At 60.5% G+C, this 57,671-nt stretch carries 48 protein-coding genes and 3 pseudogenes (1 of these 51 running past the window's edge); 28 read left to right on the forward strand and 23 right to left on the reverse strand.

Annotation, left to right across the window (positions count from 1 at the left end; genetic code table 11):
• From AC07VG_RS20475 to AC07VG_RS20485, 3 genes and pseudogenes are all read left to right on the forward strand, one after another.
• Positions 1 to 369, forward strand: a 369-nt coding sequence (locus tag AC07VG_RS20475; protein WP_495021772.1) for an ABC transporter permease subunit, incomplete at its 5' end; no start/stop codon positions are given.
• Positions 366 to 1,256 carry an ABC transporter permease subunit gene (locus AC07VG_RS20480; RefSeq protein WP_495021773.1) on the forward strand — a complete coding sequence of 297 codons (891 nt, stop codon included), beginning with the start codon at positions 366 to 368 and terminating at the stop codon, positions 1,254 to 1,256. The genes AC07VG_RS20475 and AC07VG_RS20480, both read left to right, overlap by 4 nt.
• 233 nt (positions 1,257 to 1,489) lie before the next feature.
• Positions 1,490 to 1,700 (forward strand): annotated as a pseudogene (locus AC07VG_RS20485) (hypothetical protein).
• 12 nt (positions 1,701 to 1,712) lie between these two features.
• Here AC07VG_RS20485 and AC07VG_RS20490 read toward each other — a convergent pair.
• Positions 1,713 to 2,897: a sugar transporter gene (locus tag AC07VG_RS20490; RefSeq protein WP_495001941.1), complete on the reverse strand. Its 1,185-nt coding sequence runs from the start codon at positions 2,895 to 2,897 to the stop codon at positions 1,713 to 1,715.
• A 320-nt stretch (positions 2,898 to 3,217) separates the two neighbouring features.
• Positions 3,218 to 4,738, reverse strand: a complete 1,521-nt coding sequence (exaC, locus tag AC07VG_RS20495; RefSeq protein ID WP_495001942.1) for an acetaldehyde dehydrogenase ExaC — start codon at positions 4,736 to 4,738, stop codon at positions 3,218 to 3,220.
• Positions 4,739 to 5,082: 344 nt separating this feature from the next.
• On the opposite strand from exaC, the gene AC07VG_RS20500 reads away from it, so the two are divergent.
• Complete coding sequence (locus tag AC07VG_RS20500; protein WP_495001943.1) at positions 5,083 to 5,748, forward strand: response regulator; 666 nt, start codon at positions 5,083 to 5,085, stop codon at positions 5,746 to 5,748.
• Between the two features lie 17 nt (positions 5,749 to 5,765).
• Here AC07VG_RS20500 and nahK read toward each other — a convergent pair whose 3' ends face one another.
• Positions 5,766 to 8,396, reverse strand: coding sequence for a hybrid sensor histidine kinase/response regulator NahK/ErcS' (gene nahK / locus AC07VG_RS20505; RefSeq protein WP_495001944.1), 2,631 nt, complete (start codon positions 8,394 to 8,396; stop codon positions 5,766 to 5,768).
• Positions 8,326 to 9,489, reverse strand: a complete 1,164-nt coding sequence (gene nosP, locus AC07VG_RS20510; protein ID WP_495001945.1) for a nitric oxide-sensing protein NosP — start codon at positions 9,487 to 9,489, stop codon at positions 8,326 to 8,328. Before nosP ends, nahK begins: the two co-directional genes overlap by 71 nt.
• Before the next feature lie 247 nt (positions 9,490 to 9,736).
• Between nosP and yiaY the strand changes: the two genes are divergently transcribed.
• Positions 9,737 to 10,885, forward strand: coding sequence for an L-threonine dehydrogenase (gene yiaY / locus AC07VG_RS20515; protein WP_495001946.1), 1,149 nt, complete (start codon positions 9,737 to 9,739; stop codon positions 10,883 to 10,885).
• 134 nt (positions 10,886 to 11,019) lie between these two features.
• Here yiaY and AC07VG_RS20520 read toward each other — a convergent pair whose 3' ends face one another.
• The 5 genes from AC07VG_RS20520 to AC07VG_RS20540 all read right to left on the reverse strand — a co-directional run bounded on the left by AC07VG_RS20520 (position 11,020) and on the right by AC07VG_RS20540 (position 19,146).
• Entirely contained in the window at positions 11,020 to 13,956 is a 2,937-nt protein-coding gene (locus AC07VG_RS20520; protein WP_495021774.1) for a sensor domain-containing phosphodiesterase, read from the reverse strand.
• A gap of 155 nt (positions 13,957 to 14,111) precedes the next feature.
• Entirely contained in the window at positions 14,112 to 14,288 is a 177-nt protein-coding gene (locus AC07VG_RS20525) for a DUF2474 domain-containing protein (RefSeq protein ID WP_495001948.1), read from the reverse strand.
• The gene (gene cydB / locus AC07VG_RS20530) at positions 14,275 to 15,291 is read right to left on the reverse strand and encodes a cytochrome d ubiquinol oxidase subunit II (RefSeq protein WP_495001949.1); all 1,017 of its coding nucleotides are present in this window, start codon (positions 15,289 to 15,291) and stop codon (positions 14,275 to 14,277) included. Before cydB ends, AC07VG_RS20525 begins: the two co-directional genes overlap by 14 nt.
• Positions 15,292 to 15,306: 15 nt before the next feature.
• Positions 15,307 to 16,728 carry a cytochrome ubiquinol oxidase subunit I gene (locus tag AC07VG_RS20535; protein WP_495001950.1) on the reverse strand — a complete coding sequence of 474 codons (1,422 nt, stop codon included), beginning with the start codon at positions 16,726 to 16,728 and terminating at the stop codon, positions 15,307 to 15,309.
• Between the two features lie 93 nt (positions 16,729 to 16,821).
• Positions 16,822 to 19,146 (reverse strand): FdhF/YdeP family oxidoreductase, encoded by a 2,325-nt coding sequence (locus AC07VG_RS20540; RefSeq protein ID WP_495001951.1) that lies wholly within the window; start codon positions 19,144 to 19,146, stop codon positions 16,822 to 16,824.
• Between the two features lie 414 nt (positions 19,147 to 19,560).
• Between AC07VG_RS20540 and moaA the strand changes: the two genes are divergently transcribed.
• The 3 genes and pseudogenes from moaA to AC07VG_RS20555 all read left to right on the forward strand — a co-directional run.
• A complete protein-coding gene (gene moaA / locus AC07VG_RS20545) occupies positions 19,561 to 20,559 on the forward strand; it encodes a GTP 3',8-cyclase MoaA (RefSeq protein ID WP_495001952.1) in 999 nt (332 codons plus the stop codon).
• Positions 20,560 to 20,597: 38 nt separating this feature from the next.
• The gene (locus AC07VG_RS20550; RefSeq protein ID WP_495021775.1) at positions 20,598 to 21,497 is read left to right on the forward strand and encodes a bestrophin family protein; all 900 of its coding nucleotides are present in this window, start codon (positions 20,598 to 20,600) and stop codon (positions 21,495 to 21,497) included.
• Between the two features lie 110 nt (positions 21,498 to 21,607).
• Positions 21,608 to 21,682: pseudogene (locus tag AC07VG_RS20555) on the forward strand (cyclic pyranopterin monophosphate synthase MoaC); the annotation flags it as partial.
• Here the strand turns inward: AC07VG_RS20555 and moaB are convergent.
• A pseudogene (gene moaB, locus AC07VG_RS20560) lies at positions 21,676 to 22,209 on the reverse strand (molybdenum cofactor biosynthesis protein B); the annotation flags it as partial. The pseudogenes AC07VG_RS20555 and moaB sit on opposite strands and share 7 nt — an antisense overlap.
• A gap of 425 nt (positions 22,210 to 22,634) precedes the next feature.
• Here moaB and AC07VG_RS20565 point away from each other — a divergent pair.
• The 10 genes from AC07VG_RS20565 to AC07VG_RS20610 all read left to right on the forward strand — a co-directional run bounded on the left by AC07VG_RS20565 (position 22,635) and on the right by AC07VG_RS20610 (position 35,417).
• Positions 22,635 to 23,531: a LysR family transcriptional regulator gene (locus AC07VG_RS20565; RefSeq protein WP_495001954.1), complete on the forward strand. Its 897-nt coding sequence runs from the start codon at positions 22,635 to 22,637 to the stop codon at positions 23,529 to 23,531.
• Between the two features lie 430 nt (positions 23,532 to 23,961).
• Positions 23,962 to 25,440, forward strand: a complete 1,479-nt coding sequence (locus AC07VG_RS20570; protein WP_495001955.1) for a 3-dehydroquinate synthase — start codon at positions 23,962 to 23,964, stop codon at positions 25,438 to 25,440.
• Positions 25,437 to 26,327 carry a UbiA family prenyltransferase gene (locus AC07VG_RS20575; protein ID WP_495001956.1) on the forward strand — a complete coding sequence of 297 codons (891 nt, stop codon included), beginning with the start codon at positions 25,437 to 25,439 and terminating at the stop codon, positions 26,325 to 26,327. Before AC07VG_RS20570 ends, AC07VG_RS20575 begins: the two co-directional genes overlap by 4 nt.
• Complete coding sequence (locus AC07VG_RS20580; protein WP_495001957.1) at positions 26,324 to 27,106, forward strand: EboA domain-containing protein; 783 nt, start codon at positions 26,324 to 26,326, stop codon at positions 27,104 to 27,106. Before AC07VG_RS20575 ends, AC07VG_RS20580 begins: the two co-directional genes overlap by 4 nt.
• A gap of 38 nt (positions 27,107 to 27,144) precedes the next feature.
• Positions 27,145 to 28,029: a TatD family hydrolase gene (locus AC07VG_RS20585; RefSeq protein ID WP_495001958.1), complete on the forward strand. Its 885-nt coding sequence runs from the start codon at positions 27,145 to 27,147 to the stop codon at positions 28,027 to 28,029.
• Entirely contained in the window at positions 28,026 to 29,258 is a 1,233-nt protein-coding gene (eboE, locus tag AC07VG_RS20590) for a metabolite traffic protein EboE (protein ID WP_495001959.1), read from the forward strand. Before AC07VG_RS20585 ends, eboE begins: the two co-directional genes overlap by 4 nt.
• On the forward strand, positions 29,248 to 30,693 hold the full coding sequence (locus tag AC07VG_RS20595; RefSeq protein ID WP_495001960.1) for an alkaline phosphatase family protein: 1,446 nt from the start codon (positions 29,248 to 29,250) through the stop codon (positions 30,691 to 30,693). The genes eboE and AC07VG_RS20595 overlap by 11 nt, the downstream gene beginning before the upstream one ends.
• Positions 30,672 to 31,808 (forward strand): hypothetical protein, encoded by a 1,137-nt coding sequence (locus AC07VG_RS20600; protein WP_495001961.1) that lies wholly within the window; start codon positions 30,672 to 30,674, stop codon positions 31,806 to 31,808. The genes AC07VG_RS20595 and AC07VG_RS20600 overlap by 22 nt, the downstream gene beginning before the upstream one ends.
• Positions 31,809 to 31,818: 10 nt before the next feature.
• Positions 31,819 to 34,191, forward strand: coding sequence for a hypothetical protein (locus tag AC07VG_RS20605; RefSeq protein ID WP_495001962.1), 2,373 nt, complete (start codon positions 31,819 to 31,821; stop codon positions 34,189 to 34,191).
• Between the two features lie 152 nt (positions 34,192 to 34,343).
• Positions 34,344 to 35,417, forward strand: a complete 1,074-nt coding sequence (locus AC07VG_RS20610; protein WP_495001963.1) for a hypothetical protein — start codon at positions 34,344 to 34,346, stop codon at positions 35,415 to 35,417.
• A gap of 47 nt (positions 35,418 to 35,464) precedes the next feature.
• On the opposite strand, the gene AC07VG_RS20615 is transcribed toward AC07VG_RS20610, so the two are convergent.
• Complete coding sequence (locus tag AC07VG_RS20615; protein ID WP_495001964.1) at positions 35,465 to 36,214, reverse strand: substrate-binding periplasmic protein; 750 nt, start codon at positions 36,212 to 36,214, stop codon at positions 35,465 to 35,467.
• A 214-nt stretch (positions 36,215 to 36,428) separates the two neighbouring features.
• Here AC07VG_RS20615 and AC07VG_RS20620 point away from each other — a divergent pair, with 214 nt between their 5' ends.
• Complete coding sequence (locus AC07VG_RS20620) at positions 36,429 to 38,051, forward strand: alkaline phosphatase family protein (RefSeq protein ID WP_495021776.1); 1,623 nt, start codon at positions 36,429 to 36,431, stop codon at positions 38,049 to 38,051.
• Positions 38,052 to 38,115: 64 nt separating this feature from the next.
• Here AC07VG_RS20620 and AC07VG_RS20625 read toward each other — a convergent pair whose 3' ends face one another.
• On the reverse strand, positions 38,116 to 38,814 hold the full coding sequence (locus tag AC07VG_RS20625; RefSeq protein ID WP_495001966.1) for a pirin family protein: 699 nt from the start codon (positions 38,812 to 38,814) through the stop codon (positions 38,116 to 38,118).
• A gap of 129 nt (positions 38,815 to 38,943) precedes the next feature.
• On the opposite strand from AC07VG_RS20625, the gene AC07VG_RS20630 reads away from it, so the two are divergent.
• Complete coding sequence (locus tag AC07VG_RS20630) at positions 38,944 to 39,840, forward strand: LysR substrate-binding domain-containing protein (protein WP_495021777.1); 897 nt, start codon at positions 38,944 to 38,946, stop codon at positions 39,838 to 39,840.
• Between the two features lie 3 nt (positions 39,841 to 39,843).
• On the opposite strand, the gene AC07VG_RS20635 is transcribed toward AC07VG_RS20630, so the two are convergent.
• The 5 genes from AC07VG_RS20635 to AC07VG_RS20655 form a co-directional block, all read right to left on the reverse strand.
• Positions 39,844 to 40,629, reverse strand: coding sequence for a sulfite exporter TauE/SafE family protein (locus AC07VG_RS20635; RefSeq protein ID WP_495001968.1), 786 nt, complete (start codon positions 40,627 to 40,629; stop codon positions 39,844 to 39,846).
• Between the two features lie 160 nt (positions 40,630 to 40,789).
• Positions 40,790 to 41,185, reverse strand: a complete 396-nt coding sequence (locus AC07VG_RS20640) for a GFA family protein (RefSeq protein WP_495021778.1) — start codon at positions 41,183 to 41,185, stop codon at positions 40,790 to 40,792.
• Between the two features lie 71 nt (positions 41,186 to 41,256).
• Positions 41,257 to 42,027 (reverse strand): class I SAM-dependent methyltransferase, encoded by a 771-nt coding sequence (locus AC07VG_RS20645; RefSeq protein WP_495001970.1) that lies wholly within the window; start codon positions 42,025 to 42,027, stop codon positions 41,257 to 41,259.
• A gap of 44 nt (positions 42,028 to 42,071) precedes the next feature.
• A complete protein-coding gene (locus AC07VG_RS20650) occupies positions 42,072 to 42,623 on the reverse strand; it encodes a DUF4174 domain-containing protein (protein ID WP_495001971.1) in 552 nt (183 codons plus the stop codon).
• A gap of 69 nt (positions 42,624 to 42,692) precedes the next feature.
• Positions 42,693 to 43,595, reverse strand: a complete 903-nt coding sequence (locus tag AC07VG_RS20655; RefSeq protein WP_495001972.1) for a LysR family transcriptional regulator — start codon at positions 43,593 to 43,595, stop codon at positions 42,693 to 42,695.
• A 141-nt stretch (positions 43,596 to 43,736) separates the two neighbouring features.
• Between AC07VG_RS20655 and AC07VG_RS20660 the strand changes: the two genes are divergently transcribed.
• From AC07VG_RS20660 to AC07VG_RS20675, 4 genes are all read left to right on the forward strand, one after another.
• Entirely contained in the window at positions 43,737 to 44,435 is a 699-nt protein-coding gene (locus AC07VG_RS20660; RefSeq protein ID WP_121139145.1) for a CoA transferase subunit A, read from the forward strand.
• A 37-nt stretch (positions 44,436 to 44,472) separates the two neighbouring features.
• Positions 44,473 to 45,132, forward strand: a complete 660-nt coding sequence (locus AC07VG_RS20665; RefSeq protein ID WP_100943506.1) for a CoA transferase subunit B — start codon at positions 44,473 to 44,475, stop codon at positions 45,130 to 45,132.
• A 14-nt stretch (positions 45,133 to 45,146) separates the two neighbouring features.
• Positions 45,147 to 46,325 (forward strand): acetyl-CoA C-acetyltransferase, encoded by a 1,179-nt coding sequence (locus AC07VG_RS20670; protein ID WP_495021779.1) that lies wholly within the window; start codon positions 45,147 to 45,149, stop codon positions 46,323 to 46,325.
• A 387-nt stretch (positions 46,326 to 46,712) separates the two neighbouring features.
• Complete coding sequence (locus AC07VG_RS20675) at positions 46,713 to 47,471, forward strand: DJ-1/PfpI family protein (RefSeq protein WP_495021780.1); 759 nt, start codon at positions 46,713 to 46,715, stop codon at positions 47,469 to 47,471.
• A 338-nt stretch (positions 47,472 to 47,809) separates the two neighbouring features.
• Here AC07VG_RS20675 and AC07VG_RS20680 read toward each other — a convergent pair whose 3' ends face one another.
• Positions 47,810 to 48,844, reverse strand: a complete 1,035-nt coding sequence (locus AC07VG_RS20680; RefSeq protein ID WP_495001975.1) for an ABC transporter substrate-binding protein — start codon at positions 48,842 to 48,844, stop codon at positions 47,810 to 47,812.
• Positions 48,845 to 48,982: 138 nt separating this feature from the next.
• Positions 48,983 to 49,756 (reverse strand): class II aldolase/adducin family protein, encoded by a 774-nt coding sequence (locus AC07VG_RS20685; protein WP_495001976.1) that lies wholly within the window; start codon positions 49,754 to 49,756, stop codon positions 48,983 to 48,985.
• 174 nt (positions 49,757 to 49,930) lie between these two features.
• Between AC07VG_RS20685 and AC07VG_RS20690 the strand changes: the two genes are divergently transcribed.
• Positions 49,931 to 51,346 (forward strand): aminotransferase-like domain-containing protein, encoded by a 1,416-nt coding sequence (locus AC07VG_RS20690; protein ID WP_495021781.1) that lies wholly within the window; start codon positions 49,931 to 49,933, stop codon positions 51,344 to 51,346.
• Between the two features lie 102 nt (positions 51,347 to 51,448).
• On the opposite strand, the gene AC07VG_RS20695 is transcribed toward AC07VG_RS20690, so the two are convergent.
• Both AC07VG_RS20695 and AC07VG_RS20700 read right to left on the reverse strand, forming a co-directional pair.
• The gene (locus AC07VG_RS20695; protein ID WP_495001978.1) at positions 51,449 to 51,847 is read right to left on the reverse strand and encodes a carboxymuconolactone decarboxylase family protein; all 399 of its coding nucleotides are present in this window, start codon (positions 51,845 to 51,847) and stop codon (positions 51,449 to 51,451) included.
• A gap of 71 nt (positions 51,848 to 51,918) precedes the next feature.
• Positions 51,919 to 52,929: an AraC family transcriptional regulator gene (locus AC07VG_RS20700; RefSeq protein WP_495021782.1), complete on the reverse strand. Its 1,011-nt coding sequence runs from the start codon at positions 52,927 to 52,929 to the stop codon at positions 51,919 to 51,921.
• A gap of 160 nt (positions 52,930 to 53,089) precedes the next feature.
• Here AC07VG_RS20700 and AC07VG_RS20705 point away from each other — a divergent pair, with 160 nt between their 5' ends.
• Genes AC07VG_RS20705 through AC07VG_RS20715 form a run of 3 tightly spaced genes read left to right on the forward strand, consistent with a single transcriptional unit; the run spans position 53,090 to position 55,770 of the window.
• Positions 53,090 to 54,271, forward strand: a complete 1,182-nt coding sequence (locus AC07VG_RS20705; protein ID WP_495001980.1) for an acetyl-CoA C-acyltransferase family protein — start codon at positions 53,090 to 53,092, stop codon at positions 54,269 to 54,271.
• Between the two features lie 12 nt (positions 54,272 to 54,283).
• Positions 54,284 to 55,138, forward strand: coding sequence for a 3-hydroxybutyryl-CoA dehydrogenase (locus AC07VG_RS20710; protein WP_495001981.1), 855 nt, complete (start codon positions 54,284 to 54,286; stop codon positions 55,136 to 55,138).
• 5 nt (positions 55,139 to 55,143) lie between these two features.
• Complete coding sequence (locus AC07VG_RS20715; RefSeq protein ID WP_495001982.1) at positions 55,144 to 55,770, forward strand: TetR/AcrR family transcriptional regulator; 627 nt, start codon at positions 55,144 to 55,146, stop codon at positions 55,768 to 55,770.
• 108 nt (positions 55,771 to 55,878) lie between these two features.
• Here the strand turns inward: AC07VG_RS20715 and AC07VG_RS20720 are convergent, their stop codons facing one another.
• The gene (locus tag AC07VG_RS20720; protein ID WP_495001983.1) at positions 55,879 to 56,229 is read right to left on the reverse strand and encodes a hypothetical protein; all 351 of its coding nucleotides are present in this window, start codon (positions 56,227 to 56,229) and stop codon (positions 55,879 to 55,881) included.
• A gap of 81 nt (positions 56,230 to 56,310) precedes the next feature.
• Positions 56,311 to 57,671 carry the 3' portion of a GMC family oxidoreductase gene (locus AC07VG_RS20725; protein ID WP_495021783.1) on the reverse strand. It continues 250 nt past the right edge of the window, so 1,361 of the gene's 1,611 nt are visible here — the last part of the coding sequence; the start codon falls outside the window, past its right edge — the gene reads right to left on this strand; it ends in the stop codon at positions 56,311 to 56,313.

The raw sequence follows: 57,671 nt of genomic DNA on the forward strand, positions 1-57,671 counted from the left end.
CTGCCGTTTATGATCCTGCCGCTCTACGCCAACCTGGTGAAACACGATCAGAGCCTGCTGGAAGCGGCCTCGGACCTTGGTTCGAGTACCTTCAACAGTTTCTGGAAGATCACCGTGCCGCTGTCGAAGAACGGCATCATCGCCGGCTGCATGCTGGTGTTTATCCCGGTGGTGGGTGAGTTCGTGATCCCCGAGCTGCTTGGCGGTCCGGAAACCCTGATGATCGGTAAGGTGCTGTGGCAAGAGTTCTTCAATAACCGTGACTGGCCGGTGGCATCGGCGCTTGCCGTGGTGATGCTGGCGATCCTGATTGTGCCGATCATTCTGTTCAACCGTAGTCAGGCCAAAGAAATGGAGGGCAAGGAATGAAGCGCTTCAGTTTTTCCAGCCTGATGCTGGTACTGGGTTTGCTGTTCATCTACCTGCCGATGCTGATCCTGGTGATCTACTCGTTCAACGCCTCGAAGCTGGTGACGGTATGGGGCGGCTGGTCGGTGAAGTGGTACGTGGGCCTGCTGGACAACACCCAACTGATGGGCTCGGTGGCCCGCTCGCTGGAAATCGCCTGCTACACCGCGGTGGCCGCGGTGGCGCTGGGCACCCTGGCGGCGTTTGTCCTGACCCGGGTTACCCGCTTCAAGGGCCGCACGCTGTTCGGCGGCCTGGTGACGGCGCCGTTGGTGATGCCGGAAGTGATCACTGGCCTGTCGCTGTTGCTGCTGTTCGTGGCCATGGCGCAGTTGATCGGCTGGCCGCAGGAACGCGGCATCGTCACCATCTGGATCGCCCACACCACCTTCTGCGCGGCCTATGTGGCGGTGGTGGTGTCGGCGCGCTTGCGCGAGCTGGACCTGTCCATCGAAGAGGCGGCCATGGACCTGGGCGCCAAGCCGTGGAAAGTGTTCTTCCTGATCACCATCCCGATGATCGCGCCATCGCTGGCGGCGGGCGGGATGATGTCCTTCGCCTTGTCCCTGGATGACCTGGTATTGGCCAGCTTCGTTTCCGGGCCGGGTTCGACCACCTTGCCGATGGAAGTGTTCTCGGCGGTGCGCCTGGGCGTGAAGCCGGAGATCAACGCGGTGGCCAGCCTGATTCTGCTGGCGGTGTCGTTGGTGACCTTCCTGGTCTGGTACTTCAGTCGCCAGGCCGAAGAGCGCCGCAAGAAAGCCATCCAGTTGGCCATCGATGAAAGCGCGGCGGACGCCTGGAAACAGCCGGACGTGCGTCGGGCGAAGGTGGCGGAGACCGCGTAGGTCCTAAAAGCTTCGCGGGCAAGCTCCGCTCCCACAGGGGGTCATGGTCGTACACAAAAATCAGGTACGACTCAACCCCCCCTTGTGGGAGCGGAGCTTGCCCGCGAAGAGGCCCTCAAGATCGCCAACAGCTCCATGTACTAGCCAAGGCCCCCTTTTCCCTGAAAATAAATCCCCCCCCTTCTCCCTGTCGTGATAAATAAACTCAACCCCTGACAGTTGAAGCTCTGAAAATGCCAAAGATCAAACCGGCGGCTACCGCGACAACAACCGCCGCGGATATCGAAAGATCGATCCAGGCCCTGAACAAAATGGCTGAACGCCTTTGGGGGGGATGGCAGGGAAGCCGAGGCAAAAGCACTCCTCGATGCCCTCGACGCGTTAAACCGGGCGCTGGACAGGATCCGGATCGGCGAGGGTCGCAGGGTTGTGACGCTCCATTAAAGCAGCCAGGAATCAGCTCCCCGCCCCGACCCGGCCAGCGCGATAAACCGAGAGGCCGTAGAAGGCCAACGCCAGGCCCGCCAACACGCCTCCCACCACGCCGACATAGGCAAACCCGAGTTGCCGCCCCACCCAACTGCCCACCAGTGCCCCACCCCCGATACCGATGTTGTAGATCCCCGAGAACAGCGCCATCGCCACATCGGTTGCGTCCGGTGCCAGCACCAGCACCTTCGACTGCAGCGACAGTCCGAAGCACATGATCGCCATGCCCCAGAACACGCTGAGCGCCCCCAGCGTCGAAACCTCGCCGCTCAACGGCAACAGCAAAGCCAGGCACACCACCAGCAACGACGTGGCAACCAGCAGAAAGCGCTGTGGGTATTGCCGATTGAATCGACTGAACAGCAGCGAGCCGAAAATCCCCGCGCCACCGAACAACAGCAGGATAAGGGTCACCACCTCGCCGCTCATGCCGGCCACGGTTTTGATAAACGGCTCGATATAGCTATAGGCCGTGAACTGAGCCGTGATCACCGCAGCTGTCAGGCCGTAGACCGCCACCAGCGCGGGGCGCTTGAACAGCACCGGCAGGCTTCTCAGGGAGCCCGAGTTCTGGCTCGGCAGCAGTGGCAGGGTTCTGCCAAGCCAAAGCAGCAGCGCGCTCGCCATCAAGGCAATCACCAGAAAGGTAATGCGCCAGCCCATGGCTTCGCCGAGCAATCGGCCCAGCGGAATCCCCAGCACCAAGGCCATGGACGTCCCGGTTGCCAGCAGGCCCAACGCCTGCACCTGCTTGCCCACCGGCGCCACCCGCACCGCGAGGGATGCGGTGATGGACCAGAACAGCGCATGGGACAAGGCGATGCCGATCCGGCTCACCAGCAGGACACCAAAGCTTGCGGCCAGACTGGACAACACATGGCTGACAATGAACAGGCCGAACAGCACCATCAACAGCTTGCGGCGCTCGATGTTTCGGGTGAGCAGCATCACCGGCAGCGACGTCAGGGATACCACCCAGGCATAGATCGTCAACATCAACCCGACCTGTGCGCTCGACAGGTCGAAGCTGTCGCCGATGGCGCTCAACAGGCCGACCGGCACGAACTCAGTGGTATTGAAGACAAAAGCGGCCAACGCCAGCGCAATGACCGGTTGCCAGTTGTCGGTGTTTTCAGTTGCCGGGGTACTCATTTAACAATCCGTTATGCGCTATCAAAGACTAACTGGCTGGTGATTCTGGGCCAGACAGCCGGAAGAAAAGCTGGGCGAGGTGAGATGGATGCTGAAGTTGATCCAATATCAGACAAGCACATCTTACTATTCCAGAAGCAAAACCGGGCGCGGCTCGATTGCGGTCTCCAGCACCTCCAGCAAAGGCGGGGACGGGAACGAAGCACAAGGTCAGGGCTAAAACGCGACGAATTGAGTGAATGGAAAAAACGAACGGTAGGAACGAGCGGGATGCCCGGTTCCTACCGTTTCAAACGTTTGCCGGTGAAGCGCTCACAGTATCAAAAGAAACCCAGCGGATTGATGTCGTAGCTGACCAGCAGGTTTTTGGTCTGCTGGTAGTGGTCGAGCATCATCTTGTGGTTTTCACGGCCGACACCGGACTTTTTGTAGCCACCGAACGCGGCATGCGCCGGGTACAGGTGATAGCAGTTGGTCCACACACGACCGGCCTTGATCGCCCGCCCCATGCGGTAGGCACGGTTGATGTCCCGGGTCCAGAGACCCGCGCCCAGGCCAAACTCGCTGTCGTTGGCAATCGCCAGGGCTTCAGCTTCGTCCTTGAAGGTGGTCACGCCCACGACCGGACCGAAGATCTCCTCCTGGAACACGCGCATTTTGTTGTTGCCTTTGAGCAGCGTCGGCTGAATGTAGTAGCCGCTGGACAGGTCGCCTTCCAGGCGCTCCGCCGCGCCGCCGGTCAACAGCACCGCCCCCTCCGCCTGCGCAATCTTCAGGTACGAAAGAATCTTGTCGTATTGCTGCTCCGAGGCCTGGGCACCGACCATGGTCTCTGTGTCCAGAGGATCGCCACGCTTGATCTGGCTGATCTTCTGCATCACGACCGCCATGAACGCGTCGTAGATCGATTCCTGGATCAAGGCACGCGATGGGCAGGTGCAGACTTCGCCCTGGTTGAAAAACGCCAGCACCAGGCCCTCAGCGGCCTTTTCAATAAACTGTGGCTCGGCCTGCATGATGTCTTCGAAGAAGATATTCGGCGACTTGCCACCCAGCTCCACCGTACTTGGAATGATGTTCTCGGCCGCGCATTTCATGATGTGCGCGCCCACCGGAGTGGAGCCGGTAAAAGCGATCTTGGCGATACGCTTACTGGTGGCCAGAGCCTCACCGGCTTCACGGCCAAAGCCCTGCACAATATTCAAAACCCCCGGCGGCAGCAGGTCGTTGATCAGCTCTGCGAAGATCATGATCGACAGCGGCGTTTGCTCGGCCGGCTTGAGCACCACGCAGTTGCCCGCGGCCAGCGCAGGCGCCAGTTTCCAGGCCGCCATCAGCAGCGGGAAGTTCCACGGGATGATCTGCCCCACCACGCCCAGCGGTTCATGAAAATGGTAAGCCGTGGTCAGCTCGTTGATCTCCGCGGCGCCGCCTTCCTGGGCACGGATGCAACCGGCGAAATAACGGAAATGGTCGGCCGCCAGCGGAACGTCGGCATTCAGGGTTTCGCGCACGGCCTTGCCGTTGTCCCAGGTCTCGGTAACGGCCAACACTTCAAGATTCTGTTCAATGCGGTCGGCAATGTTCAACAGGACCCGCGAACGATCCTGTGCCGAGGTCTTGCCCCAGGCATCAGCCGCCCCATGCGCGGCGTCCAGTGCGAGTTCGATATCAGCGGCAGTGGAACGAGGGAACTGGGCAATTACGTCACCGTTGATCGGTGAGGTATTGGTGAAGTATTCGCCATAGACCGGCGCGATGAACTCACCGCCGATGTAATTGCCGTAGCGCGACTTGAAAGAAACGACAGCGCCTGGGGTTCCGGGGGGTGCGTAAATCATGATTGAGGCCTCTTTTCGGGTCGTTGTCTGTGGGTCGCACACGCGATGAACAGATGTTAGAGAGCCTGCGCCGCCAAACGAATGCGCCCTTGGCAGGGGTCACCTTGTCATTTAGTCGTAGTCGTAATTTGGACCCGCCTGAAAAACCGCAACCGCACAGCGCCTCGTACTTTGGTACGGGTTTACCTGACTATCGTCGCATTCACAAAGCCTGGGCAGTGGCATGTAATGCCGTCATGACAAGAAAGGAAGCGCCCCTGATGCGGCATACCCTGCCGCCTGTCCCTGGACAACAGATACGCCACGCCGCCACACCGCAATCAAAAATAAATAGGTGAAAGGCCATGTACAAAATTCTAATTGCCGATGATCACCCGCTGTTTCGTGAAGCCATCGCCAATGTGATCAGCGACGGTTTTCCGGGCAGCGAAGTGATGGAAACAGCTGACCTGGAGAGCGCGCTGGCGCTGACTCAGAGCCATGACGACCTCGACCTGATTCTGCTCGATCTGAATATGCCTGGCATGCACGGCCTCAATGGCCTGATCAATCTGCGCAACGAGGCGCCCACTATCCCGGTGGTGATTGTCTCCGCCGAACAGGACAAACAGATTGTGCTGCAAGCCATTATGTATGGTGCGGTGGGCTTTATTACCAAGTCTTCGCCACGGGCGCAGATGACCGAAGCCATTGAGCAGATCCTTAACGGCAATGTCTATCTGCCTTCGGACATCATCCACGCACAAAAGACCGCTACCCGGCGCAGCATGAACAGCGCGCCGAGCTTTGCGCCTGAGTTACTGCAGGCCCTGACCCGCAAGCAATTGCTGGTCCTGGAACGGATGACCAAGGGCGACTCGAACAAGCAGATCGCCTACACCCTGGAAATCGCCGAAACCACCGTCAAGGCTCATGTCTCGGCCATCCTGCGCAAACTCAACGTGCATAACCGGGTCCAGGCCATTCTCAGCGCCGGGGATATCGATTTCACCGCCTACCTGCGGCGCTGATTTGCTCAACCTGCCGACTATTTGCCCAGCAGATGGCTGATCGCGGTTTTGAGTTTCATCGGCCGCACCGGTTTGTGCATCAGGGTGTGGCCCAGCTCACGCATTTGCAGCTTCAGTTCATTGCTGTAGTTGGCCGTGATCATCAGCGCTGGCAAGGGTAAGCCACGTCGGGCGTTGATCGCCGCCACGGCATCGACACCGTTCTGCTCATGGTCCAGGTGATAATCGGCAATCAACAGGTCGGCGTCGCAATGATAGTTCTCCACCTGTCGCGCCAAGTCCTGCTCAGACAGCGCGGTGACAACCTGACACCCCCAGCTTTCCAGCAGCGTGCGCATCCCCGCGCAAATCGTTGCATCATTGTCCAGCACCCAGATCCGTGCCCCACGCAACCGTTCGAGCATTGGCTCAGTCATGGGTAACTGGATCTGCGGTTTGGGCGCGCTGAGGGTCAGCGGCACTTCGACAGCGAACATCGAGCCTTTGCCGAGGGTCGAGCGGACCCTGATCTTATGCCCAAGTATTCCGGCGATTTTTTCGACAATTGCCAACCCGAGACCCAACCCGCGATCCTGATGCGGCCGTTGCACGTCGCCACGTTTGAACTCCTGAAAAATTTCCTCCAGCTTGTTTTCGGCAATCCCGATGCCGGTATCCCAGACCTCGATCGACAGGCGCTGGCGATGCCGACGACAACCCAGTACCACGCGGCCAGTGGTGGTGTATCGGATGGCGTTGCTCAGCAGATTGCGCAGAATCCGCGCGAGCAACTGGATATCGCTACGGACCAGCGCCGAGCACGGCACGAACGCCAGGCGCAAGCCCTCGCTGGTGGCCGCTTGCGTGAACTCGACCGCCAGGTTTTCCAGCAGTTCGCTCAGGGCAAACGGCGCGATATCAGCCTTGATCACCCCGGCATCAAGCTTGGAGATGTCGACCAGTGTCCCGAGCAAATTCTCCACGTCTTCCAGCGAGTTACTGACATTACGCACCAGGATTGCGTTGGCCTCCGGTTCGCGACGCTCCAACAAGGCACTGGTAAACAGGCGTGCGGCGTTGAGCGGCTGAAGCAGATCATGGCTCACGGCGGCCAGAAACTTGGTTTTCGACAGGTTGGCCTGCTCGGCTTCGAGCTTGGCTTCACGCAGACGCGACTCTACCCGACTGCGCTCGTCGATCTCGCGCAGCAGTTGGCTGTTCAGGGTGGTCAGCTCGGTGGTGCGTTCACGGACTCGCTGTTCAAGGTTCTGATAAGCCTGGTGCAGCGCTTCAGCGGTACGGCGCCGCTCGGTGATATCGCGGATCAACACAAAAATACCGATCACTTCACCATTGGCCAGGCGATTGGGCACATAGGAGCGAAGCATGTAGCACTGCTGATTGTTGATATTGATTTCGGGGCATTCGAAGGTCACGCTTTCCCCCGCCAGGGCGCGTTCGACATAGCTTTCCAGCCGCTGGTAGTGCTCTTCGCTATGGACCTCGCGCAGACTCTGTCCGAGCATCACGCCACGTGGCCAGCAGTACCACTGTTCGTAGACCTTGTTGGTGAACTCATAGACCAGATCAGCGTTCAGGTAAGCAATCAGCGCTGGGACATGGTCGGTGATCAAGCGAATCCAGCGCTCGCTCTCGCTGAGGGCTTCAGCATGCTGGTAGCGTTCGGTGATGTCCGTGAAGGTGTTGACAAAGCCGCCGGTGGGTAATGGATGCGTGCGAATTTCCAGCACCCGACCGTCGTATAGCCGCTGCTCCCGCTCATGGATCACTCGGCCGTTGGCGTCGCGGCTGGCCGGCGTCAACAGAGCCAATTCGCTGTCAGCGATCACCTCTGAAAAAAGCCTGTGCGCGGCAACCGGAGCCAACCCGCTCAGTTCCAGAAACCGACGATTCCACAGCTCCAGGATACCCTCGGCGTTGACCATCGCGACCCCCTGGGACAGGTTGTCGACGGCCCGTTGCAGCAGGTGCGACTTCTGCGCAACGGCCTGCTCGCGGCGCATGGTTTCGCTGAGTTTGACTTCGGTGATGTCGGTAAACAGGATCACCCGGCCACCCTCGCGAGTCGGCCGCTCGCTGACCTGCAACCAGCGGCCATCATTCAGACGATACAGCAGGTGTTCGTCGGCGCTGTGACGTGGCTCTTCAATAAACAGCCCGGTACTGACCATCAACCGCTTGACCTCCTTCAAGCGCATGCCGCCGATGATCCTTACCCGGCTGTTGGCCCAAAACGCTTTGAAACGGCTGTTGAACAGCACGATGCGCTGGTCCTCATCGAACAGCACGAAGGCATCGGAAATGCTTTCAATGGCATCGACCAGATGTTGATGGGCCGTTTCCGCCCGCAGGCGTGCATCGCTGAGCAGATTATTGCTGGCCTTGAGCTCGGCCATGGCCTGGTTCAACGCATCGGTACGCTCCCTGACCTGCTCGGCCAGGACCACCGAGTGCTGAAAGGCCGCATAGGAGTCATTGCCACACGCGCTACCGGACTCGACCCGCTCAATCAGCGCCGTATTGATCCGCCGCAGCTTTTGATTATCCCGCTGCAGTTGTTCGATCTGCTCAAGCAGCTCAGTGGGAGATGGCGGCACGATTCCGTCCAATGGCGACGCCGGTGAAGGTCTGGTTGATGTGCATGCCATTGAACTGTTCTCCGTAGGTGTTGAAACCTATCACCCGATGCTCGCGCAGGAAGCTGCCGATCTGCTGGACACTGCCATCGTCTTCCAGCTCCAGGCGCCGCAGGAAACAGTCGCAGCCGATAGTCAGCAACAACGAACCCAAGCGCTCCTGCAAGCCGTCGAACAGCGTCTGCAGGTTGGGCAGCAAGGGGCCAGGCGTCATGGCTGTGAGGACGATGCCGTTCTCCACCGCACAGTAAAAGCTCAAGCTCAAGTCAGGATTGACCTGTTGAATGGCTCTGACGTAGTACTGGTCGTTGATACGGACAGCTAACGGGTGGGCGGCAAAAACCTGGTGATTGAGCTCCGCCACGGGTACCCCGATGATCTGCGCGTACTCCGCGGCCGCGGGCTCGGCATTGAGTTCGTAAACCCGGCGCATGCCACTGTCGACACGAGTGACCACCAGCTTTTCCGCACGCGGCAAAATGTGGTGCGTGGTGAACACTTCGAAGTCCAGCCAGGTATTGATCAACAGCACCACGGCCGCGCCGCTGTGGAATTCGCCGCCGAAGTACACATGGGTATGGGTCAGGTAGTTATCGTCTCCGGCAGAACCGCCAAAGTGCGGGATATCGCCCAAGGCTGCGCTCAGCGCCCCCAGGACCATTTCCTCGCGGCTGGACAGGCCGTCAAGTAGCGTCAGGGCGAAACTGTTGCCCTTGATCGGCGCCAGGGTGTTGCTGCGACAACCGCCGACCAGTCGCTCGACCATTTGCTGGGCGTCGATCAGGCTGAAACGCTCCAATTCGTCGATCAGCTCGGCGGCAATGGAGAAATGCCGATGATCAAAACCCACGGCGGTCACGCAGCCCCGGCCATAGCCCTCAGGGGTGATTTCCCCGGCGCTGGTACAGCCCACCACGCGAATTCCGCCAAAGCTCTGCTGCAATGCCGAGCCCAAGGCTCGCAAATCGTATTCGACCGAACAAAAGAACAGCACAAAACCCAAGTGCGGGTGCAATAGCTGCCGCGCCAGCTCCTGTGCCACCTCTTGCGCCTCGGTTGCCATCGACATCGCGCTGACTACGCCATCGGTTTGGGTGTGTTGCATGGCCGCCTCCCGCAAAGTGCGCTGTCTGATTGCTCAGTCTACGAAGACTGGACCCGGGTCCGTATGCTACTTGGGTAGGGGGTAACCACGCCGATAGGATGAAACCGTGTGCCACTACGACTAAAGACCCCCATCGCGCGGACTAAAGGACCATTTAACCGTCACGCCCTCGCTCCTAGGATGAGTCCATCTTGATGAGTGCACCACCGGCCGTTCGGGCCAATAATCACAATAACGAGGGCTAGTCATGAGCAGCACGTTCTTCATTCCGTCCGTAAACATGATGGGCATCGGCAGTCTCGATGAAGCCATGGTCGCCATTCGCAAATATGGCTTGCGTCACGCCCTTATCGTGACCGACGCCGGGCTGGCAAAGGCCGGAGTCGCCGACAAGGTCGCCCAGCTGCTGGCGGCGCAGGACATCCAGGCGACAGTATTCGATGGGGCCAAGCCGAATCCGACCGTGAGCAACGTCGAAAACGGTCTGGAGCAACTCAAGCTCAGCGGTGCCGATTTCATCATCTCCCTCGGCGGCGGCTCGCCCCATGACTGCGCCAAGGGCATTGCCTTGTGTGCCACCAATGGCGGGCATATCAGTGACTACGAAGGCGTCGATCAGTCCGCCAAGCCACAAATGCCGCTGATTGCCATCAATACCACGGCGGGCACCGCCAGCGAGATGACCCGTTTCTGCATCATCACCGACGAAACCCGCCACGTAAAAATGGCCATCGTCGACCGTAACGTGACGCCACTGCTGTCGGTCAACGATCCCTCATTGATGGCCGCCATGCCCAAAGGCCTGACCGCCGCCACCGGCATGGACGCTTTGACCCACGCCATCGAAGCCTACGTTTCAACCGCGGCCACGCCGATCACCGATGCCTGCGCGCTCAAGGCCGTGGAATTGATCTCCGCCAACCTGCGCAACGCGGTCGCCAACGGCGGCGACATGCCGGCGCGGGAAAATATGGCCTATGCACAGTTCCTCGCCGGGATGGCGTTCAACAACGCCTCCCTGGGCTACGTGCACGCCATGGCCCACCAACTGGGTGGTTTCTATGACCTGCCACACGGTGTCTGCAACGCGATACTGCTGCCGCACGTCGAGAGCTTCAACGCCAGCGTCTGCCCGGCTCGCCTGAGCGACATCGCCAGGGCGATGGGCCTGGATACCCAACATCTTGACCCCGAACAAGGCGCGGCGGCGGCCATTGCCGGCATCCGTAAATTGTCTTTGGATGTCGGTATTCCAGGCGGTCTGGCCGAATTGGCGGTCAAGGTAGAGGACATTCCAACACTGGCAGCCAACGCCATGAAAGATGCCTGCGGCTTCACCAACCCCCGGACTGCGGAACAGGCGCAAATCGAAGAGATTTTCCACGCCGCAATGTGATTGCAAGGCGATGAACGCCAGGCGCCCGAACGGGTTCCTGGCGTTCGAGTTCGACTCCGAGTTCTTTCGAAGACAAGCGTTGGCACCTGGCCGCTGCAAGCCTGTCCTTGTAAAACATGCCAAACATCGACGCGCTAGCGAACGGGTGTAGCCCCCCTGCCCCAGCCAGGAACCGACCCGTCGCCAGAGAAACACCCCATCAACGCCTCCAACCCCATCGGCCTGGCAAAATAATACCCCTGGGCCTGCCCCGCGCCCATTTCGCGCAGCAACTCAAGCGTCGCGGCGTCCTCGACCCCTTCGGCCACCACGCTCAGGTCCAGGGACTCGGCCATCCGCACAATCGCCCGGACAATCGCGCGGCTGCGGGCACTGCTGGTCAGTTCGAGGATGAACGACTTGTCGATCTTCAAGCCGCTGAAACGGTATTGATGCACGTAGCTCAGGGATGAAAACCCCGCACCGAAGTCATCGAGCACCACCGACATGCCGTTGTCGGCCAGTTGCTGCATGGTTCGTCGAGCCATCGCCGGCTCAGCCACCAGGGCACCTTCGGTCAGTTCCAGGCAGATCCGCGACGGCGAGACCTGGTGCCGCGCCAGCAATGCAAGCACATCGCTGGCGAAGTCCGGGCGCGTCATGCTGTAGCTGGAGCAATTGACGTGCACCGGCGGCCAGTTGGCGTGCTGCGGTTGGGCCAGGATCACGGCAATGCTGGTCAGCATGTACAGGTCCAGTCGACCGATCAGGCGCAAGCCCTCGAAGTCCGGCAGGAACTCGCCCGGCGCGATCACCCGGCCGCCCGGCTGATGCCAGCGGACCAGCGCTTCCAGGGCCAGCAGTTCGCCGCTTTCGACGCTGACAATCGGCTGGAAATACGGTAGCAGTTCGTCGCTGCGCTTGAGGGCGTTGCGCAAGGCCCCTTCACGCTCGACCTGGTCCGAAACTTCGCGGCGCACTTCCTGGTTGAACACCGCGTAGCTGTCGCGCCCGGCGCTCTTGACCCGGTACATCGCCGCATCGGCATCGCGCAGCAGGTCGGCCGGCTCGTGATGGAACTGGCTGTCGGCGCTGACAATACCGATGCTGCAGGACGAAAAAACTTCATGGCCATTGATGAAGAACGGCAGGTCAAACGCCACCAGGATCCGCTCGGCAATGTCGATCACCACGTCCGGTGGTGCCTCGGGAGCGAGCACCGAAAACTCATCACCGCCCAGACGCGCCAGCATGTCGGTGTCGCGCAGGCAACCGCGCAAACGGTCGGCGGCCTGCATCAGCAGCAGGTCGCCAAAATGATGGCCGAGGCTGTCATTGACCATCTTGAAGCGGTCGAGGTCGATGAACATCACCGCCAGGTGCCCGCTTTCGCTCTCGAATCGCGACCAGGCCTGGTTGAGGCGCTGTTGCAGGCAGGTACGGTTCGCTAGCCCGGTCAGCGTATCGTGGGAGTTTTCGTGTTGCAGCTTGGCATTGGCATGATCGAGTTCGCGGGTGCGGTTCTGCACCCGGGCTTCCAGCATAAGGTTGGCGGCGTGGATCGCTTCGGCGGCCGTGCGGCGCGACAGCGCTGTGTCGATGTGCCGCGACACGAACGTCAGCAGTTCCTGGTCACGCAGGGTGTAGCACACCTGCGAGGTGTAGCTTTGCACGGCAAGCACGCCCCGCACCACATCGCCATCGAACAAGGGAATGCCCAGCCAGGAATAGCATCGGACAGACTCATGGGCCCCTTCGGTTTCGCCGCTCGCCGACAATCGCTCGGACTCAGTGGCGTCGATCAGGCACGCTCGACGCTGGCGGATAACGTACTCGGTCAAGCCCCGGCGCCCGCGCCGTGCCGTCGGGCAGGTGGTCTGTCGCTCATCGACATAGTACGGAAAGGTCACTTCGCCGCTGGCATCGTCAAACAGCGCAATGTAGAAGTTCCGCGCGAACAACAGTTCGCCGACGATGCCATGCAGGGTTTGAAACAACTCGGCCATGTCGCCAGGCTGGCTCGACAGTTCGGCAATCTGGAACAAGGCGCTCTGCAGATGTTCGGCACGCTCCCGGTCGAGCACCTCCTGCCTCAAGGCATCGTTGAGTGCCGAAAGCTCCAGGGTACGACGCAGCACCGTCTCTTCCAGGCCCGCCCGGTGCAGGATCCGGTCCAACGCCATGGCCACGTGGCGGGCCACCACCAGAAACAGCGCACGGTCTTCAGCGCTGTAGATACGGGCAACGTCGTAGACCTGCATCGCCAGCATGCCAAACACCTCATCCGAGGCATTTTTCAACGGGGCGCCCATCCAGAACTCGGGACGCTCACCCACGCAGTGGAAACTGCCCCAGGCCTGGGCCGCGAGAATGCCGGCGGCGTCGATCAGCAGCGGCTGGCCGGAGGTCAACACCTGGCCGGTCAAGGACAGGTGCGCGGGGTCGAGGTATTCGTAGTTCTCGGCCTCGAGGGCATCCACGTCGATAATGTCGACGTAGTACGGGTAATCGATCTTGCCACTGAGCGGGTCATACAGCGCGAGGTAGAAGTTCTCGGCGTCGATCAGACTGGCCAGCAGCTGGTGAACCCCCACCAGAAACACCGAGCGGTCGCGGGTCGAACTGGCCAGGTAGGTAATCTCATACAGCACACGCTGAGTGATCTGCGCACGGGCCAGGGTATTGGTCTGTACCTCAATGCCCAGGCACTGGGCAAACTCGGCGAGCGCCGGTTCCTCGGCATCCTTGACGGGCGCGAGCAGCCAACCCAGCACGCTTTCGCCTTTGCCGGTCGGCCAGCGATGCAATTGGTGGGTCAGGCAAAAGGCGTCAAACGCCTCATGGGCAACGCTTGCGGGCCACTGCAGCAACGGGTCGCCCTGCCCGACCCGATGCATCTGTTCTCCGGCGCGGTAAACCACCCAGGCGCGGGTATGGGCCCAGTTGCGCGCTGAGTCCAGCAAGTGTTCGATCCTGTCCTCGTTGCCAACGTAGGCCATGCCAACCGTATCCGCTGTCCCTTGCAGTTGAGAGACGGCAACATCGCAATCGTTCGATTGCCGCGGGGAGTCGCTCAATGGACGAACACTCATCAGCGCTCCCTGGGCCAGAAATTGAAGATACTCAATGACTGATTACTAGCAATGTGCCTCCTAAGTAAAGCCTATAACGTTTTTTTCAAACATTTATTCGGCTTTACGTCATCCAACGGATTTTCCATCCTCCCGTTGCCGGCGTACCAAGCCAATCAATGATTGGTCATTCCGGCCAGGTGCATCATGAATCGGAACAGGCTGGCCACCACTCCCAGGGCAAGCACGCTGCCGAACCAAATGGCGATCAACCAAAGCACCCGTCGAGACCAAGGGGCTGCTTCGTTTTCCGCGGCCGAAACTTCAGTGTTTTCGCTATCAATGGTAGCCATCGCCGATCCTCACTTTGCCGCGGAACACGTAGTAGCTCCAGCAGGTGTACATCAGGATGATCGGCAGGATGAACAGTGTGCCAATCAAGATGAACAACTGGCTTGTAGGGGGCGAAGCCGCCTCCCACAGGCTGATGGACGGTGGAACGATGTTCGGCCAGATACTGAACGCCAATCCGATGTAGCCCAGGAACACCAGCACCAGGGTGCACACAAAGGGCCAATGAGAATGATACTGGCGTAACGTGCGAAGCAAGCCGAACAGCGCCAGCACACCCAGGACCAACAACCCGCCAAACACCACGATATGCGCGTGGGTAAACCAACGTGTCGCAATCTCGGGATGCAGCCATGGCGTCCACACGCAGAGCACTGCGACGATCGCCGTCAGCACGAACGCCAGCGGCCGTGTGTAGTGACGCATGCGTGACTCCAGCATCCCTTCGGTCTTGACCAGCAACCAGGTACTGCCGAGCAATGCGTAAGCGACAATCAGCCCAACCCCACAGAACAGCGGGAACGGTGCCAGCCAATCCAGGGTGCCACCGGCGAACTGCCGATTGACTACTGGAATCCCCGCGATGTACGCGCCGATCACGATGCCTTGGGAAAATGTCGCCAGCACAGAGCCGCCGATAAAGGCCATGTCCCAGATATGACGTTTTTCAGGACTGGCCTTGAACCGGAACTCAAACGCCACACCGCGAAAGATCAACCCGGCCAGCATGAAAATCAGCGGCAGGTACAACGCCTCCAGAATCACCGAGTAAGCCAGTGGAAACGCGCCGTAAAGCGCCGCCCCACCGAGGATCAGCCAGGTTTCATTACCGTCCCATACTGGCGCGACGGTGTTCATCATCACATCGCGCTCCTGCGCATCCGGAATCAGCGGAAACAGGATGCCCAACCCCAGGTCAAACCCATCCATGATCACGTACATCATCACCCCGAAGGCAATGATGACGCCCCAGATCAACGACAAATCGATGCCTTGAATACCCATGTTCAATCCCCTTGTTCAGTTGACGTGATCGCTGGACGCGAGCGTCTCGGCGACGGCGGACAAGGGGCGGCGTGGCGTGCGCTCCTGGCCAGGACCACCTTGCGGTGAGTGCTCGTGATGCGGTTGGGGGCCCTTGCGTACCAGTTTCATCATGTAACCGATGCCCACCGCGAACACCGAGAAGTAGATCAACACAAACAACGCCAGCGAAATGCTCAGTTGCGTGACGGTGTGATTGGATGCCGCATCGGCAGTGCGCAACAGCCCGTAGACCACCCACGGCTGACGACCCACTTCGGTAGTGATCCAACCGGCCAGCATCGCGATCAGACCGGTCGGGCCCATGAACAACACCAGGCGCAGGAACATCCGATTGCGGTACAGCGCGCCATGACGGCGTAACGCGAGACCCAACACCCCTGTGAGGATCATCAACATGCCCAGCCCGGCCATGATCCGGAAGCTGAAGAAAATGATCGTCGCGTTGGGACGGTCCTCCTTGGAGAAACTCTTGAGCGCAGGGATCTGCTTATCCAGGCTGTGGGTCAGGATCAGGCTGCCCAGGTAAGGGATTTCGATGGCGTAGCGAGTCTTCTCGGCCTCCATGTCCGGGATCCCAAACAACACCAGCGGCGTCGGCTCGTTACCGATGTTTTCCCAGTGCCCTTCCATGGCGGCTATTTTTGCCGGTTGATGCTCCAGGGTGTTCAGACCATGGGCATCACCGACCACCGCCTGGATCGGCGCCACGATCAACGCCATCCACAACGCCATCGAGAGCATCTTGCGTACGTGTGGCGTGTCGTTTTTACGCAGCAGATGCCAGGCCGCCGACGACCCGACAAAGAACGCCGTGGCCACAAACGCGGCGATAGCCATGTGTGCCAGGCGGAACGGGAATGACGGATTGAAGACGATGGCCAGCCAGTCCATCGGCATGATCCGCCCATCGACGATCGAGAACCCCTGTGGCGTCTGCATCCAGCTGTTGGACGCCAGGATCCAGAAGGTCGAGATCAACGTACCGAAGGCGACCATCACCGTGGCAAAGAAATGCAGCCCTCGCCCTACCCGGTTCCAGCCGAACAGCATGACCCCGAGAAAGCCAGCTTCAAGGAAGAATGCCGTCAACACCTCATACGTGAGCAACGGCCCGGTGATACTCCCGGCGAAGTCAGAGAAACGGCTCCAATTAGTGCCGAACTCGTAGGCCATGACCAGCCCGGAGACCACGCCCATGCCGAAGTTGACGGCAAAAATCTTCGACCAGAAGTGATACAGGTCCTTGTACACCGCGTTGTTGCTTTTCAGCCACAGGCCTTCGAGCACCGCCAGGAAACTGGCCAGCCCGATGGTGATGGCGGGAAATATGATGTGAAACGAGACCGTAAACGCGAATTGAATGCGCGCCAGGTCCAGTGCCCCCGAATTTAACATGCCGATACCCTCAGAGTGTTGCGCGGCTCGCAGCGAACAGATGCCCAATGATCAGAAAAAAACCAGGCGACGATCACGCCGCCCCGGCCCGGTTCAAGCACCAAAGGACTGGATCAGGTTGCTGACCGGTGCCGGTTCAAGGCGAATCGCGATGAACTTCGAGGTCGGCGTAAAGGTACGGTCGCCGTAGCTTTCCAGCGGTACGAGTGGGTTGGTTTCCGGGTAATAGGCCGCGGCCTGGCCCGCTGGAATGTCGTAGGCAATCAAGGTAAAACCACTGACTCGGCGCTCGCGGCCATCGCCCCACAGCGAAACCATGTCGACCTTTTGCCCCGGCTCGTAACCGAGTTTGCGAATGTCCAGCTCATTGACGAACACCACCTCGCGCATGCCGTAGACACCGCGATAACGGTCATCAAGCCCATACAACGTGGTGTTGTACTGATCGTGGGAGCGCATGGTTTGCAGGATCAGGTCCGGTTTCACGTCCAGGTTGCGCACGCCTTCACTGACCAGGTGTGCCGGCAACACGCTCGGGGCAAATTGCGCTTTGCCGGTGCTGGTTTTCCAGATGCGCTGGGCAGCGTTGTTGCCCAGGTGAAAGCCGCCGGGGTGCAGCAGTTTTTTATTGAAGTCCTTGAAGCCGGGAATGGTGTCGGCAATCAGGTCGCGGATGCGACTGTAATCGGCAACCGCCCACAACCAGTCGATCGGGTGTTTGCCCAGCGTTGCGTTGGCAATCCCGGCAATGATCGCCGGCTCCGAACGCATCAACGGCGATTTGGGTTTCAGTTGGCCGTGGGAAATGTGCACCATGCTGAAGGTGTCTTCCACCGTCACACCTTGTGGCCCTTGTTCCTGCATATCGATGTCGGTACGCCCCAGGCACGGCAAAATCAGGGCCTCACGACCGGTGACCAAATGGCTGCGATTGAGCTTGGTGGCGATGTGCACGGTCAGCTCGCAGTTGCGCAAGGCGTCGTGGGTACGCGGACTGTCGGGCGTCGCTTGGGCGAAGTTACCACCCAGGCCGATGAACACTTTCGAACGCCCCTCTTCCATCGCCGCAATCGCCATCACCGTGTTGTGGCCGTGACGACGCGAAAGCTTGAAGTTAAAGCGCGCTTCCAGTGCGTCAATCAACTCCGCCGGAGCCAGTTCGTTGATGCCCATGGTGCGGTCGCCCTGCACGTTACTGTGCCCGCGCACCGGTGACAGCCCTGCCCCCGGCCGGCCGATATTGCCGCGCAATAGCTGCACGTTGATGATTTCCTGCACGGTCACGACGGAGTGAGTGTGCTGGGTCACGCCCATCGCCCAACACATGATTACCCGCTTGGCGCGACGGTACATCCGCGCGGCGAGTTCGATGTCCTCCAGCGTCAGGCCAGACTGTTCAACGATGTGCTCCCACGACGTGGCATCAAGCTCCGCCAGGTAAGCGTCCAGGCCTGAGGTGTGCTCGGCGATAAACGCGCGGTCGAACACGGCCTCGCCATTGTTCAGCAGCGCTTCACGCTCCCACTGCAACAGAAACTTGGCGATGCCGCGAAACGCCGCCATGTCGCCGCCCAGCGCCGGACGAAAGTAGGCAGACGAGGTCGGCTCAGACCCATTGGTAAGCATTTCCAGCGGATGCTGCGGGTGCTGGAAGCGCTCCAGGCCTCGCTCTTTCAGGGGGTTGAAACAGATCACCTGCGCGCCCCGCTTCACCGCTTCGCGCAGTGGCTCAAGCATCCGCGGGTGGTTGGTGCCAGGGTTCTGGCCGATGACAAAAATTGCGTCGGCTTCTTCCAGGTCATCGAACGTCACCGTGCCTTTGCCGACGCCAACGCTGTCGTCCATGCCCAGGCCACTCGCTTCGTGGCACATGTTCGAGCAGTCAGGGAAGTTATTGGTGCCGTAGGCGCGAACAAACAGCTGATAAAGGTAAGCGGCTTCGTTGCTGGCCCGACCGGAGGTATAGAACTCGGCCTGATCGGGCGAGGTCAGTCTGTTCAGGTGTTTGGCGATCAAGGCAAAGGCATCGTCCCAACTGGTTTCGACATAACGATCAAGCGCAGCGTCATAGCGCATCGGATGAGTCAGGCGCCCTTGGTATTCAAGCCAATAGTCACTTTGCGCCGCAAGCGACGACACGGTGTATTTGTTGAAAAACGCCGGGTTGACCAGCCGTCCGGTGGCTTCCCAGTTGACCGCTTTGGCGCCGTTCTCGCAGAACTTGACCATGCCGCTTTCCGGCGACTCGCCCCAGGCACAACCCGGGCAGTCAAAACCGCCATTCTGGTTGGTCTTGAGCATCGCTCGAATATTCTTGAGCGCGTTTTCACTGCCCAGCCAGTTCCTGGTGACCGCAATCAGCGCCCCCCAGCCGGCGGCCGCCCCCTTGTACGGTTTATAACGTTCAACTTCATTCATGGTACTTCTCCAAGACTTTGCACGCAGGCGACGGCCTGACTTAACGTCATTGTTAACAGCTGTATGGAGGCGTCTATCAATGCGTCGGTATTTAACGTCAGCGCCAAACTTATTTAGGCCGAGCCACTGAATGGGCCCAATTCAAGATTACGAACCCAGCCTATTAGGTGCATGGCACACCTGTCCAATCACTCTTAACGACTGACTCATCGAACCCCTCTATCAAAACAAAAAACCCATAAAATCAATAAAATACTGATTTACAACCCTCTTAAAAAAAGCGAATTACGGCTCAATAGATTTGCTCGATCAGCCGGTTGTTAATAGTGATTAGACGACGACTAAAAACAACTTTAGCCTTGATTCAATAAGGCCCTTATATAACAGTGGACCTGCCCGCCGCTGGAGGCTGTGATGACCGATCGTATATTGATGGACCGTTTTTCTCGCCGGGTCGACTACCTCAGAATGTCGGTCACCGACCGGTGCGATTTCCGTTGTGTTTATTGCATGGCCGAAGACATGGAGTTCTTGCCGCGCCAACGCATCCTGACGCTGGAAGAGCTCTATCAATTGGCTGAGCGCTTTGTCGCCCTGGGCACTCGAAAGATCCGTCTGACCGGTGGCGAGCCGTTGATTCGCCCAGGCGTGGTCGACCTTTGCAAGCGCATCGCGGCGCTGCCAGGTCTACGCGAGTTATGCATGACCACCAACGGTTCGCAGCTCGGCAAATTGGCGGTACCGCTGTTTGATGCGGGGCTCAAGCGCCTGAATATCAGCCTCGACAGCCTCGACGCCGAGCGTTTCCGCGAACTGACGCGCAGCGGTGATCTGGTCAAGGTCATCGCCGGCATCGACGCCGCCAATGCCGCCGGTTTTCAACACACCAAACTCAACTGCGTCGTCATGAAAGACCGCAACGATCATGAGATTAACGACCTCGTGGCATTCGCAATTGATCGCGGCTTGGACATTGCCTTCATCGAAGAGATGCCGCTGGGTGTCATCCGCGAGCACAGCCGTGCTGAAACGTTCTATTCCAGCGCGCAAGTGCGTGAACGAATTGCCGAACGCTACACCCTTATCGACTCCGCGGAATCGACCCAGGGCCCTTCGCGCTATTGGCGCCTGGCGGAGGCGCCACACATTCGCCTGGGATTCATCTCGCCCCATAGCCATAACTTCTGCGGGACATGCAATCGCGTTCGGCTGACCGTTGAGGGCCGCCTCCTGCTGTGCCTGGGCAATGAGCATTCCCTCGACTTGAAGGACGTGCTTCGCCGCTACCCAGGCGAGCCGCAGCGGTTGGAGCAGGCGATTACCGAAGCGATGAAAATCAAGCCGTACCGACACAACTTCGAACTCAATGACGAGGTGCAAGTTGTCCGTTTCATGAACATGACCGGCGGATAACCTGCCCGGTCTCATTATTATGCATAAGGTTGTTTTCCATGATCGTCAGAGCCAAACCCAACCTGATCAATGTGTTGATTTCACTCAAGGGTTCTGTGGCCAAACGGATTGCGTTGCGAAGCCTGCTGGTGACACTACTGGCCTCGGCGATTGTGCTGGTCGAAACCCTCCACCCGGCGTACTTCTCGAAGGTCAATGCCACGCCCTTCACGCTGCTGGGCTTGTCGCTCTCGATCTTCATGAGTTTTCGCAACAACGCCTGTTACGACCGCTGGTACGAAGGGCGCAAGGCGCTCGGGGCGATGGTGATGGATATACGCGGGATGATTCGGGAAACCCAAGTCATCAAGGACCCCCGACAACGCAGCAAGATCTTGCGCAACCTCTGCGGATTCGCCCATGCGCTTAACGCCAAGCTTCGCCAAGAAGACGAACTGAGCGTGGCCGAGCCCTGGCTGGACAGTTTGCCCTCTTTCAACGCACCGAATATCCCGGAAAGTATTCTGCGCCGAGTCAGCCAACAGTGCTCGACACTCGCCGAATCAGCCGACCTCAGTGAATGGCGTTATATGTTGATGGCCAAACACTTGAGCAACCTGACCACCACACAGACGATTTGCGAGCGAATCAAAAGCACGCCGCTGCCCTTCCCCTACACACTCTTGTTGCACCGAACGAGTTACATGTTCTGCATCTTGCTGCCCTTCGCAATGGCCGAGCCACTGGGTTGGCTGACGCCCGTTTTCACCGCGATCGTGAGTTACACGTTTTTCGGCTTGGACGCGATTGGCGACGAACTGGAGGACCCTTTTGGCCACGACGAAAACGACCTGCCGACCAATGCCATCGTGCGCAACATCGAACGTGAAGTACTGGATGCCACCGGCGCCACAGAACTGCCTCCTGTACTCCAGCCCGTCGACTTTGTACTGAACTGATCCGAGGACCACCATGAACGCATTCGAACAACCCTGACGCACCTGGACGCCGAAGGCGGGGCCAACATGGTCGACGTCACGGATAAAGACCCGAGCAACCGTGAGAACTGGCGGCGAGCGTGGCAGCGCTGACGATCTATGACATGTGCAAAGCCGTCGACCGGGGAATGATCATTGAGCGCGTCCCGCAGAGGGGTACCGACTTGAGGTGTGGCACGAAATTGCACGGCCTGTGGCGCGCATCCAGTTGCTCGGCGAGGATGCCTTCCCACGCGGTCCGGCAGGCACCGGTCGAACCTGGCAAGCAGCACACCAGCGTACCGTTGGCCAGCCCGGCCAAGGCACGACTCTGTACCGTGGACGTGCCGATATCGAGAATGGAAATCGCCCGGAACAACTCACCAAAACCATCGATTTGCTTATCCAGCAAACAGCTCACCGCCTCGGGCGTGCTGTCGCGACCTGTGAAGCCGGTGCCCCCGGTAATCAACACCACCTGAATCTGCTCGTCGGCGATCCAGGCCGCGACCTGGGCGCGGATTTTATACAGATCATCTTTGAGCAGGTTGCGCTCACCCAGGCTGTGCCCCGCTTCCAGCAACCGACTGACGAGCAATTGCCCAGAGCTGTCGTTGGCATATTCCCGGGTATCACTGACGGTCAATACTGCAATATTCAAGGGTACAAACAATGCATCCGATTTCACGCTCATGTCATTCTCCGGCAGGCCATCATCAAAACAATTGCCAGAGGCTAAGGCGCCCAAACGATGACTGTCTAATCGTTACGGCTGACCGGGTTATCGAGTGCCTCTATCAATGATTTTTCCTCCCCCCATTGCTCCGCTGATTGAGTCAATCGATCACCCATTCAACGCTTGTGATTGGACACACAGAGCGGACAATGAGATCGTCTGTTCACCCCATTCACCGCGTTTTAATCATGACACTGGCCTGCTCATCTGACATTTCATCCAGCCCCTGCTCGGTACTTCCACGGGCAGACCGGCCATCGGCGTCCATCGAATAGCGCCCACGGCGTTGCTTCAAAGGCTCGGACCAGGATTGCCAAAACAATCCACGTGCTCGGGACACCGGTGTCAATACTGACCTCTTTCACTCCTCAGCAGGTGCCATCGTGGACATCAAGCAACTCAAATTCCTGATCGCGCTGGAGCAGACTCGACACTTCGGGCAGGCTGCCGCGCGCTGCCACATTACCCAGCCGACGCTGTCCATGCGCTTGCGCAATCTTGAGGATGAACTGGGCCTGGAACTGGTCACTCGAGGCCAGCGCTTCGAAGGGTTCACCCAGGCCGGTGAACGCGTGCTGGCCTGGGCCAGAACCTTGCTCGCCGCCCATGACGGATTATTCGCCGAAGCCGCTGCCTGTCGCGGTCAGTTGGTCGGCAACTTGCGCCTGGGCCTGGTGCCGCTCAGCGGCTTCAATCCGATCAGCTACATCCAGGGCCTGTCCCAGACCTTCCCGGAACTCAAGTTCAGTTTGTCCTCCATGAGTTCGGACCAGATCATCGAAGCATTGGGCACTAATCGACTGGACCTGGGCGTGTGTTATCTCGACCACGTAAACCCCAATTACCTGGAGTTTTTCGAACTGGGCGAGACCCGCGTCGGCCTGCTTTACGACACCCGCCACTTCCATTTCGAAGGCACGGAAATGAGTTGGGAAGACGCCGCCGAACTGCCCTTGGGGATGATCAGCAATGGCATGCACTACCGAAAGTCCATTGACCTGAGCTTCCGCAGTCGCGGCCTCGACCCCCAGCCAATACTCGAAAGCGATTCGACGTATCAATTGTTCCAGGCGATCCACGAAGGTTTTTGCTGTTCGATCATGCCGCTGGACAGTGGTCTGGAGAACCCGATCGAAAACCTGGCTTTTATCAACCTGCCGGATGCCAGCGTACTTGCGCCCCTGGGCCTGGTGATGCGCAAAACCGAACCGCGCTCAGCCATCGCCGAAAAGTGTTTTGCTGAAGCCAAAAAACTGTATGCCGCCAAGAGCTCGATCTAACGGGGTGCAGGTTTGTTCATGAATTGCCGAGTCGAACAATTCAGAACGTTTTCACCCAGTTTAGTTTGAAAGCGCCTCCTGGTGGAGGCGCCTTGAACCACGTCTCCGGCTTTGGAAAGTGCGTCTCAAAGCCCTGATGCTGCTCCGAGCCACTTTGGCAACTATCAAACCCCATATAACCAGACGCAATAATCCAAATAACGAAGATCGTGCATCCGATTGTCCAAGCCACTCTCTCCTTCTCTTATCATCACGTCATCTTGCAAAAACACCGTGTCCGTCTAGGCTCACAACGGGCTCTTAAAGCATGATTAACCACGCATAAAAACCCGTCACTTTCGATGGAGGCATTCTATTTAATTACAACAAGCCAGCCGCTGTTTTTGATTACTGACACGGATTCAGTCATTACAATCAAGAGGGATGCTTGATGAAGCGCAGCCATGGGTATTATGCGTTCTTGCAAAGAGGGCCAACTAAAAATTTTTGGCTGTCACTGCTTTGCTTCTCGGGCCTGGTGATCGCCAGCCTCCTGTTGTTCGGACAACTGTTCCAGGACTTCCTGACGCCTCTCGCCCCGTACCTGCCTTCGACGCCCATCCAGAAACTCAACCTGGGGCTTCTGCTGATTGCACTGCTGGTGACTCTCCTCGCCAGCATGGTCTTGCCGAGCTTGTTTATCGCTCGCCGCCTGTCCAGGAGCGACCGTCAACAAGACACGGAGCAGCCCCTGCGCGGGCGCTTCAAGGTGAGCTACGACTACCCGGTGGTGTTCACCGATCACCTGTTCGATCCGAAAAATCCCTGCCTGCACCGGCAACTGACAACACAGCACAGCGCTGCGGTGAGCGTGTTGGTGTTCGCTGATGAACAACTGTTGCAAAGCGCTCCACAGCTGCTGAAACAGATCGATGCCTACTTTGCCTGCCACGCTGCCGATCTGCATTTGCTGGCCGCGCCGATTGCAGTTCCAGCCGGCGAACTGAGCAAGGATCCACAGGTGCTGCAGCAGGTGTACGCCGACATGCTGCACCATGGATTGGACCGGCATTGCTATGTGCTGGCCCTGGGCGGCGGCGCGGTGCTGGACGCGGTGGGTTATGCCTGCGCGACTTTCCACCGCGGCATTCGCCTGATCCGCATCCCGAGCACGGTACTGGCACAGAACGATGCGGGTATTGGTGTGAAAAACGGCATCAATGCTTTCGGCCAAAAGAACCTGTTGGGAGCCTTTTACCCCGCCACCGCGGTGCTCAACGATTTCCAACTGCTGACCAGCCTGACCCGTCGCGATCAGATTGCCGGGCTGGCCGAGGCGGTCAAGGTGGCGCTGATCAAGGACCGGGCGTTTTTCCAATGGATAGAGCAGCAGGCCGACGCCCTGGCCCGCTTCGAGCACCCCGCCAGCCGCTATGCCATTCGCCGCTGCGCCGAACTGCACCTGGAGCACATCACCGGTGCCGGCGACCCATTCGAACGCGGTAACGGACGGCCACTGGATTACGGGCACTGGGCCGCACACAAACTGGAAAATCTCAGTCGCCACAGACTGCGCCACGGCGAAGCCGTGGCGGTGGGCATGGCCCTGGACGGACTCTATGCCAACGCCAAGGGCCTGTTGAGCCATGCCGACACCGACCGAGTACTTCGCCTGCTGCTCAAGCTCGGTTTCTGCCTGTGCCCGCCGGAACTGATGTTGAAAGATACACAGGGGCGTTCACAGGTCATGCTTGGACTGGAGGAGTTCCGCCAGCACCTGGGCGGGCAACTCTCTATCCCCATGCTCAAGCGGATCGGCGAATCGATGGATCTGCATGAAATAGATAGCGCCCTGATGGAGCAGGCACTGCTGCGCCTGTCGAGCCACTCCGACCCGCTGCCCGGGTTGAGCGAGGGTTGCGCGCCATGAACCCCACATTGCCAAACCTGAAAACCTGGATGACCCTGGGCCGGGTGTCAAACCTGCCCACGGTGTGGACCAATACCCTGGCCGCCGCCCTGCTGTCCAGCAGTGCCGAGGCCCTGGCGCCGCCCTCGGCGCTGATGTGGATCCTGCTGCTGGCGACGCTGTCGGCGCTGTACCTGGCCGGTATGCTGTTGAACGACCTGTTGGACGCCGACTGGGACCTGCAACACCACAACCCTCGCCCCATCACCCTGGGACTGGTCAGCCGCCAACAGGTGGGGCTGGCCACGGCGCTGCTGCTGACGCTGGCCGCCGCCGCGGTGCTCGGCCTGAGTCGGCTGATCGACCAGCCGCACTGGCTGCTGGTCAGCGCGACCCTGCTGGTGAGCTGCATCCTCGGCTACAACCTGCTGCACAAGAAATACGCCCACAGCGTCTGGCTGATGGGGGCCTGCCGCTCGGCCCTCTACCTTACCGCGGCGGCCAGCCTGGCGGTGCCACCGGAACCGATCTGGCTGTGCGCAATCTTGCTGGGCGTCTATATCAGCGGCCTGACCTACCTGGCCCGGCAGGAGCATCGCAACCAGTTGCTCAGCCGTCTCCCGCTGATCCTCATGCTGAGCCCGCTGGCCCTGGCAGTCTATGCCGATAACGACTGGTTCTGGCCGGTGCTGCTGCTCTGGCTCGGCTGGCTCGGCTGGCACTACTGGCAACACCTGGCCAACCCGCGGCAACGGCAGGTCCGCGCCTTTATCGGTGCTGGCCTGGCGGCCCTGCCGCTGTTCGATGCGCTGGTTCTGGCCGTGGCCAACCAACCACTGGGCAGCCTGTTATGCGTCCTGGTGTTTTTCCTGCTTCCACACTTCCAGCGCTGGGTCAAACCGACATGAACATGGACGTCACCGCAGCACTATCGGCAGCCCTTGTCATGAGGCACGACCGCCTCGCCGAACAACGCCAGGCCTTCACCCAACAGCTCGATCACACCGAGCAGCAGTGGTGGCGCCTGGCACAAGAGAGGCTCGCCCAACACCCGGATGCCCATACTTCGGCGCTCTTGAGCAGCCAGTGCAAGCGCAGCCTCAACGAGCAGGCAACGTCCGGCAGTGCCGGTTGGAGCAAGATCCAGCTGGCGCGGGCGTTGCTGCTGGCTCAGGTAGTGGAGCAACAACCCGCCGCCGGGCAACGGCCTTTGCTACGCCAGCTGTTTCTGTGGGGCGACGACCAGGAAAAGATCGCCACCTTGAAAGCCCTGGACTGGCTCGATAGCCGCGGACTCTGCGTTGACCTGGCGTTGCAGGCCGGACGTACCAGCAACAGCCAGGTGTTTGCCGCCCTCGCCCTGGACACCCACTACCCGGCACGCCATTACCACGAACGGGCGTTCCACCAGCTAGTGCTGAAAGCATTGGGCATGGGACTCGACATCCGGCGCCTGGTCGGTCTGACACAACGCCACAGCGTGCCCCTCAACCAGTTGGCACTGGACCTGCTCGACGAACAGCTGGCGGCCGAACGGACAGTGTCCGCCGGGCTGCCCCAAGTGATTGCCTTCGACCTGCTCAGCCCGACGCAATACCAGCGTCTGGTCGACCTGAGCCAGGCGCAACGCTTGCCACCGGAATGGTATGCGCACCTGCCCACGCCCGCCAGCCCCTCACCGAACTGATGCTCAACGGCTCCCCCTCCCCTCGACGAGGAATCACCATGCTCAAGTACTTCGACCCGCACATTCATATGGTCAGCCGAACCACCGATGACTACCAGAACATGGCGGCCGCCGGTATCACCGGGGTCATCGAGCCGGCGTTCTGGCAAGGCCAGGCCAGAACCAGCGTCGGCAGCTTCATTGATTACTTCGACACCCTGCTGGGCTGGGAGCGTTTTCGCGCCAGCATGTTCGGTATCCATCACTTCTGCACCATCGGCCTCAACCCCAAAGAGGCCAATGACCTGTCGGTGGCCAATGAGGTGCTGGAGATTCTGCCGCGCTATCTGGTGAAAGACGGCGTCGTCGCGGTCGGCGAGATCGGCTACGACGATATCACCCCGGAAGAAGACCGTTTCCTCGCCGCTCAGCTGGAATTGGCCAAACAATTCAATCTGCCGGTACTGGTGCACACCCCGCACCGCGACAAGATCGGTGGCACCAAACGCACCCTGGCCGTGATTCGCGAAGTCGGCATCGCTGAGCACCTGGTGATCATCGATCACCTCAACGAGCTGACCCTGCCCCTGGTGCTGGATAGCGACTGCTGGCGTGGTCACTCCATCTATCCCAACACCAAAATGTCGGAACAGCGCATGGTCGCCCTGTTGCAGGAGTACGGCACCGAGAAGATGGTGGTCAACAGCGCCGCCGACTGGGGCATCAGCGATCCGCTCAAGGTGCCGAAAACCGGTCAGGCGATGCTGGCAGCCGGCTTCAGCGAAGCGCAGGTCGAACAGGTGCTGTTCCACAACCCGGTGAATTTCTTCGCCCAGAGCGGGCAATTGGACAAGACGCTGGTCAGCACCCCGCTACCCATCGATCAGCGTCGCCAATGGCAGGAGAACTCGGCCCTGCGCGGTCAGGAACCGGTGGTCAAATGAGCCAGCTCAGGGAATGGACGCCCAGCCAGATCGGCTATTGCAGCAACGTGCACCCCACCCCCGAGCTGGCCGGATTGTGCGCCTCGATCGAGACGCACTTCCAGGGCGTGCGCCAGTTGCGCGGACTCAACGAGCAGGACAGCGGATTGTGGATCAGCGCCAAGGCGGCGGCCCAATTGCAGCAGGTAACGGCACGCCAGGCATTCCTCAAGTGCTTGCAACGCAGTGGCTTGCGCCTGACCTCGCTCAACGGTTTTCCCTACGGCCAGTTCCATGAGGGCGCGGTCAAAGCCGAGGTCTATCACCCTCACTGGGCCGACCCACAACGTCTGGAATACAGCCTGCAACTGGCACAACTGTTAGCGGCCGCGCTGCCGCCGGACTCTGCCCAGGGAGTGATTTCCAGCGTACCGCTAGGCTACGCCGCGCATTGGAGTCCGGCACTGCAGCACGTCGCGGAGCGGCAGCTGCGCCAACTGACCCGGTCCCTGGCCAGGCTGCATCAGGAAACCGGCAAGAAGATCGTGTTATGCCTGGAGATGGAGCCGGACTGTGTACTGGAAAACACTGACCAGGCCATCGCTTTTTTCCAGCACTGGCAAGGTACGGACCCGCACCATGAACATCTGGCGCTGTGCTTCGATGTCTGCCATCAGGCCGTGATGTTCGAAGATTGCTATCAGTCGCTGGACAGGCTGCATCAGGCGCGAGTACCCGTCGGCAAGATTCAGCTGTCCAACGCCTTGATTTGTCGCCTGCCCTCTCAAGACGACAACCGGCGCGAACACGTCCTCCAGACATTGAGCGACTTTGCCGAAACCACCTACCTGCATCAAGTGAAAGCTCGTGATGCGCAGGATCGGTTATGGGCTTGGGCGGACCTTCCCGACGCCCTCGACGATTGCGCAAAGAGCCCGGGGCAAATCCCCGAACTGAGGATTCATTTCCACATTCCGCTGTTCAGCGAACATTTGCTGTTGCCCGAACTCAGCGGCAGTCAGATCGCCCTGGCGCAGACCTTCGACTTTCTGGCAGACCATGCGGATTTCCGCCCCGTGCTGGAAGTGGAAACCTACAGTTGGGGCGTCCTGCCCGCCCAACTGCGGCCCACCACCGAGCACGCCCAACTCCAGGGAATCGCCGCGGAACTGCACTGGGTCGAAGAGCAACTGCGGCAGCGGCATTTGCTGAGTCCGCAAACACGCGAGGCGTACGCCGATGCCCTCTGATCACCCGCGTCAACCGCTGTTGCTGATCAACGTGGTGGGGCTGACACCGGCGCTGCTGGGAGCGGCGACGCCGCACATCAATGCCCTGTTGAAAACAGCGAAAATGGCCAGCCTGCAACCGGTGTTTCCGGCCGTCACCTCGACGGTGCAGGCCTCGATCCTCACCGGTCTACCACCGTCGGAGCACGGCATCGTCGGCAATGGCTGGTACTTTCGCGATCAGGCCGAAGTCCGTTTCTGGCTGCAACCCAACGCACTGATCCAGGGTGAAAAAGTCTGGCAGGCACTCAAGCGCCAGCTCCCCGGGTTTCGCTGCAGCCAATTGTTCTGGTGGTACAACATGTATGCGGACGTGGATGCCGCCATCACCCCACGCCCTCACTATCCGGCCGATGGCCGCAAAATGTTCGGTCTGTATTCGGCACCGGCATCGTTGCACGAGCGTATCGAGCAGCAGATAGGCAAGTTCCCCTTTCCGAGCTTCTGGGGCCCGGCGGCCGGTATCGCCTCGAGCCGCTGGATCGTCGACTGCGCCATGGCCGAGTTCCAGCTCGATCGGCCCGACCTGCAGTTGGTCTACCTGCCCCATCTCGACTACAGCCTGCAGCGCCTGGGCCCCGATCATCCGTCGATTGCCGACGAGGTACGGGCCATCGACAGTGAAGTGGGGCGTCTGCTGACCTTTGCCCAAGCGCAAGGCGCGGCGGTGATGCTGCTGTCCGAATACGGGATCGAAGCCGTTCAGCAATCTGTATCCATCAACCGCTTATTGCGCTCGGAAGGTTGGTTGCAGGTGCGCCAATCGCTGACCTGGGAATTACTCGATCCCGGTGCCAGTGCGGCCTTTGCCGTGGTCGATCATCAGATCGCGCATGTCTACGTGAAGCAGGTGCAAGACATACCTCGGGTCAAAGCGCTGTTGCAGCGCCAGCCCGGCATCGAGCAGGTGCTGGATAAAGCAGAACAACGGGCCTGGCAACTGGATCATCCCCGCAGCGGCGAACTGGTGACCGTGGCCGCAACAGGTCACTGGTTCGATTACTACTACTGGTTCGACGACCGCAAGGCCCCCGACTTTGCCCGCACCGTGGATATCCATCGCAAGCCCGGCTACGACCCGCTGGAGCTGTTCATCGACCCGGCCATCCGTTTCCCCACATTGAAAGTGGCGCGCCGCCTGCTGCAAAAAAAGCTCGGCTTTCGCTACTACATGGACCTGATTCCGCTGGATACCCGCCTGGTCCGCGGCAGCCATGGCCGACTGCCCGAAAGCGAAAACACCGGCCCGCTACTCATCACCAATTGCGATCTGCCGTTGCCTCAGCGTCTTGCGGCCACGGAAGTGAAGCAACTGCTCCTGGAACACTTCCTGGGGCACCCACACACCGACCCGGCCAATGCCAAGGAGCTTCCATGCGGCGAGCCATTTCTATAACAGTTCTGAGTGCCTTGGCCGGTTTGGCCCAGGCCGAGAACGCCAACAACTTCGACTGTAGCAACTTCCTGAAATTTGGAGGAGACATCGACAAGACCCGGGCAGCATTCAACCAGAGTCCCGAGACCATGGCCTGGAACTGGTTCGTCTGTTTGAACCAGCCCAGCACCGTGAAGAGCAGCAATCTGATGTGGGAGACAATGAAGCCCTCAGACCAGGTCTACCTGGCCAATGGCGCCCCACCTGCCCCCTATGACAGCCGCGTGATACCGCCGGGCGTGCTCCAGCAAGCCAAGGTGCAGGGAATGGACCCGTCCCGAGCATTCCATGACCTCAACGCCACCCAGCAGGTCGATGGCTTGATCCTGCAAATGGGCGGTGCCGTGCCCGCGTCTCAAAAAGGCAATCCCGTACGGTTTCAACTGCTGATGGGCAAGGACACCTTCGATTACATCGTGCAACGCCAGGTCTACAGCATGAATGGCCAGGCCTCCCTGCCGGACAACCTGGTGTTCCCGTCCACCGCCTGGGAGTTGAAAGCCTCCTGGCTATGGATTGGCACAGACACGGCCTACAAGCAGACGCTGGAAAAAGACGGCTACTACATTGCCCAGGCCTATTACCCGCAAGACGGTCAATACAAGGTCGGCTATGCCGCATTGAGCGGCTTGCATGTCGTCAACAAGCTGAGCGACCACTGGGTCTGGACCAGCTTCGAAAACATCAACAACCGCAAGTACACCGTGAGCAATGCCGTACCGGCCACGCCGATGACCAACACCACGGGACCGACACCGGCCGCCCAACCGATCAATACCCGCTTCCAGGCCACTTATCCCGCCCTGTCGAAGTACGAACTGGTCGGGGTCGAATTCCAACCGATCACCCAGGTACTGGCCAACTCCCAGCTGGAATCGGCCTTCCAGAACACGTCGTCGTGCCTGGCCTGCCATGGCACCGCCGCCTACTCGAACAACAAGGGTTACTTCAATTTCGCCCAGGGAGGAAATGGCGGCATTCTCTACCCCACAACCCCGCTGCCGGACTCGGCTTTCGCCGGTTACAAAAAACTGGATTTTGTCTGGTCGTTGAAACGCGCCCAGTGGCAACGCTAAGGAGCATGACATGAGCGTATTGAACTTCCCTCGCATCTACCTCAACGGCCATATGTTCTGGAACCCTCCGACGGCCAACAACAACGATATTTTTCCACTTTATGACGCGGTCAACATGGACATCAACTGGCCGTTCATGAGCCATTTCGACATCACGTCCACGAACGCCCCCACCCAACTGATGCCCTGGATCATCGCGCCCCTGGCGATGCAGGATCTACCAGCTTATGTGCTGCAGGTACCGAGTAATGGCAACCCGGGAAACTACCCGTACATGCCCGCCGAATGGGATCTGTTCGGCGACAATGCCTGCGGCACCGTGAGCCATGGGGATACCCGCTCCGTGATCATTGGCGGCGAGCTGCAGGCCAATACCTACATCGACCAGGATCCGCTGATCGGCAAGAACTACCAGTTGCTCGGCAATCCCTTTGGCAGCGCCGGCCCCACTGCCGCGCGTTTCGTCGATATCAGCCCGTGGCAGAACACTTTCACCGCGTTGTATTTCGACAAGCTGATGCTGGGGGATCCGACATGCGGCCTGACCCTCAATCGCCAGTACCGGATGATGGACCGTTTCCTGAATTTCAATTGGGGGGCCTTCGGTGGCATCGTGTATGTCACCACCACCTGGCAGACCTGCTTTCCCCAGGAAAACCTGGAATGGGTTATCGGCAACTCATCCCTGTTGCGCAACCTTCAGCAGCAGATGAAGCAGCAAGGGGCGCAGGGCCTGATGTTCAGGTTCTCCACCTACCTGACCTGCTACGACAGGAACGGTGTTTTCAACGACTTCCCGCAGCGGCTCAACACCCGTTCCCATGACCCCAAGGACATGGCGAATGTGCAAGAGCTGTACAAACTGGGCCTGGACAACGTCGCCGAAATTTTCTTCAACCCCGCCTATAGCCGCACCGCCGCGACCCTGGGCCTCTGGTTCGCCGACGAATACCCCACCGCCCCCGCCGGCCGACGCCTGGTACCCGACCAGCCCGTGTCCCTCTCTAAAAAAGGCGTGGCCGCCAAAAGCACTCAGTTGGGCGTGATCTCGGCGCAGATTACCGACAACACCTTGTCGCTGGATCTGACCAATACTTTTCCGTTCTATCCGATAGTCCCCGACGCCCCCATCCTGACCGCCGAGAAATTCGAGGCGGGCAACTACCAACTGGGCGTACGCCAGGATGGGCAATTCACCCCAGTGGTCAACTTCGGCTTCGAGCAGTATCAACAAGCCGCCTTCGACAAACGCTCCGGCCTGCTGGACTTCCCCCTCAGCGACGCGGCCAAGACGACGCTGCAGTCAGGGCCGCTGGAGCTGCAACAGCAGGCCCCGGGCGCCCCCGTGATCGCCGCCACCCAGCAGACATGGACCGCCGAGGTGATAGAAAGCGGCACTTTCATCGACGTGGGTGACCACAAGACGCTGAACATCATGGTGCAGAAAAATGGCCAGCCAGCCGTCGGCACCCGACTGTGGGTGGCGGAGTATGGCAACCCCTACATGGTGACCACCAGCGACTACTACCTGGCATTCAGTAACGCGGCCAACTTCACGCTGTTCTACGACGACCCGGCAGACCGCAACAAGAACCAGCCCAATCTGCCGCAATTCACTGACACGCCCCCCGTGTCGAACTACCGGAGCACAGGCAGCGGCCGTCGGCTGACCGCTCTGCAAAACGCTCAGCCGGTTGGAAACCCGATCGGTTATCAGCAGTTCCTGCATGGCCCGAGTAAACCGATCGCGGTCGACCTGAGCCCCTGCCTGGCATTCGATGCGGCCATCTATGTCAGCGGAACACTGGACGACGACCAGGCCAGTCAGGTGGATTATTCCTATGTCACCACCACCACCGACGCCAACGGCATTGCCCAGTTGAGCTTCAGGGCCCTGGCTCCGGGCTTCCCGACATTGCGTTTTTTCGTCCAGGAAGACAACACGGCCCCAGTCATCCCCTTCAGCTTCCCGCTCCCCGAAGCCTATACCGACTTCCTCGCCCCGATACGGGTCCTGCCGGTGGACCTGAAGCTGCAACAGGACTTTATCAACACCTGGAACGCCATCCGCATGGACAAGGACGCCCCAGCGCAGTTGTGGGACCACTTCATCTACCCGCGCGTCCTGCAGTCCTTCTATTACCTGTACCCGATCATGAACAAGTTCATGCCACTCAACTCCCAGAAGCGCGTCGAAGGCGCCATCGACCAACTGATTGTGCTGATCAGCAAGAAGTACCAGGAGGAAAGTACGCTATCGATGCCCATCACCCGCGACATGTCGCAAAGCCGCCGCGCCGTGCTCGAACTCTGGGCGCAGTTCCTGGTGAAGCGCAATTACCCACCCCTGCCGCTCAGCATGAGTGACTACGACCACCTCTGAACCACAACACACCTCCAGCAGGACGCCGGGTGGCAACTCGTCACCCGGCGCTGCACAGGAGAGTCAAATTTTCGAATCAGTGACTGCCAAGCCGGCTACCCAGACCACCAAGCCGTGATTGCTCAGCGCCTGTTTGAACATGGAGAGTGCCTATGTCAGTTGCCATTCCTATCCCCGCCCACCCCCTCGAAACCCTGCGTCCCAGCACCCTTGTCGCCGAGGGCCTGCTGAACCCTCGCGGCCTGTGTGTCGAGGCCGATGGCAGCCTGCTGCTGGTTGAAGCCGGCTCCGGTCTGCCGGATCAGGCCTTCAGCGGTCGTATCAGTCGGCGGCGCCCCGATCCGCAACAACCCGGGAGCTACCAGCCCCCCGACATTCTGGCGCAGGGCTTTCGCTCAATGAACCTGCAGGCGCGCATGCTGCGTGATGAAATCATGGGTCTTTCGGACATTGCCTGCGGTGAAGGGCGCTACCTGGTCAGCCAGACGGATTATGTCGAGGGCTCGAAAATACTGGATCTGCAGTATTCTCCGCCCGAGCCGGTCTTCAGCAGCCGCGGCAATTTGAATGCACTGTGTTACCACCCGACGCGACGCAGCTGGTTGGCGGTCAAGCCCGACACCAACCAACTCGTTGAGTTCTCCGCCGAACAGGGTGAACGGGTCCTGGCCCAACTGCCCAACCTGGAGCAAGACCAGGACGCCGTGCCCGTGACCCTGGTGTACGAACCCGCGACCGAGGCCGTGCTGATCAGCCTGTTCTCCGGCGAGTTGCACCGCTCCCCAACCCGCAAGGGCATCGACTTTGCCGACAAGGCGGGCCAGGTCATACGGGTCTGGCCAGGCACCGGGCAAATCGACATTGTGCTTCGCGGCCTGCAACTCCCCACGGGCTTGGCACTGTGCCCAGACGGCAATCTGTTGGTGCTGGAACTCTGCGATCGGCTGTTACAGCCACTGTCAGCTGACTGGGCGGGAGAGCCCTTGCATGGTGGCTTTGCGCGTTTCAGTGGTCGACTGCTCAGCTGCAACCTGCAAACAGCGCAAGTCAGCGTCCTTGCCCGCGGCCTGGATACACCTTCGAACCTGTGTCTGATCCCCGGTGCCGTGCTGGTGAGCGAAGGCATGGGGTTAGCCGGTCGCCTACTGCCCACCGCGGAGAATGGCATCGCGGCCCTGACCGGCCGACTGCGCCGGATACAGCTCACAACGGCAGAGGAGAATTGACTGCGCTGCCCCCAAACGCCGTCGATCTGGGTCGTGATCGCACCCGTTCATTGCCCGATGGGCTGATTGTAGCGATCCTGGATGCGCTTCAGTTCACCTGAGTGGCGCAGTTGCTCCAGGGCGCTGGCCCAGGCGGCGACCAGTTTGTCGTCACAGTCGCGGCTGAAGGCAATGTACAGCGATGAGCGATAGAGCTCGATGGGAATCTGTCGTAACGTGCCGGGGGCGATGTTCAACTGGCGACTGTAGTAAGCCACCCCCGCAGCAGTGTCGCCGACGATGATCTCGGTGCGCCCGGCGAGCAGCATGCGATAGAGCTGCAGGCTCTCGGTTGCAACTTTTTCGAGGTTGTTGAAGCCCCGCGCTTGCAGAACATCAGGTATCAAGCCTGCCTGTCTCGTCGTGATCCGCAGGGCGTGCCGTAGCTGCTCCAAGGCGTTCACCGGCTGCAGCGCATTGGCGAGCTGATAGGGGTAGATGGACTCTTCCACGATCGGTCCGACCCACTTGTATAACGGTTCGCGCTCCGCCGTGCGGAATAGGGAATACATGATGGTCTTGGGCCGGGTCTTCAACGTGCGGATGCTTCGCATGCTGGGCAGCAGCAGCACCTCGAAGTTATCCCCGGTCAGCGCCATTATGCCCCGAACGATCTCCGTGGCCATTCCAGTGAGCTGATTGTGCTCCTGGTAGTTGTACGGTGCCCACTCCTCAGTAACGACCTGATACTGCTCGGCTCTGACCACAGTGCCGAGCAATAGACAGAACAGCACTGCAGTCAGTGTCGAATATTTCACGTGTTCTGCCTGGTGGACTGTGCAGTGATCAAGGGAGGCTCTAGGATTAAAAGGACAAAATCAGTATAGACCCTGACACACGTCTAACGCCTGACGCTGCCTCGTAAACCGTCAACACGGCGGTTGAAATCTACCTCGGCAAGCGATTCAGGATAATAAACAGCCGCTATCCGTTCGAAATCGGGACTATTCAAAAACGGCCTAATGTGCCGTGATGATTGACTGGACGAGCCGACTTTCGTTGCTAGTGTTACTCGTGGAGATACCCTCCAAGGTGCTTGTTGTACCTTTTATTATTCTCTTGGCGGTGGCGTACGCAGCGGCAGCGGTGCGGGCAAGTAATTATCTCACGCAACACTGTCCGCCCGCGCTTCAAGTTGCCTGCATCTATAAACTTGGCAGTCCACTGCCGGTCAGTTCACTGGCGCTGAAAACCATGAATCAAATTGAACATGTCGTCGTTGTCATGCTGGAAAACCGCTCACTGGATACGATGCTTGGCTGGCTCTATCCGCATGACAGCCCACCACCACATGTCTTGCCAGTGACCAGTTCCCCTCAATTTGACGGCCTGCGCCCCGGTATGTTCAACCCGCGCTCGGACGCCACACCGGCGCGTCAGGTTGCAGTGACGCAGAATGCCAGCGGTTTTCAGGTTCCCGACCCCGATCCGCAAGAAACCTTTGCCAACGTCACCTACCAGTTATTCAGAGACGGTTCAGTCAGCCCCGACAATACGCCCCCCATGGGTTTTGTCGACAACTACGCCACCACGGAAACCGCCAACCCCGATCAGATCATGCAGTGTTACAGCCCGGCGCAGCTGCCTGTGTTGGCCAAGTTGGCCCGAGCCTATGCGGTTTCCGATGCGTGGTTCGCCTCCGTTCCCAGCCAGACCTGGCCTAACCGCGCCTTTGCGCACACCGGGACGTCCAATGGCAATGTGGACAACGGCACGCCTCCCGATCCATTCGCCTGGGATGTCCGCACCATCTTCAACGTCCTGGGATCGATCGGATGCAGTTGGGGCGTTTACAGCAATACCATCCTGACTCCCTCGCTGACCCGGACGATGTTCCCGAAATTATGGGACCCCATGCTGGGCCCCCACTTCAGAGGTTTTTCCGCGTTTCTGGATGCGTGTCAAACCAACTCGTTACCACGCTATTCGTTTATCGAGCCGAGCTTTCTGGTCGACCCTAACGACCAGCATCCCCCTCATGATGTTCAAGCGGGTGAAGCCTTTCTGTATTCAATCTGGAACGCCGTCAGTACGTCGGCGGGTTGGAACCAGACCTTGCTGATCATCACCTACGACGAGCACGGCGGTTGTTTCGATCATGTCACCCCGCCCTTCAACGCCGTTCCACCTGACCAGGCCCGTCCGCTCGATGGTAGCGGCTTCGATTTCACTCGCTTTGGCGTACGTGTGCCAGCAGTAGTGATCTCACCCTACATTCAGGCTGGCACGGTTTTCAGATCGGACAACCCACACGCCCCCTACGATCACACCAGTATTCTGGCGACCTTGCGCGACTGGATCGGCATCCCGGCGCAGGACATGCTCACCAGCAAGCGGATTGCAAATGCGCCGACGCTCAATCAGTTGCTCACCCTGAGCACACCTCGCGTCGATTTACCCTCTATACCGGCGCCGACGGCAACCACCTTCGCGCAGCCATCGCCGACTGCGGCGCTCAACGATCTTCAAAAAAGCCTGGTCACAGGTTCGGCAAAACGCTTTGGGCTCGACCCGGCAGCGACACTACAGACGGTGGGGACTCGGCAACATGCCGTTGATTTCTTCACCAGGCGGATCACTCACGCACACGCTTAGAGCAACCAACGGAGCAGATAGTGGCCAACGGGGTTCCCGCCAGTCTTGATGATCGTCTTCATGCTCAAAACACCTCGACCAGTACGACTTCGGTATCGTCGATAGCCTCGACAACGAGCATCGACTCCTCGCTCAAGGCGACCCCGTCCCCCGCCTCGACCCGTTCGCCGTTGACGTTCACCGCGCCGAGCACCGGCACCAGATAGCCCTGGCCAGTGCGCGAACAAGATTGGCTCAGACTCTGGCCGGCTTTGAGCGTCGCCCCGAGCACACGGGCGTTGGCGCGGATCGGCAGAGCGCTTTCATCGTCAGGCATTCCACTGGCCAACACGACCCATTGACCGGCCCGATCGGACTTGGGAAAAGGCCGCATGCCCCAGTTGGGCAACCCACCGTTTTCCCGCGGTCGCAACCAGATCTGGAACAACCTTAACGGCACGATCCCCTCGTTGCGCTCTGCATGTCGAATGCCAGTCCCGGCACTCATCACCTGCACGTCACCGGCCTCGGTACGGCCTTGCCCGCCCTGACTGTCGCGATGACTCACCGCGCCTTCCAGCACGTAGGAAACGATCTCCATGCTTTCATGACCATGCATCGGGAAACCGCTACCCGGCGCAATCTCGTCGTCGTTCCAGACCACCAGCGCCCCTAGCGGACGGTGCGCGGGGTTGCCGTCGGCCGTTACCTTGAAATGATGACGGGCCTTGAGCCAGCCATAGTCGCCGCCACCGAGATCGGCCTTGAATCGATGCTCTAACATTTCAGCTCCTGAAAAAGCGGCCGATTGCCGCGCAAAAGAGCATAAATTTGAAACGAACAAAGAAGAACCGCTGTAAAAGCAACGCTACCTTGTAGAAAATAGAACGATAAGGCCAACGCGAGACCGGCAATGGACCATTTGACCGATTTGAACAATATGTACCTGTTCGCCAAGGTGGTGGATCACGGTGGGTTTACCGCGGCGGCGAAAGTGCTGGGGCTGCAAACCTCAAAGCTCAGCCGTCGCGTCAGTGCACTCGAAGCGGAATTGGGCGTGCGCCTGCTCAATCGCAATTCGCGCCGAGTCTCCCTGACCGACGCCGGCCGCCTGTTTCACCAGCACTGCGTGGCCCTGGTGGAGGAAGCCCGGGCGGCGAAAACGGCCATCGACCAGACGCGAGCATCGCCGCAGGGCGTGGTGCGGATCAGTTGTCCATTGGGTGTCTTGCAGATGGGTGCCAGGGCCATCCTGGCCCAGTACCTGGTGGACAATCCCGCGGTGAGGCTCATGCTCGACGCGACCAACCGGCGCGTCGATGTCATCGAGGAAGGACTGGACATCGCCCTGCGCGTACGCCTGCTGCCACTGGATGACTCCGAGCTGACCTTGCTACCCCTGCAGAGCGCCCAGCGAATCCTGGTCGCGAGCCCGGCGCTGTTGGCACAGCATGCAACACTTACTCAGTTGGAAGACCTGGCGCCGATGCCAACATTGGCCATGGCTAACACCAACGATAAATATCAGTGGCATTTCCAGGCACCGCACCCCGTGGTGCTGACCCACCAGCCAAGGTTGGCCACCGATGACCTGGAGACGCTACTGGAAGCAACCTTGAAGGGAATAGGTGTCGCGCAGTTACCGACAAGCCTGGTTCAGGACGATCTGCTGCAGGGCCGCCTGGTGCAAATCCTGCCCGACTGCCCATCACCCAGCGGCAGCCTGCACGCGATCTACCCCTCCAGGCGAGGCATGGTCCCCGCCGTGCGCAGCGTGCTGGACGCCCTGCTGGCCGGGTTCAACCGGTAGTACTCAGAACACCAACTTGTAGCCGATGGAAAACAGCATGACCGCCAGGAAAGGCCGCAAGATGCCATCCGGCACTCGCCCGGCCAGGTGGCTGCCGATGTAGATCCCCGGCAGCGAGCCCATCAGCAGGAAACCCAGCAGTTCCCAGTTCATATTGCCCATGCTCGCATGCCCCAGGCCCGCGACCAGGGTCAGCGGCACCGCATGGGCGATCTCCGTCCCCACCAGACGCCGGGTCGGCAGGAACGGGTAAAGGATAAACAAGGCCACTGTGCCCAGGGCACCGGCCCCGATGGAGGTCAAGGCGACCATGGCGCCGAGGGTCAGGCCGGTCACTACCGTCAGCCCGTTCAACTTCGAGTCGCTGATCTGCGAGTGATCGACACCGCGCCGATGAGCAAACGCCAGCAACTTGTTCTTGAACAACACCGCCAGTGCCGTCAGCAACAACACAAAACCCAGCGACTGCTTGATGACGCTGTTCAAGGCTTCGGGAGCGGTGTGCAGGCTGCTCAGGAACCACAAGGTCAACAACACCGCCGGCACGCTGCCCAGGGTCAGCCAACCGGTAATTTTCCAGTCGATATTGTCGTTTTTCCTGTGAACCAGAACGCCACCGGACTTGGTGATCGCGGCGTAGAGCAGGTCCGTGCCCACGGCCGTGGCCGGGTTGATACCGAACCACAGCAGAATCGGCGTCATCAACGAGCCGCCACCGACGCCGGTCATCCCGACAATAAAACCGACCACCAAGCCGGCAACGACAAAACCGAAATTACCGACATCCATTAGCAAGCCCTGGAGAATCTAGCGAGACGATATAAAAATCTGGCGGGAAGCATAGCGTCTAACGTTATGACTCTTTATATAAATATAATCTAACGTTATAACTATCATGACCTGCGAACGGTGCGGATCACACTGTGCCGATTGACGCAGAGCCCTTCTGTCAGCGTCCCGGCTGCCACTCCGGATGCTCGACCACCCCCTCATAGCGCAGCCACGGCACGTCATGGGATACCCAGATGTGATGCTCGGCCAGCGCGCCCGGATCGTCATCCAGGGTCGCGACACGCACAATCACCACGGGCAGCTGTAGCCTTTCGGCCATCAGATGCGAGCCGCACCGCGAACAGAAATAGCGTAGCTTGCCCGGCGAGGATTCATAGGCCGTTAGTGTTTCCTGGCCCTTGAGCCAGCGGAAATGCTCGCGCTTGACCCCGGCGGTGCTCACAAACGCCGCCGCATGCGTCTTGCGACAGGTGTGACAATGACAATGCCCGATCGGCATATCGATGCCGTCGAGTTCATATGCGACGGCCCCACAAGCACAGCTGCCCTTCATACCCGCTCCCTGACCATGCCCCACGACAAGGCACGATCCTAACCAGCGAGCATCAAGCTGGCCAGCCGATATCAGTCCAGGCGAATGCAGCGATACGCTTCGGTCCGATAAGGAAAGGCGATGGTCTCTTTGCCGCGCAGGGCCGGATGGGTTTGAATCAAGCTCTGGAGTTGCTCGACCACCTCGGCTTTTTCGGCCGCAGGCAATGCCGCAATAAAGCTGACCGACAGAAAACGGTCGATGATGACTTCCTCGGGCGTGCCCACATGGGTGTACTCAAAACAACTCAGCTCCGGCGCCGAGAAGTAATGACCGTTGAATGGCTTGCGCCAGGCCCCCGTGTGAAAGCGCGGGGTATCGCCCTCGTAAGGGGTGATGATCCGAGTAATCGCCGCGACCCAGTCAACCGACTCATCACGCACGTTCCACACCAGTCCGAGCCGCCCACCTGGCTTGAGCACCCGGTGAATCTCGGCGAGCGCCGCTTCATGGGCAAACCAGTGAAACGCCTGGGCACACAGCAGCGCGTCACCCACTTGGGATTCCAACGGTATCGCCTCGGCAGTTCCCGAGAGTGCCCGGACCGCCGGCAGACGTGCGACCAGTTCGGCCCGCATCGCCTCGATCGGCTCGATGGCCGTCACCGTGGCGCCGGTCGTCGCCAGCAGCCGGGTGAACTTGCCAGTGCCGGCACCCAGATCGATAGCCTGCGCACCGGGCACGATACCCAGGCTATCGCGCAGCCACGACAGCAGCTCGGCAGGATAGTCAGGACGCCCGTGGGCATAGGTTTTGGCTTCAGCGCTGAAACCGACTTGTGCTGCCTTGTGAACGCCCGACATGGCCATGGCCTCTATGGATTGATCCCGATAAATACTGCCCCGCGTCAGTCATCCAGATCCTTGGGCGGTGCTGCCGGTTTGCCGGCCTTGGCACCTTTCGCACCTTTCACCGGTTTGGCTTCCGGCGCCGCCGGTGGCGTGGGCGCGACAGCAGCCTTCTCCGAGGCCGGCAACGCATCCACGGCACTGAACACGTCCTTGAGCGCAATCGGCCCATCGTGTTCGAGGATCTTCTGCTCGCCATCCTTGCCCACCAGGATCACCGTCGACTTGCCCTCCGGCGTGACCCCCAGCTTGAGCCCGCGAATCAGCGCCATGGTGCTCGGCTGTTCCATCCATTTGCCCGCACGCTTGCCAACGGTCTGGGCCACTTCGTAGAGCACCAGTTGACGCTCGTCGATTTCCTTCTTGTTGGCCGGATCATCGATCGCCTTCTTCAGGCTGACCAATGTGGGATCCGCCGTACTCGGCGCAATCACGATCAACGGGCGGCTTTTCCCCAGATCCTGGGCCAGCGGAGACGCCTCATCGGCCGCCCAGACGGGACTTGCAGCAACGACGGACAGCACAGCAAGGGTCAAAGACCGGATGAACATACACACCTCCTTCGGATATTCATGGGGTAATGATTGCGCATCGTAGGAAAAGGTCCACACGCAACGCAGTTATTTTTCAAAATTCAAGTAACTTAATCTTTCCTCCTGCAAGACATCGAACAGCGCCTGGGCCGCCGCCGACAGCTCATGGCCGGGTTTGGTCAGCACCCCGATGGCCCGTTCGACCACCGGATCACACAAGGTGATGCAGCGCGCACCCAGCTCGCGCATCTGTCCGACACACAACGCCGGCACCGCACTCACCCCCAGTCCGCTGGCGACCATCCGCCCCACCGTGGCCAGTTGATGGCTCTCGAATTCCACCGGCAAGCTCATGTCCCGCGCCCGCAGATGCTCTTCCAGCATCACCCGCACCGTGGACGGGCGCTGCAAGGTAATGAAGGGTTGCGTGAGCAAGGTCGGCCAATCGATCTGTGCCTGATCGACCCAGGGCGAATCCGCCGGCACCACGGCGACGAAACGGTCGATATACAGCGGCGTGAAGGCCAGCGACGAGCCTTGCTGCGGTTCGAAGGCCACGCCCAGTTCCACCTGGCCGTCACGCACCATCTCCAGGACCTGCTCGTTGATCACGTCGTTGACCGTGACATTGACCTGGGGATAGCGTGCACGAAAGGTCTTGAGGATCGGTGGTAGCAGGTTACCGGCGAATGACGGCATCGCGGCCAGGGTCACGCGACCGCGCTGCAAGGTGAAACGCTGACGCAGTTCGTCCTCGGCATTGTCCCAATCAGCGATCAGGCGCCGGGCCAGGGGCACCAGGACCTCACCTTCCGGGGTCAGCGCGACGTTGCGCGTGTTGCGGCTGAACAGCCGACCGCCCAGGCCTTCTTCAAGGGCCTTGATCGTCAGGCTCAGGGCCGATTGCGACAAATACAGACGCTCGCCCGCCACGGCAAAGCTCAGGCTCTGGGCAACGGCAAGAAAGGCCCTAAGCTGTTTAACGGTCATGAACGAGGTCTCTACTGAAGAAAAGGGCATTCTTGAGCTTTATCAATCAATCGACCCTAAAAATCAACTTAACAAATATATCTCCCGGAGCAACACTCACCTCCAACGGCGAGTCCGACAAACAACAAGAGGATGGTGCATATGGCAGGTTTCGATAAACGCGTGTCTTCCTATGAAGAAGCCCTGGCCGGGCTCGAGGATGGCATGACGGTCCTGAGTGGCGGCTTCGGCCTGTGCGGTATCCCCGAGAACCTGATCGCCGAGATCAAGCGCAAGGGCACCCGCGACCTGACCGTGGTCTCCAACAACTGCGGCGTTGACGGTTTCGGCCTCGGCGTACTGCTGGAAGACCGGCAGATCCGCAAGGTGGTCGCCTCCTATGTTGGCGAAAACGCCCTCTTCGAAAAACAGCTGCTCAGCGGTGAAATCGAGGTGGTGCTGACCCCGCAAGGCACCCTGGCCGAGAAAATGCGCGCCGGCGGCGCCGGTATCCCGGCCTTCTTCACCGCCACCGGGGTCGGCACCCCGGTCGCCGACGGCAAGGAAACCCGTGAGTTCAACGGCCGTCCGTACCTGATGGAAGAGTCCATCACCGGTGATTTCGCCATCGTCAAAGGCTGGAAAGCCGACCACTTCGGCAACGTCATCTACCGCCACACCGCCCAGAACTTCAACCCGCTGGCCGCCACCGCCGGCAAGATCACCGTGGTCGAAGTCGAGGAAATCGTCGAACCCGGCGAGCTGGACCCGGCGCAGATCCACACCCCTGGCATCTACGTCGACCGGGTCATCTGCGGCACGTTCGAGAAACGCATCGAACAGCGCACCGTGCGCAAGTGACCACCAGCCTATCCCTCGACTAACGGAGAACAAGAACATGGCACTTTCCCGCGAACAAATGGCCCAGCGCGTGGCCCGCGAAATGCAGGACGGCTACTACGTGAACCTGGGCATCGGTATTCCGACCCTGGTCGCCAACTACATCCCCGCCGGCATGGAAGTCATGCTGCAATCGGAAAACGGCCTGCTCGGCATGGGCGCCTTTCCTACCGATGACGAAGTCGATGCCGACATGATCAACGCTGGCAAACAGACAGTTACCGCCCGTATCGGCGCGTCGATCTTTTCCTCCGCCGAGTCCTTCGCGATGATTCGCGGCGGCCATATCGACCTCACCGTGCTCGGCGCCTTTGAAGTCGACGTAGAGGGCAACATTGCCTCCTGGATGATCCCCGGCAAATTGGTCAAGGGCATGGGCGGCGCCATGGACCTGGTGGCCGGCGCGGATAACATCATCGTCACCATGACCCATGCGTCCAAGGATGGCGAGTCGAAACTGCTGTCACGTTGCAGCCTGCCGCTGACCGGCGCGCGCTGTATCAAGCGTGTGTTGACCGACCTGGCCTACCTGGAAATCGAAAACGGCGCGTTCATTCTCAAGGAGCGCGCGCCTGGCGTCAGCGTCGAAGAGATTGTCAGCAAGACCGCGGGTAAACTGATCGTTCCCGACCACGTGCCTGAAATGCAGTTTTCCTGATGAGGAATGAAGCGATGCAAGATGTAGTGATTGTGGCCGCCACTCGCACGGCGGTAGGCAGTTTCCAGGGTTCGCTGGCGAACATCTCCGCCGTGGACCTGGGCGCCGCGGTGATCCGTCAGTTGCTGGCACAGACCGGCCTGGACGGCGCGCAGGTTGATGAAGTGATCATGGGCCAGGTGCTCACCGCCGGTGCCGGGCAGAACCCCGCGCGCCAGGCCGCGATCAAGGCCGGCCTGCCCCACGCGGTACCGGCCATGACCCTGAACAAGGTCTGCGGCTCGGGCCTCAAGGCCCTGCACCTGGCGACCCAGGCGATTCGCTGCGGCGATGCCGAGGTGATCATCGCCGGTGGCCAGGAGAACATGAGCCTGTCCAACTACGTGATGCCTGGCGCCCGTACCGGCCTGCGCATGGGCCACGCCCAGATCGTCGACACCATGATCAGCGACGGCCTGTGGGATGCGTTCAACGATTACCACATGGGCATCACCGCCGAGAACCTGGCGACCAAGTACGCTATCAGCCGTGAAGCGCAGGATGCTTTCGCCGCCGCGTCCCAGCAGAAAGCCTTCGCGGCGATTGAAGCCGGGCGTTTCGTCGATGAGATCACCCCGATCCTGATTCCCCAGCGCAAGGGCGACCCGCTGGCCTTCGCCACCGACGAGCAACCACGCGCCGGGACCACCGCCGAGTCGCTGGGCAAGCTCAAGCCGGCGTTCAAGAAAGACGGCACGGTCACCGCCGGTAACGCCTCGTCGCTGAACGACGGTGCCGCCGCGGTGATCCTGATGAGTGCCGCCAAGGCCAAGGCCCTTGGCCTGCCGGTGCTGGCGAAGATCGCCGCCTATGCCAACGCGGGTGTTGACCCGGCAATCATGGGTATCGGTCCGGTCAGTGCCACCCGTCGTTGCCTGGACAAGGCCGGCTGGTCCCTTGACCAGTTGGACCTGATCGAAGCCAACGAAGCCTTTGCCGCCCAGGCGTTGTCGGTGGGCAAGGAGCTGGGTTGGGACGCGGCCAAGGTCAACGTCAATGGCGGTGCGATTGCCCTGGGTCACCCGATTGGTGCTTCGGGTTGCCGGGTGCTGGTGACGCTGTTGCATGAAATGCTCAAGCGCGATGCGAAAAAAGGCCTGGCGACCTTGTGCATCGGTGGCGGGCAAGGCGTGGCGCTGGCGATCGAGCGCTAGTTCCCGACGGGCCTCGACAGGGCGAACAATACCCGCCCTACGACGGGCCCCGATCCTGTAGATACCGGCTTGCTGGTGATCCAGGCGACGCGGTTTGGCAGGACACCGCGTCGATAGCATCGCCAGCAAGCTGGCTCCCACAGTAGCCTGCGTCAAACACAAAATTTGCGTATGACAACAATCCTGTGGGAGCTGACTTGCCAGCGATGAGGCCAGCAAGTCTTGCATAGATGTCCGACCGCCATCGCCGGCAAGCCGGCTCCTACAGGTCGGCGTACGCTGTTGCTGTGCTATCGCCTACAGGTTTCATGGCGTTATCCGGCACGGCCAGGTAACGATCCTGCTGCTATCCTCGATCTCTACCCCGTAGAAATCGAGCCCACCTGCATGATCCTTATCCTGCTCCCCCACTCCGACTACGACCCCACCGAAAGCAGCGTGCCCTGGCAGGCCATGCGCCGGGCCGGGATCGAGGTGCGCTTTGCCACCCCGCTGGGTGCCCCGGCCTACGCCGATCCGCGTCTGGTGGAGCATGGCTTCGGCCTGCTGAATCCCATGCTGATGACCCGCGACAGCGATCTGCAAAGCTACAACACGATGATCGCTGACGAGTCTTTCCGTCAGCCGCTGGCCTACGCCGATGTCGACCCCGTGCAGTTCGAAGGTCTGTTCGTGCCAGGCGGACATGCCGAGGGCATGCGCAGCCTGCTGGAGTCGGACGTGGCCCAGCGCATCGTCCTGCACTTCTTCAAGTCCGGCAAACCGATCGCCTCGGTGTGCCATGGCCCGTTGCTGCTGGCCCGTACCCTCGACCCCGACAGCGGCCGCTCGGTGCTCCACGGACGCAAGGTCACCGCATTGCTGTCCACCACCATGGAACTGGCCGCCTGGCTGATCACCGCACCGTGGCTCGGGCGTTACTACCGAACCTATCCGCAAACCGTCGAGTCCGAGATCAAGGCCGCGCTGGCCAGTCCAAAAGACTTTTCCCAGGGCCCACCGGCGCTGCTACGCGATTCCGCCGCCAAGCCGGGCCGCGGCTTCGTGGTGCGTGACGGCAACCTGCTGACCGCGCGCTGGCCGGGAGATTGCCATCGTCTATCTGCTGAATGGATCAAGCTGCTAAGACCCGCGCAGGCCGCGTAGGAGCGCCAACCGGCTGGGCCACACGGCCTGCCGCCGTGAAGCAAAGCTGAAGGCCAGGGCGCGGCCAGTGACGACGTTGTCCGAGGTGGTGTTGTTAATGCTGTACTGGACAGCGGAATGCCGGCCTGGCTGATGCGTTTGAGCGCTGCTTTGGGCCGCCAGGAACACTGCGCTAGCCCTCGAAAACACCTCAAAACCTGTGGGAGCCGGCTTGCCGGCGATAGCGATGTCACGTTCATCACCGCCATCGCTGGCAAGCCAGCGCCTACAGGTAAGGTGTTCCAGCGCAGAATATCGTCAACCCCAGACACCGGCATACAGCTCTGAGAAACCCGATCTCAGTGGGTCTTCGCCACCCAGGCATTGAACCGCTGCTCCAGCTCTTCGCCATGATCGACCCAGAAGCCATTGTCCATCGGCATTGCCTGGGCCAGGTTATCCGGCGCGGTATTCAGCCGGGCCGCCAATGCTGGGGCGAGCAACGGCTGGATCTTCAGGTTGGTCGAGCCGTAGCCGAGTTTCTCCGTATGCAACTTCTGGTTCTCCGGCTGCAGGGAAAAACCGATAAACCGCTCCGCCAGCGCCTTGTTCGGACTGCCCTTGGGAATCGCCCAGGCATCAATCGCATAAATGCTGCCATTCCATACCAGCTTCACGTTCGCCCCCGACTCCTGGGCCGAGAACACCCGACCGTTGAACGCCGTGCTCATCACCACATCGCCGCTGGCGAGGAACTGCATCGGCTGGGCGCCCGCCTCCCACCACTGCAGACTGCCCTTGATCTGGTCCAGCTTGCGGAACGCCCGGTCCACCCCGGCCGGCGTGGCCAGTACCTTGTAGACATCGGCCAGCGGCACGCCGTCCGCCATCAGGGCGATTTCCAGGGTGTACTTGGCCCCCTTGCGCAGGCTGCGTTTGCCCGGGTACTTGTTGACGTCCCAGAAATCGCCCCAACCAGTGGGCGCCACACTCAACTTGTCAGCGTTGTAGGCCATGGCCATGGACCAGACCAGCAACCCCGCGCCACACTCGGACAAGGTTCCCGGAACAAAGTCCGCCGGTTTGCCGATGGCACTCATGTCCAGGTGTTCGAACAGCCCTTCCTCACAGCCACGAATCAATTCCGGCCCCTCAACCTGCACCACATCCCAGTTGACGCTGTGGGTATCGACCATCGCCTTGATCCGCCCCATTTCGCCGTTGTACTCCCCCGCCACCACCTTGCTGCCGGAGGCCTTCTCGAACGGTTTGTAGAACGCTTGCGTTTGCACATCCTTGCTCACGCCGCCAAAGGAAATCACGGTGATCTCACTGGCCATGGCGGTCGACGCCACCAGGGTCAGGGCCAGTGCGCCGATTGCTTTGTTCTTCATGTCTACCTCTAGGATTATTGGTTTTGGCAGAGTGGGCTTTCGTAGCGTTGTTGAAGCATGCCTTGCAGGGCGTGCGATGGGGACTTTGCCCCGTTGGCCTGGCTGCTCGGGCCAGTCGCACGGTCGAACGCTGTTGCTTCAGGTGCGGTAGTCGCGTGGATCGCCGGCAATCAAGCGCAAGGCCGAGGCCCAGGCCAGCTTCGGATGATCCTCGTCCAGCTCGTTGTCGGACTGCTGCGCGGTCAACTCGCAGACCGCCGGGGACGGGAAGCGCAGTTGCCGTCCGCCGGCCATCGCCTGGACCTGGGCCTGACAGGCACGCTCAAGGAAATAGATCTGGTTGAACGCCTCGGCCACCGAACGCCCCACCGCCAGCAAGCCGTGGTTCCGAAGAATCATCGCGTTGTGACAACCCAGGTCACGAACCAGCCGCGCACGCTCATCGGGGTTCAGGGCAATGCCTTCATAGTCGTGGTAGGCCAGGCGCCGATAGAACTTCAGCGCATGTTGGCTGATGGGCAACAGCCCCTCTTCCTGGGCCGCTACCGCGATACCCGCCGAAGTGTGGGTGTGCACCACGCAGGCAACATCGGTGCGAGCGGCATGGATCGCCGAGTGGATGATAAAGCCCGCGCGGTTGACGTTGTGCTCGCCCGGCCGCGCATCCACCACCGCACCGTCATGGTCGATCTTGACCAGGTCCGAAGCGCACATTTCATGGAACAGCACGCCATAGCGATTGATCAGGAAGTGCCCCTCTTCGCCGGGGACCCGCAGCGAGATATGGGTGTCGATCAGGTCGGTCATGCGAAAGTGCGCGATCAGTCGGTAGAGCGCGGCCAGTTCGCAACGGGCCTCCCACTCATCGGTGGAAATCCGGTTGCGATCAATCGGCAAGTGGCTGTCGTACATAGGGCATCCTGGTTCGTGGTATGTTTTGGCCAACAACAGTGATCGGCGATGAACCGATCTTGCAGCACCGGTCTACCGGCGACCATGCACAGAACAGGCGACGTGCACGCAGCACTGTGATGGTCTTTTTACCAGTACACCTGCCGCTCACCCCCTGCCTGGATGAACGTTCCCATGATGTTCCTCGACCCCGGATCGCAGGCCCCGCTGGTCAGCCAGATCGTCACCGGCATCAGCCAGGCGATCAAGGATCAGCGCCTGCGCCCCGGCAGCAAGCTGCCGTCGATCCGCAAGTTCTCGCAAACCCACAAGGTCAGTCACTTCACCGCCGTCGAGGCCTACGACCGGCTGGTCGCCCTGGGCTATCTGACACCGGTGCGCAATGCCGGTTTTTATGTGCGCGACCTCGCGGGCGCGCTCAGCAGCGAACCCCAGCCACCGCTGGCCGACGACGACAACGAGTTCGATTTCGACGCCTATCTGCTGTTGCAAAAGGTCTTCCAGGGCATGGACATGGACCTGCGTCCGGGCATCGGCCTGCTACCCGAATCCTGGTCCGACCGCGACGGCCTGCAACGCAGTCTGCGAGCCTTGGCCCGCAGTGAACCGGACGGTTTCTGCGGCTACGGCAACGCCAAGGGCAACCCGAAACTGCGCGCCCGCCTTGCAGAAAAGCTCGCCGATACACGGATCGCCGCCCATCCGGAACAGATCCTGCTCACCAGCGGTGGCAGTCACGCCCTGGACCTGATGGTGCGCTACCTGGTGCAACGCGGCGACACGGTGCTGGTGGACGAGCCGGGTTATCACAACCTGTTTCTCAACCTGCGCTTGCAGGGCGCGCGGTTGATCGGTGTGCCGCGAACCCGCGACGGTATCGACCTGCTGGCCCTGGAGGCGCTGCTGCAACTGCACAAGCCCAAGGTGTTCTTCACCAACACCCGCCTGCAATGCCCGACGGGTACCAGCCTGTCCCTGGCCGTGGCCCATCGCCTGTTGCAACTGGCGGAGAAACACGACTTCCTGATTGTCGAAAACGATATCTACGCCGACCTCGACCCCAGCGGCCAGCAGGCCCTGGCCGGCATGGACCAGCTGTCGCGGGTGGTCTATATCGGCAGTTTTTCCAAGACCATAGCGCCGGCCTTGCGGGTCGGGTTTATTGCCGCCCATGCGGAACTGATCGAAGAGCTGGTGCCACTCAAGCTGGTCAGTGGCCTGACCTCATCGCAAGTGGCCGAGGAACTGGTATTGGATGTGCTGCTGCAAGGCCGGCATCGCAAGCACGTCAAGCAGTTGCAGGAGCAGTTGGCCCAGGCGCACGAATCGGTGGCCCTGCGGCTGGAAGGCGTGGGTATGGAGCTCTTTGCCGAACCCCGCGCCGGCCTGTTTCTCTGGGCGCGACACCCGGCGCGGGAGGACTCGACGACACTGGCGATGCAGGCCCGGGAAGAACGCATCCTGCTCGCACCGGGCCAGTTGTTCATGCCCGATGCGCGAGTGGTGCCCTGGTTGCGCTTCAACGTGGCGCACTCGGAGGATGAGCGGATCTATCGGTTTCTCGAACGCGGCACAACGGCCCACGCCTGACCCTCGTGGGAGCCGGCTTGCCGGCGATAGCGTCCTTACGGGCCCCATCGCCAGCAAGCTGGCTCCCACAGGATGCTGACAAGCCTTCCTTGGGTGGCAGCCTCAGTCCAGCTTGAAGGCCTCATCCAGCGGAATGCGATAACCGTTGGCCAGGCGATTGGTTTCGTTGGCCATGCCGACCACCGCCTGCAACTCGCCGAACATCTCGTCGCTCATGCCCGCCTTGCGCGCGGCGGCGGTGTGGGAGGCGATGCAGTACGGGCAGTTATTGGTGACGCTGACCGCGACGTAGATCAGTTCCTTGGTCAGCGGGTCCAGCGCACCGGGGGCCATGATCTCCTTGAGGCTCTCCCAGGTCCGGCGCAAGGTCGGCGGATGCGCGGCCAGGCATTTCCAGAAGTTGTTGACCTGCTCGACCTTACGGGTGTGCATGATGTCGTCGTAGACGGCGCGAACTTCCGGGTTGGCGTCTTCGTATTCGGTCAGATGCTGGGACGGCATGAACGGCTCCTCGGGTTGATGAACGGCGATGATGGAAGCAAAGGTTATAGCTGAATCCGTCAGCGCTGTGCTTATCCCTGTGACCCACGCAAACGAAAACTCCCAGGGCTCTCTCCCGTCCACTGCTTGAACGCGCGATGGAAGGCGCTGGGCTCGCGAAAGCCGACTTCCTGGGCGATATCGGCAATGCTCATGCTGGTGCTGCGCAGCCGCTCGAAGGCGATGGCCCGACGCACCTCGTCCTTGATTTCCTGATAGGAAAAGCCCTCGCGCTGCAACGCCCGGCGCAGGCTGGCCTGGTGGATATCGAACTCCAGCGCCAGTTGCTCCAGGGTCGGCCAATGGTCATAGCCACAGGCACGCAAACGCTGGTGGACCCGGGCGCTGAAACCCTCGCGATTACGGAAGCGGATAAACACCGACTGCGGCGCATCCCGCAGAAAGGTGTAGAGCGACTTGCGGTCCTGCAACACCGGCAAGCGCAGGTATTCGCGCTCGAATTCGATCTCGGTCACCGTCGCGTCGAATTCCACATAGGCGCCCCACAGCAGGTGTTCATCACCATGGGCCGGACGGGCATGGGCGAAACGGGCACGGCTGATGGGAATACGTCGCCCGGCCAGCCAGCACATCAAGCCGACGATCAGGATCAGGAAGGTTTCGGTGATCACCGCTTGCAGATAAGGGTCCGCGGTCTCGGTACGCATCACCACGACCACCCGCTTGCCACGAACCTGCACCTGGGCATCGATATCGCGCAGGAACAGCGCGAAATATTCCAGCGACAGGCCCAGGGCCTTGCCCACGGTCGGCGCCTGGATCAGCCCCCGGCAGATCAGGGCAAAGCTGCCAATGGGCATGCCATGGGAGTCGAAACCGAAGAACTCGTCACCCAGCTCGCGAATCACCGTCAACCAGAGTTGCGCCAGCAGCTTCGGCGCGACCCGCTCGCCCAGTTCATCCAGGGATCGCTCGGCAAAGCCCGCCGCCTGCAACAGCTCGGCAATGCGCTGCGGCCGGTCGCGAAAGCGCACCAGCAAGGCCTTGATGAAATAGGACGACACCGAATGTTTTTCTTTCATGAATCCCAAGCTGCGTATGGCAAAAAATCACAGGTTTACTGAGCAGTTTCGGCATAGGCCGAGTGGATGGCCACGTCCTAGACTTGCAGTACAGGAGGCACTGCCTGCATCCCTACAAGGATCAAGCAGGCTGATCCCCACAATAATCAGGACTGCTCCCATGTCAAAGCCCGAAGTGTATATCGTCAGCGCCGCCCGTACTGCCATTGGTACTTTCGGCGGCGCGCTGAAAGACGTTCCCTTGAGCGAACTGGCCACCACCGCCGTCAAGGCTGCCCTGCAACGCAGCGACGTGGACCCGGCGCGGGTCGGCCATGTGGTGATGGGCAACGTGATCCCCACCGACACCCAGGACGCCTACCTGTCCCGGGTCGCAGCCATCAATGCCGGCATTCCCAAGGAAACCCCGGCCTACAACGTCAACCGCCTCTGCGGTTCGGGCTTGCAGGCGATTGTCTCGGCGGCACAGACCCTGTTGCTCGGCGACGCTGACATCGCCATTGGTGCCGGCGCCGAATCCATGAGCCGCGGCCCCTACCTGCTGCCCTCGGCCCGTTGGGGCGCGCGCATGGGTAATGTCCAGGCCATCGACTACATGCTGGGTATTCTCCATGACCCGTTCCACGGCATCCATATGGGCATCACCGCCGAGAACATCGCCGAGCGCAATGGCATCACCCGGCAGATGCAGGACGCTCTCGCCCTGGAAGAACAACAGCGCGCCAGCCGCGCTATCGAGGAAGGCCGTTTCACTTCGCAGATCGTCCCGGTGGAGGTCCGCAGCCGCAAGGGCCCGCAACTGTTCAGCGTCGACGAGCACCCACGTGCCACCTCGCTGGAACAGCTTGGACAAATGCGCACCGCCTTCAAGAAGGACGGTACCGTCACCGCCGGCAACGCTTCGGGCCTGAATGACGGCGCCGCCGCCCTGCTACTGGCCACCGGTGCGGCGTTGCAGAGCGACGGCCTGAAACCCCTGGCCCGCCTGGTGGCCTACGCCCATGCCGGGCTCGAACCGGAATTGATGGGCCTGGGTCCGATCCCGGCCACGCGCCTGGCGCTCAAGCGCGCCGGCCTGACGGTGGCCGATCTGGACGTGATCGAAGCCAACGTTGCCTTCGCCGCCCAGGCCTGCGCCGTCAGCCAGGAGCTGGACTTCGATCCGGCCAAGGTCAACCCCAACGGCTCCGGCATTGCCCTGGGCCACCCGGTGGGCGCCACCGGCGCGATCATCGCCACCAAGCTGATTCACGAACTGCATCGCACCGGCGGCCGCTACGGCCTGGCAACCATGTGCATCGGCGGCGGGCAAGGCATCGCCGTTATCTTCGAACGGGTTTAAGGACAACAGAACATGAGCATTCAACGTATCGCCGTGATCGGCGCCGGCATCATGGGCAACGGAATTGCCCAGGTCTGTGCGGTGGCGGGCCTTGACGTGTCGCTGATCGACGTCTCGCAGCAGGCGCTGGACAAAGGCCTGGCGACCCTGACCGGCAACCTCGACCGGCAAGTGCGCAAAGCGGTGCTTTCAGACGACGACAAGCAGGCCGCCCTCGGCCGCATCAGCCTGAGCACCGACTACGCCGTGCTGGCCCAGGCCGAACTGGTGATCGAGGCGGCGACGGAAAACCTCGAACTGAAAAAGCGCATTCTCAAACAGGTCGCCGAAGTGGCCAGCGCCGAGTGCATTATCGCCACCAACACCTCGTCGCTGTCGATCACCGAACTGGCCGCCGCCATCGACAAGCCTGGACGTTTTATCGGCCTGCACTTCTTCAACCCGGTGCCGATGATGGGCCTGCTGGAAGTCATCCGTGGCCTGCAGACCAGCGATGCCAGCCATGCCCAGGCCATGGCCCTGGCCGAGCGGATCGGCAAGACCGCGGTCACCGCCCGCAACCGCCCGGGCTTCGTGGTCAACCGCATCCTCTGCCCGATGATCAACGAAGCCATCTTCGTACTCCAGGAGGACCTGGCCAGCGCCGAGGATATCGACGCCGGCATGCAGTTGGGCTGCAACCAGCCGATCGGCCCGCTGGCCCTGGCCGACCTGATCGGCCTGGACACCCTGCTGGCGATCATGGAAAGCCTGCACTCGGGCTTCGACGAACCCAAGTACCGGCCGGCGCAGTTGCTCAAGGAAATGGTGGCCGCCGGTTATCTGGGCCGTAAAAGCGGTCGCGGCTTCCATACCTACGAGCGCTGATCGCCATGCCCCGCAGCGCCCTCGCCGCCGTGCCTGAAGCCGAGCTTCAGGCCAGGACCTCGCGCCATCTGCAAACCCGCGAAAAGGCCGTGGCGCTGTTTGCCCGGCGCGGGTTCGCCCAAGTCGGCCTGCGCGAACTGGCCGGGCACCTGGGCATCCAGGCGGGCTCGATCTACAACCATATCGAGAGCAAGCAGGCCTTGCTCTTCGAACTGATCGAGAGCCTGCATCTGGAGCTGTTGGGGATTGTCACGCAGCCAGTGCGTAGCGCACGGTCGGCGGAGAAGCGCCTGAACGAGCTGATCGCCGCGCACCTGGACCTGCATCGTGCCAAGGGGGATTTCTTCCGGGTCGCCGAGCATGAGTTCCATTGCCTGGAAGCGGCGCAGCAGGCGGCAATTCTGGTCCTGCGCAGGCGTTATGAAACTCATCTGGTCAAGTTGCTGGGCCCCTTGGGCCTGTCAACCGACACCACCCTGGCCCTGACCACCGTGCGCACCTTTCTCTGCCTGCTGAACAACCTGCCGGCCTGGACCGAGGAAGCCGGGCTGGATGCGGCAGCTTACCAGGCGTTGATGCACAATATCGCGCTGGGGGCAGTCAAGGGCGCGCTGAGCAAACCGCCTTTGTAGGAGCCAGCTTGCTGGCGATGAGGCCGCTAAGACTTGCATCGACTATTCGGCCGCCATCGCCAGCAAGCTGGCTCCTACAGGGGTTGTGGTGTTTTCAAGACCAGGGCGTTACAGGCAGGTGGCCACCGCTGCCAGCCTTCTCGCGCCAATCGGCTTGCTGTTGGTGGCGTAGTAGTCGACCACGGTGTTCGTACCTTCGTGACGGACATCGGCAAAAAACTCCGAACCCCGGGTATAGACGGTCGAGCCGCCCTTGTAGCCGGGCTGCAGATAGGCCGCTGCGTCCACGCCGAATACCGCCTCTTCCTGCCAGGAGAACTGGATGCACTCGGCAACGACATTCTCGGCCTTGCTCGACGTGAAGCTCTTGGTCGGCCCGGTGGTGCGGGTCTGGTTCATGGCCGGCCCCATGCAGCCCGCCAATGCCACTACCGCCAATGCCCCGATTAACATCCGCATGACCGTTCCCCGCCGAAAAAAAGAAGCGACTTTAGCATTGTGACGGCTCAATACGAATCACTACTCGTGCAAGGCAGTCGTTCAGGCCTCCTCGAGAATCAGATCAGCCCCCTTCTCCGCCACCATCAGCACCGCCGCGTGGGTATTGCCCGAAGTCACATTGGGGAAGATCGACGCATCGACAATCCGCAACCCCTTCATCCCATGCACCTTCAGGCGCTTGTCGACCACCGACACCTGCGGGTCCGCCCCCATCGCGCAAGAACCGCACAGGTGATAGATCGAGCCGCTGTTCTCGCGGAAATACTCCAGCATCGCCGCGTCGTCGTTCACTGCCTTGCCCGGCAACACTTCATCGACAGTAATCGCCCGCAACGCTGGCGCCTGCATGATTTTGCGAATCAGCCGACTGCCCTGCAACACTTCGTCGATGTCCTTCTCGGTGCTCAGGTAGTTCGGGTCGATCAGCGCCGCATCCGCCGGATTCTTCGAGGCGATCCGCACGCTGCCGCGACTGGTCGGCCGGCACGGATTGAAGCACAGCAGGAAGCCCGAATACGGCTCCGGCTTGAGGCTGGCCTTGTTGTTCTTCGGAATCTGGTACGACAAGGGGTTGAAGTACATCTGCAGGTTCGGATGCGCCTGCTCTTCATTGCCACGGAAGAACCCGCCGGCCTGGTTGACGCTCATGGCCAGCGCGCCCTTGCGGGTCAGCAGGTATTGCAGGCCCAGCTTGAGCTGGCCGAACAGCGAGCTCAGCTCATCGTTCAAGGTCGGGATATTGGCCTTGTAGTAGTAGCTCACGCACAGGTGGTCCTGCAGGTTCTGCCCCACCGCGGGCAGGTGCTTGACCACCGGCACCCGATGCTCGCTCAACAGTGTCTGGTCGCCGACCCCGGACAGTTGCAGGATCTTCGGCGTGTCCACCGCACCGGCACACAGGATCACTTCCTTGTTGGCCTTGAACGAACGCGCCACGCCGTGCTGGCTGATGGAAATGCCGATGGCCCGCAGGTCGTTGTCGAACAATACCCGGTCCACCAGCGCATGGTGCTCCACGGTGAGGTTCGGTCGGCTCAGGGCCGGATGCAGGTGGGCGAAGCTGCTGGAGCTGCGCTGGCCGTTGCGGGTGTTGACGTCATAGATCCCCGCGCCTTCGAACTTCGGTCCGTTGAAGTCGTCGCTGCGCTGATAACCCAGCTGCTCACAGCCGTCGAGAAACACATCGCAGATCGGGTGCGTATGCCCCTGCATCGGCGTGATGCTGATCGGCCCGCTGCCGCCGTGATACTCGGTATCGCCCAGCGGGTGATTTTCCAGTTTGCGGAAATACGGCAGCACGTCCTTGAACCCCCAGCCGTCATTGCCGTTGGCCGCCCAGTCATCGAAATCATGGGCCTGGCCACGCACGTAGACCATGGCGTTGATCGAGCCCGAACCGC

This window comes from Pseudomonas sp. GW821-FHT03C07 (genome assembly GCF_059420925.1).

Coding starts and splice junctions, on each gene's coding strand:
- AC07VG_RS20480 (WP_495021773.1), top strand. CDS start 366: ATGAAGCGCTTCAGTTTTTCCAGCCTGATGCTGGTACTGGGTTTGCTG.
- AC07VG_RS20490 (WP_495001941.1), bottom strand. CDS start 2,897: ATGAGTACCCCGGCAACTGAAAACACCGACAACTGGCAACCGGTCATT.
- exaC (WP_495001942.1), bottom strand. CDS start 4,738: ATGATTTACGCACCCCCCGGAACCCCAGGCGCTGTCGTTTCTTTCAAG.
- AC07VG_RS20500 (WP_495001943.1), top strand. CDS start 5,083: ATGTACAAAATTCTAATTGCCGATGATCACCCGCTGTTTCGTGAAGCC.
- nahK (WP_495001944.1), bottom strand. CDS start 8,396: ATGGCATGCACATCAACCAGACCTTCACCGGCGTCGCCATTGGACGGA.
- nosP (WP_495001945.1), bottom strand. CDS start 9,489: ATGCAACACACCCAAACCGATGGCGTAGTCAGCGCGATGTCGATGGCA.
- yiaY (WP_495001946.1), top strand. CDS start 9,737: ATGAGCAGCACGTTCTTCATTCCGTCCGTAAACATGATGGGCATCGGC.
- AC07VG_RS20520 (WP_495021774.1), bottom strand. CDS start 13,956: ATGAGTGTTCGTCCATTGAGCGACTCCCCGCGGCAATCGAACGATTGC.
- AC07VG_RS20525 (WP_495001948.1), bottom strand. CDS start 14,288: ATGGCTACCATTGATAGCGAAAACACTGAAGTTTCGGCCGCGGAAAAC.
- cydB (WP_495001949.1), bottom strand. CDS start 15,291: ATGGGTATTCAAGGCATCGATTTGTCGTTGATCTGGGGCGTCATCATT.
- AC07VG_RS20535 (WP_495001950.1), bottom strand. CDS start 16,728: ATGTTAAATTCGGGGGCACTGGACCTGGCGCGCATTCAATTCGCGTTT.
- AC07VG_RS20540 (WP_495001951.1), bottom strand. CDS start 19,146: ATGAATGAAGTTGAACGTTATAAACCGTACAAGGGGGCGGCCGCCGGC.
- moaA (WP_495001952.1), top strand. CDS start 19,561: ATGACCGATCGTATATTGATGGACCGTTTTTCTCGCCGGGTCGACTAC.
- AC07VG_RS20550 (WP_495021775.1), top strand. CDS start 20,598: ATGATCGTCAGAGCCAAACCCAACCTGATCAATGTGTTGATTTCACTC.
- AC07VG_RS20570 (WP_495001955.1), top strand. CDS start 23,962: ATGAAGCGCAGCCATGGGTATTATGCGTTCTTGCAAAGAGGGCCAACT.
- AC07VG_RS20575 (WP_495001956.1), top strand. CDS start 25,437: ATGAACCCCACATTGCCAAACCTGAAAACCTGGATGACCCTGGGCCGG.
- AC07VG_RS20580 (WP_495001957.1), top strand. CDS start 26,324: ATGAACATGGACGTCACCGCAGCACTATCGGCAGCCCTTGTCATGAGG.
- AC07VG_RS20585 (WP_495001958.1), top strand. CDS start 27,145: ATGCTCAAGTACTTCGACCCGCACATTCATATGGTCAGCCGAACCACC.
- eboE (WP_495001959.1), top strand. CDS start 28,026: ATGAGCCAGCTCAGGGAATGGACGCCCAGCCAGATCGGCTATTGCAGC.
- AC07VG_RS20595 (WP_495001960.1), top strand. CDS start 29,248: ATGCCCTCTGATCACCCGCGTCAACCGCTGTTGCTGATCAACGTGGTG.
- AC07VG_RS20600 (WP_495001961.1), top strand. CDS start 30,672: ATGCGGCGAGCCATTTCTATAACAGTTCTGAGTGCCTTGGCCGGTTTG.
- AC07VG_RS20605 (WP_495001962.1), top strand. CDS start 31,819: ATGAGCGTATTGAACTTCCCTCGCATCTACCTCAACGGCCATATGTTC.
- AC07VG_RS20610 (WP_495001963.1), top strand. CDS start 34,344: ATGTCAGTTGCCATTCCTATCCCCGCCCACCCCCTCGAAACCCTGCGT.
- AC07VG_RS20620 (WP_495021776.1), top strand. CDS start 36,429: ATGATTGACTGGACGAGCCGACTTTCGTTGCTAGTGTTACTCGTGGAG.
- AC07VG_RS20625 (WP_495001966.1), bottom strand. CDS start 38,814: ATGTTAGAGCATCGATTCAAGGCCGATCTCGGTGGCGGCGACTATGGC.
- AC07VG_RS20630 (WP_495021777.1), top strand. CDS start 38,944: ATGGACCATTTGACCGATTTGAACAATATGTACCTGTTCGCCAAGGTG.
- AC07VG_RS20635 (WP_495001968.1), bottom strand. CDS start 40,629: ATGGATGTCGGTAATTTCGGTTTTGTCGTTGCCGGCTTGGTGGTCGGT.
- AC07VG_RS20640 (WP_495021778.1), bottom strand. CDS start 41,185: ATGAAGGGCAGCTGTGCTTGTGGGGCCGTCGCATATGAACTCGACGGC.
- AC07VG_RS20645 (WP_495001970.1), bottom strand. CDS start 42,027: ATGTCGGGCGTTCACAAGGCAGCACAAGTCGGTTTCAGCGCTGAAGCC.
- AC07VG_RS20650 (WP_495001971.1), bottom strand. CDS start 42,623: ATGTTCATCCGGTCTTTGACCCTTGCTGTGCTGTCCGTCGTTGCTGCA.
- AC07VG_RS20655 (WP_495001972.1), bottom strand. CDS start 43,595: ATGACCGTTAAACAGCTTAGGGCCTTTCTTGCCGTTGCCCAGAGCCTG.
- AC07VG_RS20660 (WP_121139145.1), top strand. CDS start 43,737: ATGGCAGGTTTCGATAAACGCGTGTCTTCCTATGAAGAAGCCCTGGCC.
- AC07VG_RS20665 (WP_100943506.1), top strand. CDS start 44,473: ATGGCACTTTCCCGCGAACAAATGGCCCAGCGCGTGGCCCGCGAAATG.
- AC07VG_RS20670 (WP_495021779.1), top strand. CDS start 45,147: ATGCAAGATGTAGTGATTGTGGCCGCCACTCGCACGGCGGTAGGCAGT.
- AC07VG_RS20675 (WP_495021780.1), top strand. CDS start 46,713: ATGATCCTTATCCTGCTCCCCCACTCCGACTACGACCCCACCGAAAGC.
- AC07VG_RS20680 (WP_495001975.1), bottom strand. CDS start 48,844: ATGAAGAACAAAGCAATCGGCGCACTGGCCCTGACCCTGGTGGCGTCG.
- AC07VG_RS20685 (WP_495001976.1), bottom strand. CDS start 49,756: ATGTACGACAGCCACTTGCCGATTGATCGCAACCGGATTTCCACCGAT.
- AC07VG_RS20690 (WP_495021781.1), top strand. CDS start 49,931: ATGATGTTCCTCGACCCCGGATCGCAGGCCCCGCTGGTCAGCCAGATC.
- AC07VG_RS20695 (WP_495001978.1), bottom strand. CDS start 51,847: ATGCCGTCCCAGCATCTGACCGAATACGAAGACGCCAACCCGGAAGTT.
- AC07VG_RS20700 (WP_495021782.1), bottom strand. CDS start 52,929: ATGAAAGAAAAACATTCGGTGTCGTCCTATTTCATCAAGGCCTTGCTG.
- AC07VG_RS20705 (WP_495001980.1), top strand. CDS start 53,090: ATGTCAAAGCCCGAAGTGTATATCGTCAGCGCCGCCCGTACTGCCATT.
- AC07VG_RS20710 (WP_495001981.1), top strand. CDS start 54,284: ATGAGCATTCAACGTATCGCCGTGATCGGCGCCGGCATCATGGGCAAC.
- AC07VG_RS20715 (WP_495001982.1), top strand. CDS start 55,144: ATGCCCCGCAGCGCCCTCGCCGCCGTGCCTGAAGCCGAGCTTCAGGCC.
- AC07VG_RS20720 (WP_495001983.1), bottom strand. CDS start 56,229: ATGCGGATGTTAATCGGGGCATTGGCGGTAGTGGCATTGGCGGGCTGC.